At 62.9% G+C, this 57,671-nt stretch carries 25 protein-coding genes, 2 tRNA genes, 3 rRNA genes and 2 pseudogenes (2 of these 32 running past the window's edge); 14 read left to right on the forward strand and 18 right to left on the reverse strand.

Annotation, left to right across the window (positions count from 1 at the left end; all coding sequences use genetic code 11):
* The 5 genes and pseudogenes from ACZ5M5_RS21130 to ACZ5M5_RS21150 form a co-directional block, all read right to left on the reverse strand.
* Nucleotides 1–191, reverse strand: partial view of an amino acid adenylation domain-containing protein gene (locus tag ACZ5M5_RS21130; RefSeq protein ID WP_464739436.1) — the start only. Its footprint begins 4,615 nt before the window's first position; only the first 191 of its 4,806 coding nucleotides appear in the window; its start codon is at nt 189–191; its stop codon lies beyond the left edge, outside the window.
* Nucleotides 86–7,870, reverse strand: a complete 7,785-nt coding sequence (locus tag ACZ5M5_RS21135; RefSeq protein ID WP_464737933.1) for an amino acid adenylation domain-containing protein — start codon at nt 7,868–7,870, stop codon at nt 86–88. The genes ACZ5M5_RS21130 and ACZ5M5_RS21135 overlap by 106 nt, the downstream gene beginning before the upstream one ends.
* Nucleotides 7,870–18,947, reverse strand: a pseudogene (locus ACZ5M5_RS21140) (amino acid adenylation domain-containing protein). The gene ACZ5M5_RS21135 and the pseudogene ACZ5M5_RS21140 overlap by 1 nt, the downstream one beginning before the upstream one ends.
* Complete coding sequence (locus ACZ5M5_RS21145; RefSeq protein ID WP_464737934.1) at nt 18,948–31,586, reverse strand: non-ribosomal peptide synthase/polyketide synthase; 12,639 nt, start codon at nt 31,584–31,586, stop codon at nt 18,948–18,950.
* A 291-nt stretch (nt 31,587–31,877) separates the two neighbouring features.
* Nucleotides 31,878–32,612, reverse strand: coding sequence for a thioesterase II family protein (locus ACZ5M5_RS21150; protein WP_060741391.1), 735 nt, complete (start codon nt 32,610–32,612; stop codon nt 31,878–31,880).
* Between the two features lie 143 nt (nt 32,613–32,755).
* Between ACZ5M5_RS21150 and tam the strand changes: the two genes are divergently transcribed.
* The 4 genes and pseudogenes from tam (at nt 32,756) to ACZ5M5_RS21170 (ending at nt 37,610) form a co-directional block, all read left to right on the forward strand.
* Complete coding sequence (tam, locus tag ACZ5M5_RS21155; protein ID WP_464737935.1) at nt 32,756–33,526, forward strand: trans-aconitate 2-methyltransferase; 771 nt, start codon at nt 32,756–32,758, stop codon at nt 33,524–33,526.
* A 92-nt stretch (nt 33,527–33,618) separates the two neighbouring features.
* Nucleotides 33,619–34,751: pseudogene (locus tag ACZ5M5_RS21160) on the forward strand (cupin-like domain-containing protein).
* Nucleotides 34,752–34,993: 242 nt separating this feature from the next.
* A complete protein-coding gene (locus ACZ5M5_RS21165; protein ID WP_464737936.1) occupies nt 34,994–35,794 on the forward strand; it encodes an SDR family oxidoreductase in 801 nt (266 codons plus the stop codon).
* Complete coding sequence (locus ACZ5M5_RS21170) at nt 35,787–37,610, forward strand: glycoside hydrolase family 15 protein (protein WP_464737937.1); 1,824 nt, start codon at nt 35,787–35,789, stop codon at nt 37,608–37,610. Before ACZ5M5_RS21165 ends, ACZ5M5_RS21170 begins: the two co-directional genes overlap by 8 nt.
* A 121-nt stretch (nt 37,611–37,731) precedes the next feature.
* On the opposite strand, the gene ACZ5M5_RS21175 is transcribed toward ACZ5M5_RS21170, so the two are convergent.
* Nucleotides 37,732–38,088 carry a DUF6124 family protein gene (locus ACZ5M5_RS21175; protein WP_060741386.1) on the reverse strand — a complete coding sequence of 119 codons (357 nt, stop codon included), beginning with the start codon at nt 38,086–38,088 and terminating at the stop codon, nt 37,732–37,734.
* A gap of 569 nt (nt 38,089–38,657) precedes the next feature.
* On the opposite strand from ACZ5M5_RS21175, the gene ACZ5M5_RS21180 reads away from it, so the two are divergent.
* Entirely contained in the window at nt 38,658–39,035 is a 378-nt protein-coding gene (locus ACZ5M5_RS21180) for a hypothetical protein (RefSeq protein WP_060741383.1), read from the forward strand.
* Between the two features lie 28 nt (nt 39,036–39,063).
* Nucleotides 39,064–39,966 (forward strand): alpha/beta fold hydrolase, encoded by a 903-nt coding sequence (locus ACZ5M5_RS21185; protein ID WP_464737938.1) that lies wholly within the window; start codon nt 39,064–39,066, stop codon nt 39,964–39,966.
* Here the strand turns inward: ACZ5M5_RS21185 and ACZ5M5_RS21190 are convergent.
* Nucleotides 39,935–40,927, reverse strand: coding sequence for a GlxA family transcriptional regulator (locus ACZ5M5_RS21190; protein WP_464737939.1), 993 nt, complete (start codon nt 40,925–40,927; stop codon nt 39,935–39,937). The genes ACZ5M5_RS21185 and ACZ5M5_RS21190 overlap by 32 nt on opposite strands.
* Before the next feature lie 99 nt (nt 40,928–41,026).
* On the opposite strand from ACZ5M5_RS21190, the gene inhA reads away from it, so the two are divergent.
* Entirely contained in the window at nt 41,027–41,713 is a 687-nt protein-coding gene (gene inhA, locus ACZ5M5_RS21195; protein ID WP_464737940.1) for an isonitrile hydratase, read from the forward strand.
* A gap of 72 nt (nt 41,714–41,785) precedes the next feature.
* On the opposite strand, the gene ACZ5M5_RS21200 is transcribed toward inhA, so the two are convergent.
* Nucleotides 41,786–42,043: an Atu4866 domain-containing protein gene (locus ACZ5M5_RS21200; RefSeq protein ID WP_060741379.1), complete on the reverse strand. Its 258-nt coding sequence runs from the start codon at nt 42,041–42,043 to the stop codon at nt 41,786–41,788.
* A gap of 26 nt (nt 42,044–42,069) precedes the next feature.
* Entirely contained in the window at nt 42,070–42,807 is a 738-nt protein-coding gene (locus ACZ5M5_RS21205; protein WP_060741378.1) for an SDR family oxidoreductase, read from the reverse strand.
* Between the two features lie 203 nt (nt 42,808–43,010).
* Here ACZ5M5_RS21205 and ACZ5M5_RS21210 point away from each other — a divergent pair, with 203 nt between their 5' ends.
* Nucleotides 43,011–43,958 (forward strand): AraC family transcriptional regulator, encoded by a 948-nt coding sequence (locus ACZ5M5_RS21210; protein ID WP_464737941.1) that lies wholly within the window; start codon nt 43,011–43,013, stop codon nt 43,956–43,958.
* Nucleotides 43,959–44,134: 176 nt separating this feature from the next.
* Nucleotides 44,135–44,554 (forward strand): hypothetical protein, encoded by a 420-nt coding sequence (locus ACZ5M5_RS21215; protein WP_464737942.1) that lies wholly within the window; start codon nt 44,135–44,137, stop codon nt 44,552–44,554.
* Nucleotides 44,555–45,018: 464 nt separating this feature from the next.
* Here the strand turns inward: ACZ5M5_RS21215 and ACZ5M5_RS21220 are convergent, their stop codons facing one another.
* Nucleotides 45,019–45,477, reverse strand: a complete 459-nt coding sequence (locus tag ACZ5M5_RS21220; protein ID WP_060741375.1) for an SRPBCC family protein — start codon at nt 45,475–45,477, stop codon at nt 45,019–45,021.
* A 155-nt stretch (nt 45,478–45,632) separates the two neighbouring features.
* On the opposite strand from ACZ5M5_RS21220, the gene ACZ5M5_RS21225 reads away from it, so the two are divergent.
* A complete protein-coding gene (locus ACZ5M5_RS21225; RefSeq protein ID WP_464737943.1) occupies nt 45,633–46,034 on the forward strand; it encodes a lysozyme inhibitor LprI family protein in 402 nt (133 codons plus the stop codon).
* Nucleotides 46,035–46,153: 119 nt separating this feature from the next.
* On the opposite strand, the gene rrf is transcribed toward ACZ5M5_RS21225, so the two are convergent.
* The 5 genes from rrf to ACZ5M5_RS21250 form a co-directional block, all read right to left on the reverse strand.
* Nucleotides 46,154–46,269: ribosomal RNA gene (gene rrf / locus ACZ5M5_RS21230) — 5S ribosomal RNA — on the reverse strand.
* A 170-nt stretch (nt 46,270–46,439) separates the two neighbouring features.
* Nucleotides 46,440–49,331, reverse strand: a 23S ribosomal RNA gene (locus ACZ5M5_RS21235).
* 245 nt (nt 49,332–49,576) lie between these two features.
* Nucleotides 49,577–49,652 (reverse strand) — tRNA-Ala (locus tag ACZ5M5_RS21240).
* Between the two features lie 30 nt (nt 49,653–49,682).
* Nucleotides 49,683–49,759, reverse strand: a tRNA-Ile gene (locus ACZ5M5_RS21245).
* 81 nt (nt 49,760–49,840) lie between these two features.
* A 16S ribosomal RNA gene (locus ACZ5M5_RS21250) occupies nt 49,841–51,377 on the reverse strand.
* Together the 16S, 23S and 5S rRNA genes with 2 tRNA genes alongside form the textbook arrangement of a ribosomal RNA operon.
* A gap of 670 nt (nt 51,378–52,047) precedes the next feature.
* Between ACZ5M5_RS21250 and rhtA the strand changes: the two genes are divergently transcribed.
* Together rhtA and ACZ5M5_RS21260 are read left to right on the forward strand one after the other, a co-directional pair.
* Nucleotides 52,048–52,938: a threonine/homoserine exporter RhtA gene (gene rhtA / locus ACZ5M5_RS21255; RefSeq protein ID WP_060741373.1), complete on the forward strand. Its 891-nt coding sequence runs from the start codon at nt 52,048–52,050 to the stop codon at nt 52,936–52,938.
* A 168-nt stretch (nt 52,939–53,106) separates the two neighbouring features.
* Entirely contained in the window at nt 53,107–53,388 is a 282-nt protein-coding gene (locus tag ACZ5M5_RS21260; protein ID WP_060741372.1) for a hypothetical protein, read from the forward strand.
* Nucleotides 53,389–53,394: 6 nt separating this feature from the next.
* Here the strand turns inward: ACZ5M5_RS21260 and ACZ5M5_RS21265 are convergent, their stop codons facing one another.
* Nucleotides 53,395–53,964 carry a TetR/AcrR family transcriptional regulator gene (locus tag ACZ5M5_RS21265; RefSeq protein WP_464737944.1) on the reverse strand — a complete coding sequence of 190 codons (570 nt, stop codon included), beginning with the start codon at nt 53,962–53,964 and terminating at the stop codon, nt 53,395–53,397.
* An 89-nt stretch (nt 53,965–54,053) separates the two neighbouring features.
* Between ACZ5M5_RS21265 and ACZ5M5_RS21270 the strand changes: the two genes are divergently transcribed.
* On the forward strand, nt 54,054–54,782 hold the full coding sequence (locus tag ACZ5M5_RS21270; RefSeq protein WP_060741370.1) for an SDR family oxidoreductase: 729 nt from the start codon (nt 54,054–54,056) through the stop codon (nt 54,780–54,782).
* A gap of 34 nt (nt 54,783–54,816) precedes the next feature.
* Nucleotides 54,817–55,407: a DsbA family protein gene (locus tag ACZ5M5_RS21275; RefSeq protein ID WP_464737945.1), complete on the forward strand. Its 591-nt coding sequence runs from the start codon at nt 54,817–54,819 to the stop codon at nt 55,405–55,407.
* Between the two features lie 9 nt (nt 55,408–55,416).
* Here ACZ5M5_RS21275 and ACZ5M5_RS21280 read toward each other — a convergent pair whose 3' ends face one another.
* Together ACZ5M5_RS21280 and ACZ5M5_RS21285 are read right to left on the reverse strand one after the other, a co-directional pair.
* On the reverse strand, nt 55,417–57,225 hold the full coding sequence (locus ACZ5M5_RS21280; RefSeq protein ID WP_464737946.1) for an aminopeptidase P family protein: 1,809 nt from the start codon (nt 57,223–57,225) through the stop codon (nt 55,417–55,419).
* 45 nt (nt 57,226–57,270) lie between these two features.
* A protein-coding gene (locus ACZ5M5_RS21285; RefSeq protein WP_464737947.1) for a cysteine desulfurase family protein crosses the window boundary here: on the reverse strand, nt 57,271–57,671 show its final stretch. Its footprint extends 766 nt past the window's final position; 401 of the gene's 1,167 nt are visible here — the last part of the coding sequence; its start codon lies beyond the right edge, outside the window; the stop codon is at nt 57,271–57,273.

Consider the following 57,671-nt stretch of genomic DNA (forward strand, 5'->3'; position numbering starts at 1 on the left):
CGCTGGAGCGTGGCCTCGTCGAAAACATCGCCACTGAACGTCCAGTCGAGGGTCAACTGGCCGTTGAAGATCCGCCCGTCGATGGTCAGCCAGTTGCCCAGCGCCACGTCATCGCCATGCCCGGCGCCACTGCCCTCTTCACTCGGCACGAACAGCGCCTGCTCATCGAAGCTCTGGTCGAACTGCCCCAGGTAGTTGAAGGTGATGCGCGCTGGCGGCAGTTTTGCCAGGCGCTGCTGGACCGCTTCAGCCCCAGGTAACGCAGGACGCCGTAGCCCAGGCCCTTGTTCGGCACCGCCCGCAGTTGTTCCTTGATCCGCTTGATCGACTCGGCCGGGTCGCCGGCCGGCGTCAGCAACACCGGGAACAGGCTGGTGAACCAACCGACGGTGCGGCTCAGGTCGATGCCCTCGAACAGTTCTTCGCGGCCATGGCCTTCGAGCTGCACCAGGCAGGCCGGTTGCCCGGTCCATTGGCAGACCACTTGCGCCAGGGCGCTGAGCAGCAAATCGTTGACCTGGGTGCGATAGGCCGCCGGTGCCTGCTTGAGCAAACGCTGGGTCTGGGTGGCATCCAGGCGCGTGCTCACCGAACGGCCATGGGCCGCGGCCTGGCTGCCCTCGGGGCGGGCCCGTGGCAGCGGCGGCAGGGGCTGGTCCAGTTGCCCGACCCAGTAATCCAGTTCCTTGTTCAGAGTTTCACTGTGGGCGTAGTCCTGCAACTGAGCGGCCCAGGCCTTGAACGCCGTGGACTTGCCCGGCAAGGCCGGCGCCTGGTTCGCCCGCAGTTGGCGGTAGACGTTTTGCAGGTCTTCCAGCAGCACCCGCCACGACACGCCGTCCATGACCAGGTGATGAATCGCCAGGTGCAGGCGCGAACTGCCGTCCTGCACCGCGATCAGGCTGCAGCGCAGCAACGGGCCGTGTTGCAGGTCGAGGCTGCGTTGGGCCTGGTCGGCGATGGCGATGATCTCGGCGGCGTCCTGCGCGGTGCGCTGCCAGATCTCCAGCGGCTGCTTATCCACGGCCTGATGGCTGGCGTGCCAGCGGCCATCGTCGGCCTCGGTGAAGCGCAGGCGCAGGGCATCGTGATGGGCCACCACGTGCTGGAGAGCCTGTTGCAGGTGGGCGATGTCCAAGGGTTCGCGCGGGGTCAGCAGGACCGATTGGTTCCAGTGGTCGCGGTGCGGGATATCACTGGCGAAGAACCAATGCTGCATCGGCACCAGCAGGCTGTCGCCGGTGACCGGGCCTTGGTCGATCACGCCTTCATCGGCCGCCGTGGCGACCCGCGCCAGGGCCTGGATGTTCTGGTGCAGGAACAGGTCCTTGGGGGTCAGGCCGATGCCTTGGGCACGCGCCCGGCTGACCACCTGGATCGAGTTGATCGAGTCGCCGCCCAGGGCGAAGAAGTTGTCGGCGGTGCCCACCCGCTCGACGCCAAGCACCCCTTGCCAGATGTCCACCAGCGCCCGCTCGATGGCGTTGACCGGTGCCGTGAAGGCTTCCTGGCGCTCGGCCAGGTCCGGTGCCGGCAGCGCCTTGCGGTCGAGTTTGCCGTTCGGGCTCAGCGGCATGTGTTCCAGGCGGGTCAGGTGCGTCGGCACCATGTGCTCTGGCAGGTTCAGGCGCAAATGGGCCAGCAGCGCTTCGCGCAACAGCGGCCAGTCGCTGGCCTCACCGGCCTGGGCGACCACGTAGCCGCTCAGCACCTTGCCGCTGCGGCTGTCCTGGGCCACCACCACCGCTTCTCGCACCGCAGCATGTTCAAGCAGGCGCGCTTCGATCTCACCCAATTCGATGCGGAACCCGCGGACCTTCACCTGGTGGTCGATCCGACCGACGTAATCGATCACCCCGTCCGGGCGATAGCGCGCCAGGTCACCGGTGCGGTACAGCCGCTCGCCGGCCACGAACGGGCTGGAGACGAAACGCTCGGCGGTCAGTTCGGGACGGCGGTGATAACCGCGGGCCAGGCCCTGGCCGCTGAGGTACAGCTCGCCGTTGACACCACTCGGCACCGGGTTGAGTTCATCGTCGAGGATGTAGGTCATCAGGTTGGCAATCGGCTCGCCAATCGGCACCGCATCGCGCCCTTCGTCGCGGCAGGTCCAATGGGTCACGTCGATGGCCGCTTCGGTCGGACCGTACAGGTTATACAGCCGGGCATTGGGCAACTTGGCGAACACCTGCTGCTGGGCATCCACCGGCAGGGCTTCGCCGCTGCAGACGATGCGGGTCAGACGGGTGCACCGGCTGACGTTGGCATCCAGCACGAACGCCTGCAGCATCGACGGCACGAAATGCAGGGTGGTGATGCTTTCCCGTTCGATCAGGCTGACCAGCTTCTGCGGATCGCGATGATCGCCCGGTGCCGCGACGACCAGGCGCACGCCGGTCATCAACGGCCAGAAAAACTCCCAGACCGACACGTCGAAACTGAACGGCGTCTTCTGCAAGACACTGTCGCCGGCCTCCAGGCCATAGGCCTGTTGCATCCAGCACAAGCGGTTGGTCAGGGCGCCGTGGCTGTTGCCGGCGCCCTTGGGTTTGCCAGTGGAGCCGGAGGTGTAGATCACATAGGCCAGGTTCTGGGCGACGGCCCGGGCAGGCGGATTGTCGGTGGCCTTGTCCCGCAACCAGTCGTCGTCCCCATCCAGCACCAGTATGTTGAGGCCACCTCCTGTGGGAGCGAGCTTGCTCGCGATGAGGCCCTCACCTTCAACATCACTATTGACTGAACCACCGCTATCGCGAGCAAGCTCGCTCCCACAGGTCAGCAGCAGCTCGATGCCGCTGTCCTCGATCATGTAGGCCAGGCGTTCCGGCGGGTATTCCGGATCCAGCGGCACGTAGGCGCCACCGGCCTTGAGGATCGCCAGCAGCCCGACCACCATTTCCACGCTGCGCTGCACCGAGATGCCCACCAGCACATCCGGGCCGACACCGCGCTCGATCAAGGCGTGAGCCAACTGGTTGGCGCGGGCGTTGAGTTGGGCATAGCTCAGCGACTGCCCTTCGAACACCAGCGCCTCGGCGTGGGGATCACGCTCGACCTGGGCTTCGATCAAATGATGAACCGGGAGATGGTTCGGGTAGTCGGCGTAGGTGCGGTTCCAGTCCTCGACGATCAGGCGCCGCTGCGTCCTGTCCAGCATCGGCAGCTCGGCGATGCGCTGGGTCGGGTTGGCGACGATGGCGCGCAACAGGTTCAGCCAGTGCTCACCCAGGCGGGCGATGGTGCTCGGCTCGAACAGGTCGCTGGCGTAAGTCAGCGCGGCGCTGAGGCCATCGGCGTACTCGAAGGTGTCCAGGGACAGGTCGAACTGGGCGGTGCCCGAGTCCCAGGTCAGTTGCTCCAGGCTCAGGCCCGGCAACGCCGACAGGTCCCGGCGGGCATCGCTGGCATGGTTGAACATCACCTGGAACAGTGGTGTGTGGCTCAGGTTGCGCGCCGGTTCCAGCCGCTCCACCAGTTGTTCGAACGGCAGGTCCTGGTGGGCCTGGGCGCCGAGGGCCCGTTGCTTGACCTGATCGAGCAGCTGGTCGAATCGCAGGTTGCCGTCGATGTCGGCCTTGAGCACCTGGGTGTTGACGAAGAAGCCCAGCAGACGCTCGGTTTCCACCCGGTTACGGTTGGCGATCGGCACACCGACGCGGATGTCGTCCTGGCCGCTGTAGCGGTGCAGCAAGGTCTGGAAGCCGGCCAGCAAGAGCATGAACAGCGTGCTGTTGTGCTGCTGGGCCAGGCCCTTGAGGCTTTCGGCCAGGGCCGGTTCGATGACGATGGGCAGCCGTGCGCCACGATAGCTTTGCTGGGCCGGGCGCGGATGGTCGGTCGGCAGTTCGAGAATCGGTTGCTCGCCACCCAACTGCTCGATCCAGTAGTCGAGTTGCCGCTGCTGCTCCCCCGCCGCCAACCACTGCCGCTGCCAGTGGCCGTAGTCGGCGTACTGGATCGGCAGCGGCGCCAGCGCCACCGGCTGGCCCTGGCTGAAACCTGCGTACAACTGCAGCAGGTCGTCGACCATGATCTGCATCGACCAGGCATCGGACACGATGTGGTGCTGGGTCAGGATCAGCACATGGTCCTCGGCACCCAGTTGCAGCCACTTGACCCGCAACAACGGACCGCGCTGCAAATCGAACAGTTGCCGGGTTTCGGCTTCGATCAAGCCGCGCAAGGTACGTTCATCGACGCTGGCTTCGAGCGATTCGACCGCCAGGGCCAGCGGCGCTGGTTCGTCGATCACTTGCAGAGGACGCTCATTGTCGAGCACGAAGCGGGTACGCAGGCTCTCGTGACGCGCCACCAGTGCATCGAAGCTCTGTTGCAGCGCCGCACGGTCGAGGGCGCCGCGCAAACGCAGGGCCACCGGAATGTGATAGGCGCTGCTGGTGGGTTCCAGTTGCCAGAGGAACCACTGCCGTTGCTGGGCGAACGAGAGCGCCAGCGGCTGGTCGCGAGAAATGCGTGGAATGCCCGGTTCATCGTGGGCCGATGCCGTGCCCATGGCCTCGACAAACGCCCGCAGGCTGTTATGGGCGAACAACAGGCGCAACGGCACCTGGATATTCAGTTGCTGGCGAATCCGCGACATCACCTGGGTGGCGAGCAAGGAATGGCCGCCCAGTTCGAAGAAACTGTCGTCCAGGCCCACCCGCGGCACCTTGAGGATGTCGGCCCAGATCGTCGCCACCGCCTGCTGCACGGGTGTCTGCGGCGCGACATAGGTTTTCTGCCACTGGCTGGCATCGGGCTTGGGCAACTGCTTGCGATCCAGCTTGCCGTTGGGCGTCAGCGGGAAGCGTGGCAACACCACCATGTGCGCCGGCACCATGTAGTCGGGCAGGTTGACCTTGAGCCGGGCCGTGAGGCTGTCGCGCAGGGCGCCCTGGGCGCCGGCATCCAGGTCATTCAGTTCGGCGGTTGGAACGATGTACGCCACCAGCGCCTGGCCGCCCGGCGCCTCCTGGGCCAGCACCGCCGCTTCGCGCACGCTGTCCTGTTCCAGCAGGCGCGCTTCGATTTCGCCCAACTCGATGCGGAACCCGCGAATCTTCACCTGATGGTCGATGCGCCCGAGGTATTCGAGGATGCCGTCGGCCCGCTGGCGCGCCAGGTCACCGGTGCGATACAGGCGCTCGCCGGCGACAAACGGATGGGGTACGAAACGTTCGGCGGTCAGCGCCGGACGCTGGAAATAACCACGGGCCAGACCCTGGCCGCCGATCAGCAATTCACCGGCCACGCCATAGGGCACCGGCATCAGGTCGGCGCCCACAATGTACAGCGCAGTGTTGTCGATAGGCCCGCCCAGCCAGGGTTGCGCGGCCTGGGTTTGCAACGGGTGCAAGGCCGACCAGATGGTGGTTTCCGTCGGGCCGTAGAGGTTCCACACTTCACCGCCGAGGGCGAGCATGCGCACGGCCAGTTCCTGGGGCAGCGCCTCGCCACCGCACAGGCATTTGCAGCCGCGCAAACCCTGGGCGTGCTCGTTGTCCAGCAACATGCGCCAGGTCGACGGCGTGGCCTGCACCACGTTGACCTGCTCGGCCGCGATCAGCGCCAACACCGCGTACGGGTCCTGGGCGACGTGCTGGCCGGTCAGCACGATGCACGCGCCGACCATCAGCGGCACGTAGATTTCCAGGCCGAAAATATCGAACGAGAACGTGGTCAGCGACAACGCCCGGTCCTGGGCCGTCATGCCCGGCGCCTGGGCCATGCTCGCGACGAAGTTGGTCAGCGCGCCGTGGCGCACCATCACACCCTTGGGTTTGCCGGTGGAGCCGGAGGTGTAGATCGCATAGGCCAGGTGCTCCGCATCCAGGCGCGGCGCCGGCGCCTCGCAGGCATAGCCGTCGAGCCAGTCACCCTCCTGGTCCAACACCAATGTGGTGACGCCAACACCAGACACTGTGGGAGCGAGCTTGCTCGCGATGAGGCCCTCACCGCCAACATCAATATTGACTGAACCACCGCTATCGCGAGCAAGCTCGCTCCCACAGGACAGCGGTAGCTGGTCGAGCAGCGAACTTTGGGTCAGCAGCAGCTCGATGCCGCTGTCTTCGATCATGTAGGCCAGGCGGTCCTGGGGGAACGCCGGGTCCAGCGGCAGGTAGGCGCCGCCGGCCTTGAGGATCGCCAGCAGGCCCACCAGCATGTGCGCGCTGCGTTCCACGGCAATGCCCACCAGGACATCGGGGCCCACGCCGAGGCTTTGCAGCTTGCCCGCCAACTGATTGGCCCGGGCATTGAGTTGGCCGTAGCTCCAGCGCTCACCGTCGATCACCAGTGCCGGGGCGTCCGGGGTGCGCGCCGCTTGTCTTTCGAACAGTTGATGAACAAAACCCGCCTCGGGCGCCGGCGTCGGGGTGCGCTGGCCGTTGTCGAGCTGGGCCTGGCGCTCGGCCGCGTCGAGCAACGGCAATTCACCGATGCGCTGCGCCGGGTCGGCCACGATCGCCCGCAACAGGTTCTGCCAATGCCCAGCCATGCGCGCGATTGTCTCGGCGCCAAACAGGTCGGTGGCATAGATCAGCCCTGCCGAAAGCCCTTCACTGTGCTCCACGGTTTCCAGGGTGAGGTCGAATTGCGCCGTATGCGAATCCCAGCGCAGCTCCTCGACTTTCAACGCGCCGACCGGCCCCTCGCCCGCCGGGCCTTGGGTCCGGTGGTTGAACATCACTTGGAACAGCGGGCTGTGGCTCAGGTTGCGCTCAGGCTGCAACGCCTCGACCAGTTGCTCGAACGGCAGTTCCTGGTGAGCCTGGGCGCCCAGGGCTGTCTGTTTCACTTGTTGCAGCAAGGCGCCAAACGAATCCTGGCTCTGGACATCGCTGTCGAGCACCTGGGTGTTGACGAAGAAGCCGATCAGGCGCTCGGTCTCGACCCGGTTGCGGTTGGCCGTCGGCACGCCGACGCGAATATCGTTCTGGCCGCTGTAGCGATGCAGCAGCGCCTGGAACGAGGCCAGCAGGAGCATGAACAGGCTGACGCCTTCGCGCTGGGCCATGTGCTTGAGATCGCCGGCCAGTGCCGCGTCGATGGCCAGTTCCAGCCGCGCGCCGCGATAGCTCATCACCGCCGGACGCGGGAAATCGGTCGGCAGCTCCAGCATCGGCTGCTGGCCGCCCAAACGTGCGGTCCAGTACTCCAACTGACGCTCGCGCTCGCCCGCTTCCATCCAGTGCCGCTGCCAGATGGCGTAGTCGGTGTACTGGATCGGCAGCGCCGGCAATTGCGGCGCGCGGCCCTGGCTGAAGGCGGCGTAGCCGTCGACCAGTTCCTCGACCATCACCTGCATCGACCAGCCATCGGCCACGATGTGGTGCAAGGTCACGATCAGTACATGATCATCCGCCGCCAACCGCAGCAGGCGCGTGCGCAGCAGCGGCCCCTGTTGCAGGTCGAAGAGTTGGCGGGTTTCCCCTTCGATCAACTGGCGCAGCTGCATCTCGTCCGGCAACTGTTCCAGGGTGTCTGCCTGCAAACGCACTGGCGCCGCCGCATGTACCTGCTGCACGACCTGCTCGCCATGGGTCTGGAAGGTGGTGCGCAGGCTCTCGTGCCGGGCCACCAACGCGGTGAAACTCTGTTCAAGCGCAACGATGTCCAGCGGCCCGCGCAAGCGCAGGGCCGTGGGCATGTGGTAGGCCGCGCTCTCGGGGTCCAACTGCCAGAGGAACCATTGGCGCTCCTGGGCAAAAGACAACGACAGTGTGTCGAACTCGGCACTGACAGGCGGGATCGGCAGGTTCGCCGGGGAAACGTTCTCTTCGAGCATCTTCTGCAAGTACAAGCGACGTTTTTCCAGCGGCAGCGTTATGAAGCGCCTGGCAATACGTTGTGCGACAGCGGTGTCCATCAAACCTCCTCAAATTCATCGAGCAGCGCTTCAAGCTTGCTCAATTTCGACGTACTCATGGGTTCGCCGGCAGGCTCGAGTTGCGCCACGAACGCGCCGAGTACCGGGAATTGGAAAATCAGTTGCGGGGTCAAGGTCAGGCCCAGTTCCAGTTGCAGGCGCGAGACCACGCTCACCACCAGCAGCGAATGCCCGCCCAGCTCGAAGAAGTCGTCGCCAAGCCCGACCTGCTCGACCTTGAGCACGTCTTGCCAGATGGCCGCGACCCGGCATTCGAGGTCGCTCTGCGGTGCCAGGTATGCCGGTTGCAGGGCACGGGTGTCCGGTGCCGGCAAGGCCTTGCGATCGAGCTTGCCGTTGGGGGTCAGCGGCAAGCGGTCGAGGAAGACCCAATGGGTCGGCACCATGAAGTCCGGCACCTGGGCCGCCAGTCGCGCCTTGAGTCGGTCGCCCAGGCTGCCTTGGTCAAGAAGGCTGTCCTGGCCGACCAGATAGGCCACCAGGTTCGGCCCGCTCACGTCGTCCCGCGCCAGCACCACCGCATCGCGCACATCGGCATCGGCCTGCAGGCGCGCTTCGATTTCCCCCAACTCGATGCGCAGGCCACGGATCTTCACTTGGTGGTCGATCCGGCCGAGGTACTCGATCACCCCGTCGGCGCCATAACGGGCCAGGTCACCGGTGCGATACAGGCGCCCGCCCGGGGCTGGCGCGAACGGATCGGGAATGAAGCGTTCGGCGCTCAGTGCCGGTCGTTGGTGGTAACCACGGGCCAGGGAATCACCGGCGATGTGCAACTCGCCGACGGCGCCCACGGCGCAAGGCTGCAACGCCGCATCCAACACGTAGGTGCGCACGTTATCGATGGGACGGCCAATGGCGATGATCCGCTCGGCGTCGTCTTCGCTGCCACGCACCACGGCATGGCTGCTGGTGTCGATGGTCGCTTCGGTCGGGCCATACAGGTTGCGCAGTTCGCCATCGAACAGCGCCATGACCTGGCGCGACAGGTGCACGCTGAGGGCTTCGCCACCGCACAGCAGCAGGCGCAGGGAGGCCAGTTGCGCGCGGGTCGCCAGTGGCAGCAAGGCCTGCAACAGCGAGGGCGCCATTTGCAGCACGCTGATGCGCCACCGCGCCACGTCGGCCCAGAGGGTGGTCAGGTCGAGGTTCAGGTGCGGGCTGGCGAGCACCAGTTGCGCGCCACTCATCAACGGCAGCCAGAACTCCCAGACCGAGGCATCGAAACTGATCGCGGTTTTTTGCAGGACGCGGTCGGCGGCCGTCAGTTTCAGGCAACCCTGCATCCACGCCATGTGGTTGCTCAGGGCGGCATGGCGAAGGGTCACGCCCTTGGGCTTGCCGGTGGAGCCGGAGGTGTAGATCACATAAGCGAGGTGATCGCCGTCGATGGCCACGCCTGGGTCGCGCTCGCTGTAGCCGGCCAGCCATTGCCCAGGCTGATCCAACAGCAGCGCGTTCACGGCAGCGTCGCCGAACAGCGGCAGCACATCGGTCTCGGTGAGCAGCAAGGCGATGCCGCTGTCCTCGACCATGTACGCCAGGCGATCCCGGGGATAGGCCGGGTCCAGTGGCACATAGGCGCCGCCGGCCTTGAGCACCGCCAGCAAGCCGACGACCATCTGCACGCTGCGCGACAGCGCCAGGCCCACCAGCACGTCCGGGCCGATGCCGCGCTCGATCAAGCCATGGGCCAGGCGATTGGCCCGGGCATTGAGCTGGGCGTAGGTGAGCGTCTCCTGCTCGCTGACCAGGGCGACCGCGTCGGGGGTGCTTCGGACCTGGGCCTCGATCCATTGATGGATCGGGCGCCGAGGCGGTTCCACCACCGAGGTGGCGTTCCAGTCGTGCAGCAGCCTGGCGCGGGCCACCGTGTCCAGCAACTGGATGTCGCCCACGCAACCGCCGGCCGGCAGGCTCACCATCTGCGCGAGCACGTGTGCCACCTGCTCAGCCAGGCGCTCGACGGTGTGTGTAGGGAAAGCAGCATGGGCATAGGTGAAGTGCAGGCTCAGGATGTCAGTTAGATTGACGGCCAGGGTCAACGGGAAATTAGTCTGTTCCTGGCTGGCCACGCTGCCGAAGCTCAAGCCCGAGGGCGCCTGCTCTTGCAGGGCCTGGGACACGGGGTAGTTTTCGAACACCAGCAAGGTGTCGAACAAACCGTCACCGCCCTGCCCGGCCCAGCGCTGGATCTCGAACAGCGGCGTGTGCTCGTGCTCGCGCAAGGCCACGTTCTGGCCCTGAATCTGTTGCAACAGTGCGCTCACCGCCTGCTCCGGGCGCGGGCTGGCGATCACCGGCAAGGTGTTGATGAACAGGCCGATCTGCTGCTCAACCCCCTTGAGCTCGCTCGGACGTCCCGACACGGTGGCGCCGAAGGCCACGGTGGCGTGCCCGGTGTAGTGCTGCAGCAGCAACAGCCAGGTCGCCTGGACGACGGTGTTGAGGGTGACTTTCTGCTGGCGGGCGAACTCGCTCAGGCGTTGGGTCTGCTGGGGCGTCAGGTCGTGATAGTGGCTGGCGTGGCTGCTTTCCGCCGTAGATTGCAGCGGAGCGACACGGGTCTCGGCCAGACGGGTCGGCGCCTCCAGGCTGTGCAATTGCTCCAGCCAGAAGGTTTCGCTGGCCTGGGCGTCGCGGCCTTGCAGCCAGGCGATGTAGTCCCGATACCGCCCGGCCTGGCGTGGCAAGGCCTGGCCGTCGTAGCGTTGCAGCACCTCGCCGAGCAACTGCGAGTTGCTCCAGCCGTCCATCAGGATGTGGTGATGGGTGTAGATCAGGTGATAACGCTGCTCAGCGGTGCGCACCAGCACCAGGCGCAGCAACGGTGCGCAGGCCAGGTCGAAGCCCTGCTCGCGCTCGGCGTCCGCCAGTTCGGCCAGGGCCTGGCCGACATCGGCACGGGCGCTCCAGTCCAGCGAGGTGAACGGCACGCGCACCTGCTTGTGCACCACTTGCACCGGGCGCTCGCTGCCCTGCCAGATAAAACTGCTGCGCAGGCTGTCATGGGCATCGACCGCCGCTTGCCAGGCCGCCTCGAAACGCCGTGGGTCGAGGCCTTCGATATCCAGGCACATCTGGTTGATGTACTGGCCGCTGCCCGCTTCGTACAGGCTGTGGAATAACATGCCCTGCTGCATCGGCGCCAGCGGGTAAAGGTCTTCCACCCCGCGTGCCGACAACGCCAGGCCATCGAGTTGTGCCTGGGTCAGGCCGGCCAGGGGGAAATCCGCCGGCGTCATGCCCTGGCTCGTCGGGTCGCAGCAATGGGCGATCAACAGCGCCAGCTCACGGGCGTAGTCATCGGCCAAGCCCTGGATGGTCGCCGGCTCGAACTGTTGCGCACTGAACGTCCAGCCCAGCCGCAGCGCGCCATCGAACACCTGGCCGTTGAGCGTGAGCCAATTGCCCAGGGTGGTCAGCGGGCTTTGCTCGTCGCCGGCGCTTTCGCTGGCCGGGCTGAACAAGGCACCTTGGGCCTGATCGAAACTGCCGTCGAACTGACCGAGGTAGTTGAAGGTGATACGCGGCACCGGCAACGCCTCCAGGGCCGCCCGACTGGCGTCGTCGCCCAGGTAGCGCAGGGCACCGAAGCCCACGCCTTTGTCGGGAATCGTCCGTAGCCCTTGCTTGATCGACTTGATCGAATCCGCCAGTTCCACGGCCGGCGACAACCGGACCGGGAACAGGCTGGTGAACCACCCCACCGTGCGCGTCAGGTCGACATTGGCGAACAGCTCTTCGCGGCCATGGCCTTCGAGCTGGAGCAACAGGCTGTCGTGGCCGGTCCAGCGGCAGATCACCCGGGCCAGGGCTGTGAGCAGCAGGTCGTTGACCTGGGTGCGATAGGCCGCTGGCGCCTCTTGCAGCAACTGCCGGGTCAAGTGCGCATCCAGTCGCGTGTGAACGGTGACGGCCTCGCGGTTTTGCCCGGTCGCTTCGGGGTCGAGGCACGGCAGGTCGGCCGGCGCATCGCGCAGTTGCCCTTGCCAGTAGGCCAATTGCTGCTGCAGTTGCGCACTACGCGCATGGGCCTGCAACTGCTCGGCGAACACCTTGACCGAACTGGTCTTGGCCGGTAGTTGCAGCGCTTGGCCGGCGAGCAGCTGCTGGTAGGCGGTTTGCAAGTCGTCGAACAGAATCCGCCACGACACGCCGTCCACCGCCAGGTGATGAACCACCAGCAACAGGCGTTGGCTGCCATCGGCCAAGGTCGCCAGGACGCCGCGCAACAGCGGCCCGGCGTGCAGGTCGAGGCTGCGCTGGGCCTGATTGGCGAGGGTTTCCAACGCGCTGGCATCGGCCACCTCACGCTGCCACAGCAAACCCTTGTCCGCCCAAGCCTGTTGTTGCGCGGCCACCTCACGGTGCTCGGCGCGCCAACCTTCGGCGGTTTCATTGAAGGACAAACGCAAGGCGTCGTGGTGCAGCACCAACGCCTGCAAGGCCTGCTCCACCACGGATGCTTGCAACGGGCTGGCCGGTTTCAGCAACACCGACTGGTTGTAGTGGTGACGCTCGGGAATCGCCTCGGCGAAAAACGCCTGCTGGATCGGCAACAGTGGCGTCGACCCTTGGCTCGGCGCCTGATCGATGCCCGGCGCCTGTCCACCGGTCTGGGCGACGCTCGCCAGCGTCTGCACAGTCTGGTGCTGGAACAAGTCCTTGGGAGTAAAGCGGATGCCCGCCTGACGGGCGCGGCTGACCACCTGGATGGAGACAATCGAGTCGCCGCCCAGCTCGAAGAAGTTATCGCCAAGCCCTACCCGCTCCACCTTGAGCACGTCCTGCCAGATCGCCGCGATCTGTTGTTCCAGTTCACTTTGCGGTGCCACGTAATCCTGCTGGACCTGGCTGGCGTCGGCGGTCGGCAAGGCCTTGCGGTCGAGTTTGCCGTTGGCGGTCAGCGGCCATTGCTCGAGGAACAGCAAGTGCGTCGGCACCATGTAGTCCGGCAGATCGGCCTTGAGCTGGGTCTTGATCCGGTCACGCAAACCGGCTTGCTCCTCGTGGGGATCTGCCGGGATCACATAGCCCACCAGTTGCTGGCCGCTCGGCCCTTCCTGGGCCAGTACCAGCGCTTCACGCACCGCCGCCAGGGCGTTCAGGCGCGCTTCGATCTCGCCCAACTCAATGCGGAACCCGCGGATTTTCACTTGATGGTCGATGCGGCCGACGTACTCGATCACGCCATCGCTGCGGTACTGCGCCAGGTCGCCGGTGCGGTACAAGCGTGCGCCGCTGTCGCCGAACGGATCGGGGATGAACCGCAACGCAGTGAGGTCGCCACGGTTCAGGTAACCCCGGGCCAGGCCGGCGCGACCGACGTACAGCTCACCGATGCAGCCTTTCGGCACGGGGTTGAGGTCGCCGTCCAGCAGGTACCACGACAGGTCGGCAATCGGCTCGCCGATGGGGCTGCTGGCGTCCTGTTCCAGGTCCGCCAGCGACAGCGGACGGTAGGTCACGTGCACGGTGGTTTCGGTGATGCCGTACATGTTGATCAATTGCGGAGCCGCGTCGCCGTACTTGTCGAACCACGGGCGCAGGGCCTTGACGTCCAGCGCCTCGCCGCCGAACACCACGTAGCGCAGGGCATTGCTTCGTGAGTCGGCGCAGGCCTCATGCATCAACTGCTTGAACGCCGAAGGCGTCTGGTTGAGCACGGTCACCCCGGCCTCACAGAGCAGTTCGTGGAACTGCTGCGGTGAACGGCTGATGTCGTACGGCACGATCAACAACTCGCCGCCGTGAAGCAGCGCACCGAAGATTTCCCACACTGAGAAGTCGAACGCGTAGGAATGGAACAGGCTCCAGACATCCTGCGCGCCGAAGTTGAACCACGGCTCGGTGGCCTCGAACAGGCGCAGCACGTTGTGGTGCGGTAGCAAGGTGCCCTTCGGGTTGCCGGTGGAACCGGAGGTGTAGATCACGTAGGCGAGGTTCGCCGCGTCCATCACTACGTGAGGATCGCTGTCGGCAAAGGCGCTGACGTCGGCGTCCAGCAGCAGCGTCTGCACGCCGTCCGGCACTGGCAATTGATCGACCAGGGCCGCTTGGGTCAGCAGCAAGCGGATGCCGCTGTCCTGCATCATGTAGGCCAGACGATCCTGGGGATAAGTCGGGTCCAGCGGCACATAGGCACCGCCGGCCTTGAGGATCGCCAGCAGCCCCACCAGCATGTCGAAACCGCGCTCGGCGGCCAATCCCACCAGGACATCCGGGCCGACGCCGTGGGCGATCAACTGATGGGCGCGGCGGTTGGCCTGGGCGTTGAGCTCGCCGTAGGTCAGGGTTTGGGCGTTGCAACGCAAGGCGACGGCATCAGGACGCAAACGCGCCTGTTCGGCAATGCGCTGATGCAGGCACGCCTCGCCCGGGAAGCTGCGCGGCGCCGGATTCCACTGGGCGATGTGTTGCTGTTGCTCGGCCGCCGTCAGCAGCGGCAGTTCACCGATGCGTTGCCGGGGGTCGGCGACGATGCCGTGCAGCAGGTTCAGCCAGTGTTCGGCCATGTGTTGCACGGTGCTGGCGTCGAACAAGTCAGTGGCATAGGTCAGCGCCGCACCGAGTTCACCCTCGGCTTCCAGGGTGTCGAGGGTCAGGTCGAACTGGGCGGTCTGGCTTTCCCAGTCCTGGGCCTTGATGACCAGCCCGGGCAGCGCCGGCAGTGCCTGGCGAGCAACGCTCTGGTGGTTGTACAGCACCTGGAACAACGGGCTGTGGCTCAGGCTGCGCTCAGGCCGCAGCGCCTCGACCAGTTGCTCGAACGGCAGGTCCTGATGGGCCTCGGCGCCGATGGCCGCCTGTTTGACCTGCGCCAGCAACGCACTGAAACGCTGCTGCGGATCGACCTCGGCCTTGAGCACCTGGGTGTTGACGAAAAAGCCGATCAGCCCTTCGGTTTCCACTCGGTTGCGGTTGGCGATGGGCACGCCGACACGAATGTCCGACTGGCCGCTGTAGCGATGCAACAAGGCCTGGAACGACGCCAGCAAGACCATGAACAACGTGCTGCCTTCGCGCTGGGCCAGTTGTCGCAGCTGTTGGCCCAGGGCCTGGGGCAGGTCGATAGCCAGGCGTGCACCGGCAAAGCTCTGCCGGGTCGGGCGCGGCCGGTCGGTGGGCAGCGCCAGCAACGGCTGCTCGCCCCCAGCACATCGGTCCAGTACGCCAGTTGCCGTTCCCGTTCGCCGGCGTCCATCCATTGACGCTGCCACACCGCGTAATCGGCATACTGGATCGGCAGCTCGGCCAATGCCGGGGACTCACCCTGGCTGTACGCGGCATAACCCTGGATCAGTTCCTGCACCAGCAATTGCATCGACCAGCCATCGGAGACGATGTGGTGCTGGGTCAGCACCAGCACATGCTCGTCGGCCGCCACCCGCAGCAGGCCGACCCGCAGCAGCGGGCCGTTTTGCAGGTCGAATGGCTGGGCGATCTGCTGGCGGACGAAGGCCTGGATCTGTTCATTGCCGCCGTCGAGAACCTGCGGAATCACCACCGGGTTCATCTGCCCGTGAATGACTTGGAACGCTTGCTCATCGACCTGGACGAAGGTGGTGCGCAGGCTCTCGTGGCGCTGCACCAGGGTGGCGAAACTCTGTTGCAAGGCCGGCAGGTCCAGGGCGCCCTGAATCCGCAGCGCCGCCGGAATGTGGTACGCCGCGCTGTGGGGCTCCATCTGCCAGAGGAACCACTGGCGTTGCTGGGCGTAGGACAGTGGCCGTTGCGCCGGGTCCCGGGAAAGACGCGGGATGCTCGCCGGCCGCGCCACGTCGCTGTCCACCAGTGCGGCCACACAGGCCTCAAGGCTGGCGTTCTCGAACAACTGGCGCAGTTGCAGGTTCAGGCCGAGGGCCTGGCGAATGTGCGAGACCATCTGTGTCGCCAGCAGCGAATGGCCGCCCAGCTCGAAGAAGTTGTCGCTCAGACCAACCCGTTCGACCTTGAGCACGTCCTGCCAGATCTCCGCGATCTGTTGTTCCAGTTCACTTTGCGGTGCCACGTAATCCTGCTGGACCTGGCTGGCGTCGGCGGTCGGCAAGGCCTTGCGGTCGAGTTTGCCGTTGGCGGTCAGCGGCCATTGCTCGAGGAACAGCAGGTGCGTCGGCACCATGTAGTCCGGCAGATCGGCCTTGAGCTGGGCCTTGATCCGGTCACGCAAACCGGCTTGCTCCTCGCGGGGATCTGCCGGGATTACATAGCCCACCAGTTGCTGGCCGCTCGGCCCTTCCTGGGCCAGTACCAGCGCTTCACGCACCGCCGCCAGGGCGTTCAGGCGCGCTTCGATCTCGCCCAACTCAATGCGGAACCCGCGGATTTTCACTTGATGGTCGATGCGGCCGACGTACTCGATCACGCCATCGCTGCGGTACTGCGCCAGGTCGCCGGTGCGGTACAAGCGTGCGCCGCTGTCGCCGAACGGATCGGGGATGAACCGCAGCGCAGTGAGGTCGCCACGGTTCAAATAGCCACGGGCCAGGCCGGCGCGACCAACGTACAGTTCACCGACGCAGCCTTTCGGCACGGGGTTGAGGTCGCCGTCCAGCAGGTACCACGACAGGTCGGCAATCGGCTCGCCGATGGGGCTGTTGGCGTCCTGTTCCAGGTCCGCCAGCGACAGCGGTCGGTAGGTCACGTGCACGGTGGTTTCGGTGATGCCGTACATGTTGATCAATTGTGGAGCCGCGTCGCCGTACTTTTCGAACCACGGGCGCAGGGCCTTGACGTCCAGGGCCTCGCCGCCGAACACCACGTAGCGCAGGGCGTTGGCCCGGTCATCGGCGCAAGCCTCGTGCATCAACTGCTTGAACGCCGAGGGCGTCTGGTTGAGCACCGTCACACCGGCCTCACAGAGCAGTTCGTGGAACTGCTGCGGCGAACGGCTGACGTCGTAGGGCACGATCAACAACTCGCCGCCGTGCAGCAACGCACCAAAAATCTCCCACACCGAGAAGTCGAACGCGTAGGAATGGAACAGGCTCCAGACATCCTGCGGACCAAACTGGAACCACGGCTCGGTGGCCTCGAACAGGCGCAGCACGTTGTGGTGCGGCAGCAAGGTGCCCTTCGGGTTGCCGGTGGAACCGGAGGTGTAGATCACGTAGGCGAGGTTCGCCGCGTCCATCACTACGTGAGGATCGCTGTCGGCAAAGGCGCTGACGTCGGCGTCCAACAGCAGCGTCTGCACGCCGTCCGGCACCGGCAATTGATCGACCAGGGCCGCTTGGGTCAGCAGCAGTTGAATGCCGCTGTCCTGCATCATGTAGGCCAGACGATCCTGGGGATAAGTCGGGTCCAGCGGCACATAGGCACCGCCAGCCTTGAGGATCGCCAGCAGCCCCACCAGCATGTCGAAACCGCGCTCGGCGGCCAATCCCACCAGCACATCCGGGCCGACGCCGTGGGCGATCAACTGATGGGCGCGGCGGTTGGCCTGGGCGTTTAGGGCGCCGTAGGTCAGGCTGTTTTCATTGAAACGTAAAGCGACGGCATCAGGTCGCAAGCGCGCCTGCTCAGCGATGCGCTGATGCAGACACACCTCGCCCGGGAAGCTGTTCGGCGCCGGGTTCCATTGGGCGATGTGTTGCTGTTGCTCGGCGGCCGTCAGCAACGGCAGTTCACCGATACGTTGGCGGGGATCGGCGACGATGCCGTGCAGCAGGTTCAGCCAGTGTTCGGCCATGTGTTGCACGGTGCTGGCGTCGAACAGGTCGGTGGCGTAGCTCAGGGACGCGGCCAGCTCACCGTCGGTCTCGTGGGTGTCGAGGGTCAAGTCGAACTGGGCGGTGTGGGAACGCCAATCCAGGCTCTCGACCTGCAACCCCGGCAGTTGCAGGGCTTGAGCCGCGCCGCTGCTCTGGTGGTTGAACATCACCTGGAACAGCGGGCTGTGGCTCGCCTGTCGCTGCGGCGCCAGTGCCTGCACCAACTGCTCGAACGGCAGGTCTTGATGGGCTTGCGCCCCCAGCGAAGCCTGCTTGACCTGGGCCAGCAATTGCTCGAAAGGCAGGTCACCCCGCACCTGGGCATTGAGCACCTGGGTGTTGACGAAAAAGCCGATCAGGCCCTCGGTTTCCGGGCGGTTGCGGTTGGCGACCGGCACGCCGACGCGGATGTCCGACTGGCCGCTGTAGCGGTGCAACAAGGCCTGGAACGACGCCAGCAAGACCATGAACAGCGTCGAGCTTTCGCGCTGAGCCAGGTGTTTCAGGCCCTGGGTCAGCCCGGCGTCGAAGCGCAGGTCCAGGCGTGCGCCGCGATGGCTCTGCACCGCCGGACGCGGGCGGTCCGTCGGCAACGGCAGGACTTCGCCGCCATCGCCCAGCCGTTCGGTCCAGTAGGCCAGTTGCCGCTCCAGCTCACCGGCCTCCATCCACTTGCGCTGCCAGATCGCATAGTCGGCGTATTGGATCGGCAAGGCTGCCAGGGTCGGCGCCTGACCGCTGCGGTGGGCTGCATAGAGCTGGACCAGGTCGTTGACCATGATCCGAGCGGACGCGCCATCGCAAATAATGTGGTGCTGGGTCAGCACCAGCACATGGTCGTCCGCTGCCAGTTGCAGCAGCTTGACCCGCAGCAGTGGCCCTTGCTGCAGGTCGAACAGCCCGGCGATTTCGTCATCGATCAGGGCCGTGAGCGCGGACTCATCCAACACCACCACCGGCTCGATCGCCAGGCTCAAACGCGCCTGCACCACTTGTCGGGGCCCTTGTGCGCTGTCGACGAACACCGTGCGCAGCACGTCGTGACGGGCCAGCAAGGCGTCGAAGCTGCGTTGCAGCGCGGGCAGATCGAGGGCGCCGCGCAGGCGCAGCGCCGTGGGCACATGGTAGGCCGCGCTGTGGCGGTCCAGTTGCCAGAGGAACCACTGGCGCTCCTGGGCGTAGGACAGGTCGAGGGTCTCGAACTCGTCGCGCATCGCCGGGATCGGCAACGTCGCCAGGCTCATGTTTTTGCTGTGCAGCTTGTGCAGGAACGCTTGCCGTTGGGCGAGCGGTAAACGGATGAATCGCTGAACCAGAGACAGGTTATCGAGCTGAGTCATTCAAAGGGTCTCCAGGTCTGCCAGGAAGTCATGCATCTCACTCAGGTCTGCGCTGGAGTGAGGGGTCAGGTGGCCCGCCAGTTGTGCGGCGTAGTCGGCCAGGGACGTGGTGCTGAACAGCAAGTCCAGGGGCACCGTGGCGCCCTGTTCCATTTGCAGGCGCGCCGTCGCTTGCGTCGCCAGCAGGGAATGCCCACCCAGTTCAAAGAAGTTGTCGTCGCGCCCTACCCGTTCGAGCTTGAGCACGTCTTGCCAGATGTCGGCGATGCCCTGTTCGAGCGCGCCCTGTGGCGCCACGTAGGCACGCAGCAGTTGCTGGGCGTCCGGCAGCGGCAGGGCCTTGCGGTCGAGCTTGCCGTTGGGGGTCAACGGGAAGCGTTCGAGCAGCAGCCAGTGCGCCGGCATCATGTAGTCGGGCAGCAAGGGCGCAAGCTGCGCCTTGAGGGTTTCGCGCAGCGCCGTCGGTTCGGCAGTCTCTGGATCGGTGGCCACCATGTACGCCACCAACTGCAGGCCGCCCGGCCCGGGTTGTGGCACTACCACGGCTTCGCGGATCGCTTCCTGGGCCAGCAGGCAGGCTTCGATTTCCCCCAGTTCGATGCGGAAGCCGCGGATCTTCACCTGATGGTCGACCCGGCCGATGTACTCGATCACGCCGTCGCCACGCTGGCGCGCCAGGTCACCGGTGCGGTACACCCGCGTACCATTGCCGAACGGGTCCGGCAGGAATCGCTCGGCGGTCAGCGCCGCCCGGTCGTGATAACCCCGGGCCAGGCCGTCGCCGCCAATCAACAGTTCGCCGATCAGCCCGACCGGGTTCGGCGCGAAGTGATCGCCGACGATGTACAGCGACGTGTTGGCAATCGGCCGGCCGAGGTACGGCACGCGGTGCTCTTGAGTCAAGCGGTAGGCCGCCGACCAGATGGTGGTTTCAGTCGGGCCATACAGGTTCCAGACCTCGCCAGCGACGTCGAGCAACCGCTCGGCCAGGTCCTCGGCCAACGCCTCGCCACCGCACAGGCATTTGCGCCCGGCCAACAAACCGGACGCCGGGTGGTCGAGCAACATGCGCCAGGTCGAGGGCGTGGCCTGGACCACGCTGACCTGTTGCCGGTCGATGGTCTTGAGCAGCGCTTCGGGGTCGTGGGCACTCTGCTTGTCCACCAGCACCACACAGGCACCGCTCAACAGTGCGCCGTAGAGTTCCAGGCCGAAGATGTCGAACGAGAACGTGGTCAGCGACAGCACCCGGTCACGGGCGGCGATGCCCGGTTCACGGGCCATGCTGGCGACAAAGTTCACCAGCGCTTCATGACGCACCATCACGCCCTTGGGCTTGCCGGTGGAACCCGAGGTGTAGATGGCGTAGGCCAAGTGCTCCGCATCCAAGCGCGTCGCCGGCGCCTCGCCGGCATAACCGTCGAGCCAGCCCCCCTCCTGATCCAACACCAATGTCTTAACGCCAACCCCACCCCCTGTGGGAGCGAGCTTGCTCGCGATGAGGCCCTCACCTTCAACATCATCATTGACTGAACCACCGCCATCGCGAGCGAGCTCGCTCCCACAGAACTGGTCGAGCAATGAACGTTGGGTCAGCAGCAGCTCGATGCCGCTGTCTTCGATCATGTAGGCCAGGCGATCCTGGGGGAACGCCGGGTCCAGCGGCAGGTAGGCGCCACCGGCCTTGAGGATCGCCAGCAAGGCGACAATCATGTCCACGCCACGCTCCAGCGCCACACCGACCAACCGATCGGGCCCCACGCCCTGTTCGATCAAACAATGGGCCAGGCGGTTGGCCCGGACATTGAGTTCGCCATAGCTCAGCACCTGATCGGCGAACACCAGCGCCGTGGCATCCGGCGTTTGCCGGGCCTGGGCCTCGAACAGCCGATGGACGCAGCGCGACTGGGGATATTCCGCCGTGGTGGCGTTCCAGCCTTGCACGTGCTGGCGGGTTTCGCGCTCGTCGAGCACGCTCAGTTCGCCCAGAGGCCGTTGCCCGGCGTCGATCATTTGCAGCAGCAAGCGTTGCAGGTGCACGCCGATCTGCTCGACCGAGGCCTCGGTGAAACGAGCGCACTGGTAGCTGAACTGCACTGCCAGCTCGGCACCGAGGCTGACCAGCAGGGTCAGCGGGTAGTTGGTCTGTTCCAGGTTGTCCACGGCACCGAAACGCAAGCCTTCAGGCGCACCGTGTGCCAAGGCTTCGGAAATCGGGTAGTTCTCGAATACCAGGATGTTGTCGAACAAGGCTTCGCCGCCCAGGCCGGCCCAGCGCTGGATGTCGAACAGCGCCGTGTGCTCGAACTCGCGCAAGGCCAGGTTCTGCGCCTGGACGCTGTGCAGCCAGTCGCCCAGGTCCTGTTCCGGACGCGGGCTGGCAATGACCGGCAAGGTGTTGATGAACAGGCCGATCTGGCCCTCGACGCCCACCAGGTCCGCCGGCCGCCCCGCCACCGTTGCGCCGAACGCCACACTGGCCTTGCCGGTGTAGCGTTGCAACAGCAACAGCCAGGCCGCTTGCACCAGGGTGTTGACGGTGACTTTGGCCTGGCGGGCGAACTCGGCCAGGCGTTGGGTCTGCATCCCATCCAACTGCATGCGGTGATGGCCGTACAGCGTCGCCGAGACGTCCTGTGCCGGGCGCGCAAACACCTGGGCCAGACGCACCGGCTCATCCAGCGTGCGTAGCTGTTGCGTCCAGAACCCTTCGCCGAGGCTCGCGTCCTGGCGTTGCAGCCAGGCGATGTAGTCGCGATAACGGCCAGTCGGGCGGGCCACGCTGTCGCCGCGGTAATGCTGCAACACTTCGCCGAGCAACTGCGCGCTGCTCCAGCCATCCATCAGGATGTGATGGTTGGTGTAGATCAGGTGATGCCGATCCGTGCCGGTGCGCACCAGCACCAGGCGCATCAACGGCGCCTGGGTCAGGTCCACACCTTGGGCCCGTTCTTCATCGGCGAGGGTTTGCAAGGCGTCGTCGATATCCGTCCGCCCGTTCCAGTCGAGCACACGGAATGGCACCTCGACCTGACGCTGGACGATTTGCACCGGCTGCTCCAGGTCGCCCTGCCAGAAGAACCCGGTACGCAGAATGTCATGGGCATCGACCACCGCCTGCCAGGCGGCGCGGAAACGCTGCGGGTCGACGCCCTCGACGTCGATGCGCATCTGGTTGATGTAATCGCCACTGCCGTGGCCGAGCAAGGAATGAAACAGCATGCCCTGCTGCATCGGCGACAGCGGGTAGATGTCGTCGACAGCCTGAGGTGCTCGGACCAATGTGTCCAATTGCGCCTGGGACAGCCGCGCCAGCGGGAAGTCCGACGGCGTCACGCCACGGTGCTGGCTGTCGCAGCAATGGTGGATGAGCGCGGTGAGTTCTTGCAGGTAGTCATCGGCCAGGCGCTGGATGGTCGCGGCGTTGAACAGGTCGCCGCTGAAGGTCCAGCTCAAGTCCAGCTCGCCGCCGAAGACTTTGCCGTCCAGCGCCAGCGGACTGCCCAGCGGGCCCTGCATGTTCAGCTCTTCACCGCCATGCTCGTCGGTGGGCACGAACAGGGCATCGTCAGCCGCCGCGAAACTGCCGTCGAACTGGCCGAGGTAGTTGAAGGTCAGTTGCGGCGTCGGCAAGGCCTGCAACGCTTGCCGCGCCGGCGCATCGCCCAGGTGCGCCAAGGCACCGAAACCGATGCCCTTGTGGGGAATGGCGCGCAGCTGTTCCTTGATCAGCTTCAGCGAAGCACCGAGTTCGGCAGCGGGTGTGAGGCGAGCCGGGAACAGGCTGGTGAACCAGCCGACCGTGCGGGTCAGGTCGATGTGTTCGAACAGTTCTTCGCGACCGTGGCCTTCGAGTTGCACCACCACGCTGTCAGCGCCAGTCCAGCGCACCATCACCCGCGCCAGGGCGGTGAGCAACAGGTCATTGACCTGGGTGCGATAGGCCGCCGGGGCTTGCTGCAACAGCTGCCGGGTGAGGGACTTGTCCAGTGACGTGCGGACAGTCATGGCCTGAGCCTGTTGCCGCCCACCCTGGGGGTTATCCCATGGCAACGCCGTGGAGGCGCCTTGCAACTGTTGCTGCCAGAAACCCAGTTCGGCCTGCAAGGATGCGCTGCGAGCATAGCCCTGCAACGCTTCGGTCCAGGCTTTGATCGCACTGGTCTTGGCCGGCAACTGCACGGTTGCGCCGGTCAGTGCCTGCCGATAGGCCGTCTGCAAATCTTCGACGAGGATCCGCCAGGACACCCCGTCGACCACCAGGTGATGCACGATCAGCAGCAAACGCTGGGTGCCATCGGCGAGGTTCGCCAGCACCGCGCGAATCAGCGAGCCGCCGTCCAGTTGCAGGCTGCGCTGGGCCTGATCGCCCAGGGCTTGCAGCGCGGCGAGATCGGCGACATCGGCTTGCCAGACAATCCCGTCGGCCACCCCGTCACGGTAGCGCGCCGTCCAGCCTGCGGCCTGCTCGATGAAGGCCAGGCGCAGGCTGTCGTGGTGCGCGACCAGGGCATCCAAGGCCTGCTCCAGCGCCTGGGCATCCAGCGCTTGAGTCGGCTTGAGCATCACCGACTGGTTCCAGTGATGACGGTCAGGAATCGCCTGGGCGAAGAACCACTGGTGAATCGGCAGCAGCGCCGTTTCGCCGGTGACCGGTCGTTGATCGATCGCTTGCAGCGGTGCGCCCGTCTGGGCCACCGCCGCCAGCGCCTCGATGGTCTGGTGCTGGAACAAGTCCTTGGGAGTGAAGTGGATACCGGCCTGGCGAGCACGGCTGACCACCTGGATCGAGACGATGGAGTCGCCGCCCAGTTCGAAGAAGTTATCCCGCAGGCCCACTTGCGCGAGCTTGAGCACGTCCTGCCAGATCGACACCAGTTGCTGTTCCAACGGGCTGCGCGGTGCCACGTAGGTTCGCTGCAATTGGCTGACGTCGGGCTTGGGCAGGTTCTTGCGGTCGAGCTTGCCGTTGGGGGTCAGCGGCAGGCGTTCGAGCAGCAGCAGATAGGCTGGGACCATGTGCGCCGGCAAAGTCGCCTTGAGCTGGTCACGCAAGTGCTCGGCGAAAGCCTCATCCACGGACTCGTCGGCCACCACATAGGCAACCAGACGCTTGCCACTGCCAGCAGCCCCTTCCTGGGCCACCACCACCGCTTCGCGAACGCCGTCGAGGGCTTGCAGGCTGGCTTCGACTTCACCCAGTTCGATGCGGAAGCCGCGGATCTTCACCTGGTTGTCGATGCGGTCCAGGTAATCGAAGGTGCCATCGACGCGTTGGCGCACCAGGTCGCCGGTGCGGTAGAGCAAGCCACCACTGCGGCTGAACGGGTCGGCGACAAACCGTTCGGCTGTCAGGCCCGGACGGTTCAGGTAACCCCGCGCCAGCCCGGTGCCGCCCAGGTACAGTTCACCGGCCATGCCTTGGGGCAGCAGGTTCAAGTCAGCGTCGAGCACGTAGGCGCTGCGGTCGCCGATGCGGCTGCCGATGGGTGCATAGGCGGCGCCACACGCCACGTCGCGGCCGGCCTTCCAGATCAACGGGGTGACCACGGTTTCGGTCGGGCCGTAACCGTTGATGATGAAGTCCGGATCGAGGGCGCGCTTGACCCGTTCGAAACTGGCGTTGGGCACCGCATCACCGCCGAAGCAGTAGATACGCACTTTCGGCGGGTTGCCGACGCGCTCGGCGTGCTCGGCCAGTTGTTGCAGGTACACCGGCGGGAACGCCACCACGGTCACGTCGTGCTCAGCCATGGCGTTGTAGGTCTGTTCCGGGGTCCACAGGCTGTCGTCGCGAATCAGCAGTGAAGCACCATGGGTCAGGCTGGTAAGCCAGCGTTCGTGGGCACCGTCGAAGGCGAAGGACATGAAGTGGAATTCGCAATCGCTGCCCTGCATTTCATAGCGCTCACCGATGGCCTGGCAGTGCATCGCCAGCGGACCGTGGGCCACGCTCACGCCTTTGGGGTTGCCGGTGGAGCCGGAGGTGTAGATCACGTAGGCCAGGTTCTGCGGATCGACCTGAACGGACGGCGCCTCCAGAGGTTGCTGGCTCAAGTCCAGACGATCGAGTTCCAGCACCTGGGCGGCGCCGTCCAGGGGCAACTGCGCCGACACCCGGGAATCGGTGAGCAACAACGCCAGCCCCGAATCCTCGATCAGGTACGCCAGGCGTTCCCGTGGGTAACTGGTGTCCAGTGGCACATAGGCCGCGCCGGCCTTGAGCACCGCCAGCAGCGCGACGATCACCCCTTCGCTGCGCGGCAGGGCCACGCCAACCCGGGTTTCCGGGGCCACGCCACGGGCAATCAAGGCGTGGGCCAACTGGTTGGCGCGTCGGTCGAGGTCGCCATAGCTGAAACGCTGGCCGCCGAAGATCACCGCCGTCGCGTCGGGCTTGCGCGCCGCCAGATCGGCGATGCGCTGATGCACGGCGATGTCGGTCGGGTACGGCTGCGGATGATTGGCGGCCTGTTGCCGGGACTGTTCCTCGGCGCTGACCAGGGCGATTTGCCCGAGGTTGCGCGCCGCCGACTCGGCGAAGCGTTCCAACAAATGCAACAACTGCGCGCTGATGCCGTCGATGGCCGCCGGGCTGAAATGCGCCCGGTCGAAACTGTAGTGCAGCGCCAGCGTCTCGCCGAGGGTCACCGCCACGCTCAACGGGTAATGGGTTTGCTCCTGGTGGCTGACTTCGCCAAACACCGCGCCCTGCCCGGCGCCTTCTGCCAGGGCCTGGGCAATCGGGTAGTTCTCGAACACCAGGATGTTGTCGAACAGCGCCTCGCCGCCCTGGCCGGCCCAGCGCTGGATGTCCGCCAACGGCGTGTGCTCGAACTCCCGCAGGCTCAGGTTCTGTGCCTGCACGGCTTGCAGCCAGGCACCGACCGACTGGTCCGGACGTGGCGCGGCGATCACCGGCAAGGTGTTGATGAACAGGCCAACCTGTTGCTCGATGCCCGGCAGATCCGCCGGACGCCCGGCCACGGTGGCACCGAAGGCGACGCTGTCATGGCCGGTGTAGCGTTGCAGCAGCAACAGCCACGCCGCTTGCACCAGGGTGTTGAGGGTGACTTTCTGTTGCCGGGCGAACTGCTCCAGGGCCTGGGTGCGGGTCGCGTCCAGGGTCTGGAAGTGATCGCCATGGCCGCTGTGGATTTCGCTGGCGGACATGACGCGCGCCAACCGCGTCGGCTCTTGCAGGGTGGCCAACTGACCGGTCCAGAACGTCTCGCTCAGTTGAGCATCCTGGCGCTGCAGCCAGGCGATATAGTCGCGGTAACGCCCGACATTGGCCTTGGGCAAGCGACCGCTGTAGCGCTGCAAGACTTCACCCAGCAATTGGGCGTTGCTCCAGCCGTCCATCAGGATGTGGTGATGGGTGTAGATCAGGTGCCAGCGCTCGGCCTCGGTCTGTACCAGCACCAGGCGCAGCAACGGTGCCTGGGCCAGGTCGAAGCCCTGACGGCGCTCGGCCTCGGCACATTCATTCAGGGCCTCGGCGAGGTGATCGTGCCCGCGCCAATCGAGGACCGTGAAGGGCAACTCGACCTGGCGATGGACGATCTGCAACGGTTGCTCGAGATCGCCCTGCCAGACAAAACCACTGCGCAGGATGTCCTGGGCGTCGAGGGTGGCCTGCCAGGCGTCGGCGAAGCGCTGTGGATCGAGGCCCTGCACGTCCACGCGCAACTGGTTGATGTATTCCCCTGCCGCCTGCTCGTACAAGGTGTGGAACAGCAAGCCCTGCTGCATGGGCGACAGTGGATAGAGGTCATCCAACTGCCCGGCAGCCACCGGCAGGCTGTCGAGTTGCGCCTGGCTGATGCGGGCCAGGGGGAAGTCCGATGGCGTGGCCTGTGGCGTTTCCAGCGCGCAGCAGTGTTCGATCAACGTCCTCAGTTCAGCGAGGTAGTCAGCGGCCAGTGTCTCGATGGTCTGCTGCTTGAACATCCGCTCGCTGAAACCCCAGTTCAGGGACAGCTCGCCGCCATAGACCTGGCCTTCCACCGTCAACCAATTCGCCAGCGGTGCCCGGGCATGTTGCGCCGCGCCACTGCCTTCACCAGAGGGAACAAACAGCGCACCGTCGTCGAACTGCCGGTCGAACTGGCCCAGGTAATTGAAGGTGATGCGCGGCGCCGGCATGGCCGCCAGTTCGGCACGCACCGCCGGTTCGCCGAGGTAGCGCAGCACGCCATAACCCAGGCCCTTGTCCGGCACGGCGCGCAGTTGTTCCTTGATGGCCTTGACCGATGCACTCAATGCCGGCGCCGGGCTGAGGCTGACCGGGAACAGGCTGGTGAACCAGCCGACGGTACGGGTCAAGTCAACGCCATCGAACAGCGCTTCACGGCCATGGCCTTCGAGCTGGATCAGCGTGCTGTCCTGGCCGGTCCAGCGGCACACCGTACGGGCCAGGGCCGTCAGCAGCAGGTCATTGACCTGGGTGCGGTAGGCCTTGGGCGCCTGTTGCAGCAGTTGGCGGGTCTGTTCGGCGTCCAGCCGCACTTGCACCTTGCGCTCGTCACACGCCAGCAGCAGGCGCTCGGGGTAATCGCACGGCAAGCCGTTGCCGGCCGGCGCATGACCCTGGGCACGCCAGTAATCGAGGCTGGCCATGAAGCCATCGAGATGCCCGTGCAGGTGCGCCGACCATTGTCCATAAGCGCTGGTCTTGGCCGGCACCTGGATCGCCTGGCCGGCCTGCAGTTGGCGGTAGAACTGCTGCAGATCGTCCAGCAGCACGCGCCAGGAAACACCGTCCACCACCAGGTGATGGATCGCCAGCAACAAGCGCTGGCTGCCGTCGACCATGTCCACCAGCAACGCCCGCAACAGTGGCCCGTCTTCCAGATCGAGGCTGCGCTGGGCGTCGTCGCACAGGGCGTTGAGTTGTTCGACCGAGGTCGCCTGGCGCTGCCACAACACACTGGCCGCCGACGGCTCGGCATAGGCTTGCTGCCATTGGCCGTTCACCTGGGTAAAGCGCAGGCGCAGGCTGTCATGGTGCTCAGCCAAGCGGACCAGGGCCGAGGCCAATGCCACGGCATCAAGGTGTTCGCCCGGCACCAGCAGCAGCGACTGGTTCCAGTGTTGCCGCTCGGGAATGTCGCGCTCGAAGAACCACTGCTGCACCGGCGTCAACGGCACCGCGCCGCGTGCCAGACCCTGATCGATCGCCTGGCTGTCGCCCTGGCGCGCGACGAGCGCCAGGCTGCGCAGGGTCTGGTGTTGGAACAGGGCCTTGGGATTGAGCACGATCCCGACTTGCCGCGCCCGGCTGACCACTTGCATGGAGACGATGGAATCACCGCCCAGCTCGAAGAAGTTGTCTTCCAGGCCGATGCTGTCGAGGTTCAGCACGTCCTGCCAGATCGCCGCCAGGGCTTTTTCCATTGGGCTGTGGGGCGCGACGAATTCCCGCTGCTGCTCGCTGCCGTCAATGGCCGGCAACGCCTTGCGGTCGAGCTTGCCGTTGGGGGTCAGCGGCAGTTGTGGGAGGAACACCAGGTAGGCCGGCACCATGTAGTCCGGCAGGTGTTCGCGCAGGGCGGTCTTGAGGGCTTCGCGCAATTGCACCTGGGCCTCGGCGTCGGCCAACACCGCAGCCTCGCGCGGGACGATGAAAGCCACCAGTTGCTGGCCGTGCTCGCCGTCCTGGGCCAGCACCGCCAGTTCGCGCACCTGGGGTTGTTGCAGCAGGCGCGCTTCGATTTCCCCCAGTTCGATACGGAAGCCGCGGACCTTGACCTGATGGTCGATGCGACCGACGTATTGCAAGGCGCCGTCGGCCTGGTAACGGGTCAGGTCGCCGGTGCGGTACAGGCGCTCGCCGGTTGTGGAAAACGGGTTGGGCACATACTTCTCGGCGGTCATCGCGGCACGGCCGAGGTAACCACGGGTGATGCCCGCGCCACTCAGGTACAGCTCCGCCGAGACGCCTTGGGGTACCGGTTGCAGGTCGGCGTCCAGCAGGTAGCTGGCGGTGTGCTTGAGGGGCCGGCCGATGTTCGCCGTGCCGCCGGCGGTGCGCCGGGTCCAGGTGGAATAGGTGGTGTCTTCCGAGGGGCCGTAGAGGTCGTAGACATGCTCTACCCCCTGTGGGAGCGAGCCAGTGGGAGCAATTTCTGTGGGGGCAGGACTTGCAGGAACAGGGTCTGTGGGGGCTGGGGCTGTGGGAGCAAAGCTTGCTCGCGATGGCGATGGGTCAGTCACACATGGGTCAGCGGATAGGGCGCTATCGCGAGCAAGCTTTGCTCCCACAGGCTCAACCCCACAGGAGGGCTGTGGGTATAGCGCATCCACCAGGCTTTGCTTCAGTGGCTCACCAGCGAGGTTGATGATGCGCACGCTGGCCGGGATCTCGCCGCTGCGCTGCAACGCGGCAATCGCCGAGGGCACGGTGTTGATCAGTCGCACCTGATCCCGGGCCGGCAATTGCGGCAACTCCAGGGCATTGCGGGCGATGATCAGCGAGCCGCCGTTGGCCAGGGTCACGAACAGTTCCCACACCGACAAATCGAAGCACACCGACGTGGAGGCGAGTACGCCCTGGATGTCGTCGCGGTTGTAGACCGATCGGGACCAATCGATCAGCGCCAGCACGTTGCGATGGGCAATCGCCACGCCCTTGGGGGTACCGGTGGAGCCGGAGGTGTAGATCACATAAGCGAGGTTGTCTGGCGTGACGTGGGTGACCGGTGCACCCAGTGGGTACTGCCCCAGCTCGATCCGATCCAGCATCAGCACGGCGGTTTCGGCCGGCACGTTCAGCGTCGCCGCCACCGCCTGCTCAGTCAGCAAGACCCGGGCGTGGCTGTCGTCGAGCATGTAGGCCAAGCGCTCGGCCGGGTAGTCCGGGTCCAACGGCACGTAGGCGCCGCCGGCCTTGAGCACCGCCAGCAAGGCGATCAGCAGGTGCTCGGAGCGCGGCATCGCCACGCCCACGCGCACTTCCGGGCCCACGCCCAATTCGATGAGTTTATGGGCCAGGCGATTGGCGCGGCCGTCGAGCTCGCTGTAGGTCAGTCGGATGTTGGCGAAGGTCACCGCCAGTGCATCCGGTGCAGCATGGGCCTGGCGGGCGATCATCTGGTGGATGCACAGCGCCTGGTCGAACGGCGCATCCACCGGGTTCCAGTCATGGATCAGGCGCTGGTACTCATCGGCTTCCAGCAGCGGCAATTCACCGACGAGCGCGCGGCTGTCGGCGACCATGCCGTGCAGCAACCGTGTCCAGTGCCGGGCCATGCGCTCGACCGTGGCGGCATCAAACAGATCGTTGGCGTAGGTCAGCGCCGCATGCAGTTTGCCGGCCTTTTCCCAGGTGTCGAGGGTCAGGTCGAACTGGGTGGTGCGGCTCTGCCATTCCAGCATCGACAACTCCAGCCCCGACGCCGTGCGGATGCTGGCGATGTCGGCCACTTGTGGCTGGTGGTTGTACATCACCTGGAACAGCGGTGTATGGCTGAGGCTGCGCTCCAGTTTCAGGGCTTCCACCAACCGTTCGAACGGCAGGTCCTGATGGGCCTGGGCGCCGAGGGCGGCTTCCTTGACCGTGCGCAGCAACTCATCGACACGGGTCTGGCCGCCGAGCTCGGTGCGCAATACCTGGGTGTTGACAAAGAAGCCGATCAGCCCTTCGGTTTCGGCGCGGTTGCGGTTGGCGATGGGCACGCCGACGCGGATATCGGTGTGGCCGGTGTAGCGATGCAGCAGCACGTTGAACGCGCCAAGCAGGAGCATGAACAGGGTGATGTTGTGCTGCTGGGCGGTGGCGCGCAGTTGCTCGGCCAGTGCCGGCTCCACAGCGAACTCAAAGCGCGTGCCGCGATAGCTGGGCATCGCCGGGCGTGGGTGATCGATGGGCAGCTCCAGCACGGGATGCTCATCGCCCAATTGCGCCTGCCAGTATTCGAGTTGACGCGCCTGCTCGCCTGCTTCCAGCCAGCGGCGTTGCCACAGGGCGTAGTCGCTGTACTGGATCGGCAAATCGGCCAGTTGCGGCGCCACGCCTGCTTCATGGGCGTCGTAGCAGCGGATGAACTCGTCGATCAGTACGTTCATCGACCAGCCGTCGGAGACGATGTGGTGCAAGGTCAGCAGCAGCACATGTTCCTGCTCATCGAGCGTGAGCAATTCGACCCGCAGCAACGGGCCGCTGGACAGGTCGAAAGGCTGCATCGATTGCGCTTCGGCAGCCTGGCGCACCGCCTGCTCGCGCTCGGCCGCCGGCAAGGCGCTGAAGTCCTGGCGCTTGATCGCCAGCGCTGTGTTGGAGGGGACCTGCAGCAGGCTGTCGTCGGCCTGGCGCTGGAACACTGTGCGCAGGGTTTCATGACGGGCCACCAGGCTGGCGAAGGCTTGCTCCAGGGCCGGCAGGCTCAACGCGCCCTTGAGCCGCACCGCGCCCGGCAGGTTGTAGGCGCCGCTGCCCGGCTCCAGTTGCCAGAGAAACCACATGCGCTGCTGGGCATAGGACAACGCCTGGCGATCCTCGGCCTCGACACCCCGGGGAATGGGAAAACCGCTGAACTCCACGCCCTCCTTGTCCAACGCGGCCAGGAACATCCGGCGCTTTTCCAGGGGCAACCCGATAAACCGGCGAGCAAGTTTCAAGGCGTCTTCAGCATTCATTTCTGGGGTATCCGGAATCAGTGGGCACAAGGCACAAAGGCAAGTCGTCCCTATGAAACGAATGCAAGCCGGAAAAATTAGCGTTTGGGAATTTGTGTCAGGAAGGGGGCAGGACGGAGATTTCGAGAATGATGCGGAGCACTCATGTGGGAGCGAGCTTGCTCGCGATAGCGGTGGGTCAGCTTGCTGTTCGCTGACTGACACGACGCCATCGCGAGCAAGCTCGCTCCCACAGGGGATGGATCACCCCAGCCAATGTGGGGAAGGCATTTGAATGAGCTGGGAATCCAATCAGGCGCTGATCGCCAACCCATGCCGCCGATGATGCACGCTCAACTGATCCTTGATCAGGCGCAGCACCTTGGCCTCGTGCTCGTGAATGAAGAAGTGCCCGCCCGCCAGCATGTCCACCGAGAAGCTGCCCGTGGTTTCCTGGCGCCAGCCCATCAGTTGCTCCGTGGTGGCCTTGTCGGTCGTGCCGCCGAACACATGCACCGGGCAGTCGAGCAGTGGCCGCTGCCGCGGCTGGAAGCGGCCGCACAGCAAAAAGTCGGCCCGCAGGATCGGCAGGGTCAGGGCCATCAGCTCTTCATTGGCCAGGATCTCCTCGCTCGTGCCATTGAGGGTGCGCAGTTGCTCGATCAACTCAGCGTCGGTTTTCGCCTTGGCGAAACCGCGGTCGTAGTCGGCCCGCATCGTCGGCGCCGCGGTGCCGGAAGCAAACAGCGCCACCGGTTCCGGGCTGCCGAGCTCACGCAGGGCATGGGCGATTTCGCAGGCCAGCAGCGCACCCAGGCTGTGGCCGAACAAGGCGTACGGAGCCTGGAGCGTCGGGTACAGCTCCCGCGCCAGTTGCATCGCCAACGGGCCCATGTCGGTGTGCAGCGGCTCGTCGAAGCGCGCCCCGCGTCCCGGCAACTCCACCGGTTGCACATGCAGCCATTGCGGCAACTTGCGCCGCCAGCGGCTGTACACCATCGCGCTGGCGCCGGAATAAGGCAGGCACAGCAGGGTCAGTTGGGTCACTGCGGTTTTCTCCGATCGGTCGTGTAGGAAAGATAACGAGATCGTAACCCACAAAATTAGTCAAAACCGTTACGTTCGCTCCATCTTTCCCGTCCGACCTTATACTGGCGACCTCGACTCACTCCACCGCACAGGAGAACGCCATGGGCTGGTCCGCCAAGCAATACGTCACCTTCGAACAGGAACGTACCCGTCCGTCCCGGGACCTGCTCGCCGCCATTCCCCCCACACAGGCCCGTTCGGTGATCGACCTGGGCTGTGGCCCGGGCAATTCCACCGAACTGTTGGTGGAACATTTCAGCGGCGCCACGGTGCGCGGCCTGGACAGTTCCAGCGACATGGTCGACGCCGCACGCAAACGCTTGCCCGCCGTGGCGTTCGACACTGCGGACATCGGCCAATGGGATGAACCCGGGCCGTTCGACGTGATCTTCGCCAACGCCGTGCTGCAATGGCTGCCCGAGCACGCCACCCTGCTGCCCTCGCTGATCGGCAAACTCGCCCCCGGTGGCAGCCTGGCGATCCAGATGCCCGACACCCTGCACCAGCCCTCCCACCGCTTGATGCGGGAAATCGCCGCCAACGGTCCCTGGGCCAGCCAACTGGCCGGGGCGGCGGATTCGCGTACCGAGGTGGAGGATCCCAGCACCTATTACTCGATCCTCAAGCCCCACTGCAGCCGCGTCGATGTGTGGCGCACCACCTACCACCACCCCTTGGCCGGCGGCGCCGCAGGCGTGGTGGAATGGTTCAAGGGCAGCGGCTTGCGGCCGTTTCTCGAGCCGCTGGACGAGGCGCAACGCGAGCAGTACCTGGCACACTATCTCAAGGCGATCGAGCAGGCTTATCCAGCCCTGGACGATGGGACCGTGCTGCTGCCGTTTCCCCGGGTGTTCATGGTCGCGACACGCTAGGGCGAGGGTCGATGACGCAGCGACGAGGGCCTAAATTTCTGCTCCGGCCCCTCGTTACCTGCTAAGACCAAAAACCCGCAAGAGTGACCGCCGTGGACCTGCAAACCATCCTGGGCAAGCTGTTCGCCAATGCCGGCGCCGTTGGTATCGAAGGCGTCTTCCAATTCGTGTTCGGCCCGCACCAGGCGTACTGGTCCGAGGTCAAGGCCAGCAGCCGCACCGAGGCTGGCCGCCACACCAGCCCCGACGTCACCATCGAGGTGGCGGAGAAGGACTTCCTCGGGATCATGGCCGGCATGGCCAACGTGGAAGAACTGTTCGCCAGCGGTCGCCTGAAGATCGGCGGCAACATGGGCCTGGCGACGTTGCTGCCGCAGATCATCGACCATGCCCGGCATGGCGGTGGCGTGGTGGAAAAGGTCGACATGAACAAGCGCTACCCCACCCCGCCGCGCTTCAGCGAAAAGCTCACCGCCAGCCTGCCGATCCAACGCAGCGTGCAACGGCGGCCTCGCAGCGGGCTGTCGGTGCAGGAGTTTCGCGCCCAGTACCTGCCCCACGGCATTCCGCTGGTCATCAGCGATGCCTTGCAGGACTGGCCGCTGTTCAAGCTCAGCCGCGAAGAATCCCTGGTGCATTTTGCCGAACTGCAAGGCATCACCCGCCACGGCGACTACGTGAAGAAGACCTTCTCCACCGAACGGGACTTTCGCTCCACGTCCATGGCCGACTTCATCGCCTCCCTCGACAGCCCGGCGGCCAAGGGCGCCGACGGTGAACCACCGGCCTACATGGGTAACAACATCCTGCCGGCGCGGCTGATGGAGCAGATCAAGTTTCCGCCCTACTTCGACCCGTCGCTGTTCATCCCACCGCGCATCTGGATCGGCCCCAAGGGCACCCTGACACCGCTGCACCGCGACGACACCGACAACCTGTTCGCCCAAGTCTGGGGCCAGAAAATCTTCACCCTCGCCGCGCCTCACCACCGCGAAGCCCTGGGCACCTGGTCCACGGCCCCCAGGGCGGGCTGGACGGCTGCGACTTCAACCCAGACGCGCCGGACTACCAACGCTTCCCCCACGCCCGGGACGTGACCTTCATGCGCGTGACGCTGGAGGCTGGGGATTTGCTGTTTTTGCCGGAAGGCTGGTTCCATCAGGTGGAGTCGGTGTCGACGTCGTTGTCGGTGAATTTCTGGGTGAATTCAGGGCGGGGTTGGTAACGGTCGGCCTAAAGCAACATTCTTTGTGGCAGGAGGATTGTGGGAGCAAGGCTTGCCCGCGACGAAGGCAATGCGGTCTTTCAGAAATCGAGTCGCCTGTTTCGCGAGCAAGCTATGCTCCCACAGTCCCCTTGCCACAGGTTTGTGTTTGGACCTGGAATATGAAGACTGCTTCACCCAAGTGAACTCCACCCTCCCCACATCAGTCAGCAGGTAAGGCCCTCCACTCAAGGTGCTAGACCATGCAGATATCCCTCGCCCGACAGGTTGCCCTGGTCACCGGCGCCAGCTCCGGCATTGGCGCAGGCTCGGCCAGGGCGTTGGCCGACGCCGGTGCCGCGGTGGTGCTCAACTACCACTCCAGCGCCGGCCCGGCGCAAGACCTGGCCCGTGAAATCAACGCCAACGGCGGCCGCGCCATCGCCGTCGGTGCCGATGTATCGAAGGAGCACGAGGTCGAGCAATTGTTCGCCCAAACCCTCGAAGCCTTTGGCACGCTGGACATTCTGGTGGCCAATTCCGGCCTGCAAAAAGACGCCGCCGCCGTCGACATGAGCCTGGCAGACTGGAACACCGTGATCGGCACCAACCTCACCGGCCAGTTCCTCTGTGCCCGCGCCGCCCTGCGGGTCTTCAAGCGCCAGGGCATTCGCCAGGGCGTGTCCCGGGCCGCCGGCAAGATCATCCACATGAGTTCGGTGCACCAGCGCATTCCCTGGGCCGGCCACGTCAATTACGCCGCGTCCAAGGGCGGTGTCGATCTGCTGATGCAGAGCCTGGCCCAGGAAACCAGCCACCAGCGCATCCGCATCAACAGCATCGCCCCCGGTGCCATCCGCACGGCGATCAATCGCGAAGCCACCGAGGGCGAGCAGGAGCAAAAGCTGCTGGAACTGATTCCCTACGGTCGCGTCGGCGATGTGGAGGACGTCGCCAACGCGGTGGTCTGGCTGGCCTCGGACTTGTCCGATTATGTGGTGGGCACCACGCTGTTCATCGATGGTGGGATGAGCCTTTATCCGGGGTTTCGTGACAATGGCTGATCATGACGAACCGCAAAGCCCCATCGAGAACCACGGCATCATTGGCGACATGCGCACCGCCGCGCTGGTCAATGATCGCGGCAGTGTCGATTTTTTCTGTTGGCCGGAATTCGACAGCCCGTCGATCTTCTGCTCGCTGCTGGACACTGCGCAGGCAGGCATCTTCCAGCTCGCGCCAGACCTGCCGGATGCCCGTCGCCAACAAATCTACCTGCCCGACACCAACGTCCTGCAAACCCGCTGGCTGAGCGACGGCGCCGTAGTGGAACTCACCGACCTGCTGCCCATCGGCGACAGCGAGGACGATCTGCCGGTATTGATCCGCCGGGTGCGCATGACCATCGGCAGCGCGACGTTTCGCCTGCGCTGCGCGGTACGCCACGACTATGCCCGGGCCGCCACCAGGGCGCGCCAGGACGGTGCCCACATCTGTTTCGAGGCGCCGGGACAACCGAGCCTGCGCTTGTGCGCCGACCAGCCCCTGACGCTGGACAGGAACGCAGCGGTGGCCGAGTTCACCCTTACACAAGGCCAGAGCGCCGAGTTCCTGCTGGGCGGCATCGACGACCCACGCCTTCAGGACGACGTCAGCGCGATATGCCTGGAGCGGACCCTGGCGTTCTGGCGCGGCTGGATCGGCCAATCCAACTATCGCGGGCGCTGGCGGGAAATGGTCAATCGCTCGGCCCTGGCGCTGAAACTGCTGACCTCGCGCAAGCACGGCGCCATCCTCGCCGCCGCCACCTTCGGCCTGCCGGAAACCCGCGGCGGCGAGCGCAACTGGGATTACCGCTACACCTGGATCCGCGACGCTTCGTTCACGGTCTACGCGTTCATGCGCCTGGGCTTCGTCGAAGAAGCCAACGCCTATATGCGCTGGTTGCGCGGGCGGGTCAGCGACTGCTGTGACCAGCCGACCAAACTCAACATCCTCTACGGCCTGGACGGCAGGCTGGAGCTGCCGGAAACCGAGCTGCCGCACCTGAGCGGGTTCGGCAATGCGCAGCCGGTGCGCATCGGCAACCTGGCCTACCAGCAGGTGCAATTGGATATTTTCGGCGAGTTGATGGACGCGGTGTACCTGGTCAACAAATACGGCGAAGCCATCTCCCATGAAGGCTGGAAACACACCGTCGACGTGGTCGACCAGGTGTGCGAGGTCTGGCAGGACAAAGACGTGGGCATCTGGGAAATGCGCGGCGACAAGCAGCACTTCCTGCATTCGCGGCTGATGTGCTGGGTCGCCGTCGACCGCGCCATCCGCCTGGCCGAAAAACGCTCCCTGCCCGCCCCGTTCGCCCGCTGGGACGAGACCCGCCAGGCTATCTACCAAGACATCTGGACCAACTTCTGGAACGACGAACATCAGCACTTCATCCAGCGCCTGGGCAGCACCGCCCTCGACGGCTCGATGCTGTTGATGCCCCTGGTGCGTTTCGTCAGCGCCCGCGACCCGCGCTGGCTCTCCACACTCGATGCCATCGAAAAACACCTGGTGCGCGACGGCATGGTCTATCGCTACCGCAACGACGACAGCCCCATCGACGGCCTCAGCGGCATCGAAGGCTCATTCGCGGCCTGCTCGTTCTGGTACGTCGAATGCCTGGCCCGCGCCGGCCGCGTGGAAAAAGCCCAGTTGGAATTCGAACAACTGCTGCGCTACGCCAACCCGCTGGGGCTGTACGCCGAAGAGTTCGACAGCCACGGTTACCACTTGGGCAACACGCCCCAGGCCTTGACCCATCTGGCGTTGATCAGCGCGGCGAGTTTTCTGGACCGCAAGTTGAGCGGGGAGAAGAATCATTGGCAGCCGTGAGCGGAGTGGTCTGTGGCGAGGGAGCTTGCTCCCGCTCGACTGCGCAGCAGTCGCAAGAATCCTGGGGTCGCTTCGCAACCCAGCGGGAGCAAGCTCCCTCGCCACAAGAACGGTGTGTCCGTTAGCCGGTCGTCTCCAGGTCATCCAACGCACGGTTGGCCAGCAATCTGGCCAGCTCGATCAACTGCTGAATCCCCAGTGCTACGTGTCGCCGGGAGCCCTCCAGCTCGAACCCCAGGTCACTGACCAGCGCATCGGCCGAGGCCAGGGTTTCGCTGAGGCTGGTCAACACCGACTCGGTGTTTAGCCCGGGGACCACGGTGAACACCTGACCGTCCTGGGTATCGGGTTTGGCTGGGGTGGGAGACAAGTGAATGTCCAGCGCCCGGTCGGCGGCTTCGCGGAGTTTTTTTGTGTCGAGGGTGGTGTAGGCAGAAAGGTCTTCGGCGCGTGGAGGGTTGGGGGTGATCTTGACCATGACATGAATCTCCATTCGAACGTGGAGTTCACCATTTCCGCGACCAAGCAGAAGGTGGCGAACTGTACGCAGGTTGGTCGACCAGGGAATGGAAACCCGGCAGGGCCCGAAGCCCTCCCACGCACAGTCAGCCATAAAGCAGACAGCCGCTCGCGCGGCACCGTGCGCCATTCTAAACCCGGGCGACCAAACCCGGTCGCTGATTTTGCAGCGACGAGCAAAGCCTATCCCCGCCCCTTCCGAACCGGCAACCGACGCGACTCGTCAGAAAATTCCGGTACACCACATTTTTTGTAGGAACGCATAACCTGTGGCGAGGGAGCTTGCTCCCGCTCGACTGCGCAGCAGGCGCAAAATCTTCCAGCCTCCAAAGAATCGGCGTCTGGTGAGGGGTCGCTTCGCAACCCAGCGGGAGCAAGCTCCCTCGCCACAAGAGCATTGCAGTCTCCGAGTCCCCATTTATCACTCCGTCCCGTTAGAAGTTGCCAGCCCCCCAAACCCCTCCTAAGATCGATGCTCTCACGGGTGCAGCGGAGCTGCCCGATAAAAACCCGACTCAAGGACCTGACATGACCCATATCAAACGCCCCATCACCACCCCACCCCGAACAGGCCTGACCCGCGAAAACCTCTGGGAAGGCCAGGACCGGGGTCTGATCAAGTGCTGGGAAATCGGCCGCGACCGGGCGATGAAGTTTCCCGAATTGGCGCAACGTTGCCTGGCCGGTGAATTGCCGGTGCTGGGTTGGAAAGGTGGCGTCAGCCGCAGCCTGAAGAAAAACGAAAAATTCGGTTGCCTCAAGTACCTCGCCCAATGGCAGGGCCTGCGCGGTGAAGACCTGGACATCGACCTGACCCAGGAGCGCACCCTGACCTGTTCCAGCACGAACATGATCGTGACGTTTACCCCGGACCGGGCCAAATACGTCAACCAGGAACCTGCCTGAACGCAACCGCACACTGCCGGAGGCCGACATGAACCTTGAGCCCAGGATCGACTTCGCCGTCACGCCGTTGCTGCGCATCGCCTACGAAGAACACGGCCCCGCCAGCGGCGACCCCATCATCCTGCTGCACGGTTTTCCTTACGACCCCAGGGCGTTCGATGAAGTCGCGCCGACCCTGGCCCAGCGTGGCTATCGGGTCATCGTGCCCTACCTGCGCGGCTACGGCCCGACCCGTTTCAACAACCCGGCCATCATGCGTTCCGGCCAGCAAGCGGCGTTGGCCCAGGACCTGCTGGACCTGATGCACGTACTCTCCATCCCCCAAGCGGCGCTGTGCGGCTACGACTGGGGCGGTCGGGCGGCGTGTATCGTCGCGGCCCTGTGGCCCGAGCGCGTGCGCTGCCTGGTGACCGGCGATGGCTACAACCTGCAGGACATTCCACGTTCCACCCAGCCGCTGGACCCGGAAACCGAACATCGCCTGTGGTACCAGTATTACTTCCACACAGCCCGGGGCGTCGAGGGCCTGACCCGGAACCGGCGTGAACTGTGTGGCTTGCTCTGGCGCCTGTGGTCGCCGACCTGGACACGGGGCGCCGAACTGTATCCCCTTAGCGCCGCGTCGTTCGATAACCCTGACTTCGTCGACGTGGTGATCCACTCCTACCGTCATCGCTTCATGTACGCGCCGGGCGACCTGACGCTGGAGTGGATGGAGGAACGGCTGGCGGCACAACCGGCCATCAGCGTGCCGAGCATTTCCCTGTGCGGCGCCGATGACGGCGTGGGGCCCGCGTCGGAACACGATGAAGACGTCGAGCATTTCACGGGGTTCTATGAGCGCCGAGTGCTGCCCGGTGTTGGCCACAATATTCCCCAGGAAGCCCCCGAGGCCACGCTCAAGGCATTGCTGGATCTGCTTGAGGGCTGACGGCGAACCGCTCGCGATAGGCCTGGGGCGTCACGCCCATGGCCCGCAGGAAACTGCGGCGCAGGGTTTCTTCGCTGCCGAAGCCACATTGCACCGCCACCCGCTTGATCGACACCGCCGTGTCGGCCAACAGGCGGCGAGCGGTTTCCACACGAATCAACTCCACGGCCCGTGCCGGAGTCTGGCCGGTGTCGGCGCGGTAGTGCCGTACAAAGCTGCGTTCGCTCATACCCACCTCGGCGGCCAGGCTCGACAGGCCCAGGTCGCGGGTGAGGTTTTCGGCGATCCAGGCATGCAAGTCATCAAACCGACTGCCCTGCTTTTGTAGCGACAAGGTCACGCTGAACTGCGATTGACCGCCGGGGCGCTTGAGGAACACCACCAGGTGCCGGGCGACCTCCAGCGCCACCGCACGGCCCAGGTCCTCCTCGACCAGCGCCAGGGCCAGGTCGATGCCGGCCGTGACCCCGGCCGAGGTCCAGACCGGACCGTCGTTGATGAAAATCGGGTTGGGTTCGACCCGCAACTGCGGATGTTGCTCGGCCAGTTGTTCGCAGCGGGTCCAGTGCGTCACCACGCGCCGTCCGTCCAGCCAACCGCTGGCGGCCAGCAGGAACGCCCCGGTGCACACCGACGCCACCCGGCGCGAACGCAGGCCGTGATCCTTGACCCAGGCCACCAGCGCCGGGTCCTTCGCCGCTTCGTACACACCCCAGCCTCCGGCGATCAACAGCGTGTCGCTGCCTTCGCTCGGCAGCGGCTCGGCCATCAGCGCCAACCCCGCCGAGGACATCACCGCCCCGCCGCCCACGGCGATGACCGTCGGCGTGTACGGCAGCGGCAGGCCTTGCTGGCGGGCCAGGTCGTTGGCCGATGCGAAGACCTGCAAGGGCCCGGTGACATCCAGCACTTGCACGTTAGCGAAGGCCAGGACATGAACGATTTTCGGAGAGCTGGGCATATTGGCGTGATTCGTGGGCTTATTGGCGTATACGCCAGAGCCTACGGATCTAAAGTAAAACCGTCCACCCCTCGGGCATCATCCAAAGGAGAACGCGACATGACGTTGCAGATCGGTTTGCTGTTATTTCCCCAAGTCCAGCAGTTGGACCTGACCGGCCCTTATGACGTGCTGGCCTCGTTGCCGGACGTGAAGGTCCACTTGGTCTGGAAGGACCTGGCGCCGGTCACCGCCAGCACCGGGCTGGTGTTGCTGCCCACCACCACGTTCGAGGACTGCCCGAAGCTCGACGTGATCTGCGTCCCTGGCGGGACCGGCGTCGGCCCCCTGATGGAAGACGAACAGACACTGGCCTTCATCAAGCGGCAAGCCGCCGACGCGAAATACATCACCTCGGTGTGTACCGGTGCGCTGGTACTCGGTGCCGCGGGCCTGTTGCAAGGCAAGCGCGCCACCACCCACTGGGCCTATCACAGCCTGCTGCAAACCCTGGGCGCGACGCCGATCAAGGAGCGCGTGGTCCGCGACGGCAACCTGCTCACCGGTGGCGGCATCACGGCCGGGATCGACTTCGCCTTGACCCTGGCGGCCGAACTGTTCGACCAGGACACCGCCGAACTGGTCCAACTGCAACTCGAATACGCCCCTGCCCCTCCGTTCAACGCCGGCAGCCCGGACACCGCGCCGACGCGCGTGCTGGAAGAAGCGAACCGGCGTGCGGCCGAGTCGTTCCGGGTGCGCTCGCAAATCACCCAGCGTGCTGCGGCGCGGTTGGAACAGGCGTAACGATCAGTCCCGATGGAAATGAAATCCGTGGTGAGGGGGAGTTGTCCCCTCACCGCAAAGGTCATCGGTTCATCATCCCTCCTGGCGATACAACACCATCCCCGCGTGGTAGAGCACGCCTTCGCGAAAATCCCCATCGGCGGTGAAACCGGTGTCGTCGTGGTATTCGATATGGTCATCCTGTAGCCAGTAGTCGCCCTGATATGCGCTTTCACGTACACCTCGCGCTTCGTCATAGCGTCCGCCCGGCAGCAACCGATGGCGAATCACGCCATCAGCCGTCACCCATAGGCCGACGAATTTATCCTGGTCTCCAAATGCCTTTCTCATGGGACATCTCCTGTCGGTCAAGTCGGTCAGAATGGACTGGCGGTTGGCCGCACGATCAATTCGCTGACGTCTACGTCCGCTGGTTGTTCGATGGCGTAGGCGATTGCCCGGGCGATGGCTTCGGCCGGAATGGCGATCCTGCGGAACTCACGCATTTCGGCACGTCCACCTTCATCGGAAATGCTATCGGCCAGTTCCGATTCGGTCACACCGGGGGAAATCACCGTCACCCGCACATCGCCCCCGACTTCCTGGCGCAAGCCTTCGGAAATCGCGCGCACGGCGTACTTGGTGGCGCAGTACACGGCGGCCGTCGGGCTGACGGCGTAGGCACCGATGGAGGCGATGTTGATGAACTGGCCGCTGCGTTGACGCTGCATCAACGGCAGGCCGGCGGCGATACCGTGGAGCACGCCGCGGATGTTGACGTCGATCATGCGATCCCACTCCTCGACTTTCAGCGCCTCGAGCTTGGAGAGCGGCATGACCCCGGCATTGTTGATGATCACGTCGACCCGACCGAATCGCTCGACAGCAAAGTCGACGAAGTCCTGGACATCCTCACGACGGGTCACGTCCACGGCCTTGCAGACCGCCTGCTGGCCGGCGGTTTCGAGTTCCTGCACCAGTGTTTGCAAACGATCGATGCGCCGCGCGCCAAGCACGACACGAGCACCGCGAGCCGCAAGCAACCGCGCCGCGGCTTCACCAATCCCGCTGCTGGCGCCGGTGATGACCACAACTTTGTTTTGAATATCGGACATGATGGTTCCCTCGTCTGGCTGTATTGGCTCCCGGTGGGAGCGTTTTGACAGGTCCAGATTAGGGAACCGACCGAGGCCAGGGTTAGCCGGATCCTCCTGCGCACTTGCACAATCCTGTAGCGATAGATCCGACTCTGGTCGACAGCCGCGCAATCGGTTTTACTAGCGCGGTCTATTCATTTTGGCCAGGGAGGTTGCTCGGCATGTCGGTATCCACGTCCATCCACATTGCGCCAGACGACAACGTCAATCAGCGTCGCGCCGAACTGGCGAGCCTGATGATGCGCTTCGCCCCGGAATTCGGCGTCCACCCCACGGCCATCGAGGCGTTGCACCTGATCCGCAGTGACCAGCCGACCGAAGCCCTGCACGTCGTGCACAAACCTGGTTTGTGCGTGATTGTCGAGGGGCGCAAGGAAGTGCACCTGGCGGACGAATGCTACGTGTATGACCCGCTCAATTACCTTGTCGTCTCGGTGACCCTGCCGTTGGCCGGCCAGGTGATTGAAGCCAGTCCCGAGCGCCCCTACCTGTGCATTCGCCTCGACATCGATCCGGCACAGATCTGCCGCCTGATCGCCGACGCCAGCCCCATCGACGTGCCGGCCGAAAGAACCGGACGCGGGTTGTTCCTGGATCGCATCGATGCGCCATTACTCGACGCGGTGTTGCGCTTGCTGCGGCTGCTGGACAGCCCGGACGATATCGCCACCCTCGCGCCGTTGGCCCAACAGGAGATTTTCTACCGGCTGCTGCGTGGCGCCCAAGGCCAGCGCTTGCACGAAATTGCCATTCCCGACACACAGACCCATCGCATCAGCCGCGCCATCGAGTGGCTCAACACCCATTACGCCGAGCCGTTGAGCATCGACAGCCTGGCACAAATGATCAATCTCAGCCCTTCGGCCCTGCATCACCGCTTCAAAGCCGTGACCGCCATGAGCCCGCTGCAATACCAGAAACAGTTGCGCCTGCAGGAAGCCCGACGGTTGTTGTTGGCGGAGAACAGCGACGTTTCGTCAATCGGCTACAAGATGGGGTATGAAAGCCCTTCGCAGTTCAGCCGCGAATACAGCCGTCTATTTGGCGCCTCGCCGAGCAAAGACATCGCTCGTTTGCGTGCCCAGGCCCTGCAAGCCACGAGCGCCTGATCCTGCACACAAACAGGATCAGGCAAAACCAGGACAGTATCCGTCTAACGCCCGCCCCCGCCTCGCCCCTAATCTGAACCCATGCAGCAAGACAACCGTCCCGGCTGCAACGGGTTCAGCAGATCACGACATCTGAACGACCCGGCACTCAACCTGATATGACCGGAGTCTTTACCATGAAAACGTTCAACACCTTGATCGCCGTTACCACCTTCGCCCTGAGCGCCAGTGCGTTTGCCCTGCCGAGCCAGCAGCAAGACCGTTTCTTCACCTGGGCTGGCGATTACCAGCAGCCGGTGGCCGCTGATGGCGCGGATCGGACGCCTGGAGGGCAGACACTCGCGGCCGATGGTGCCGATCGGACGCCTGGGGGCCAGACCTTGGCCGCTGATGGTGCCGAGCGGACGCCTGGAGGGCAGACGCTCGCAGCCGATGGTGCTGACCGTACACCTGGGGGCCAGACCTTGGCTGCTGATGGTGCCGAGCGTACCCCCGGAGGGCAGACGCTCGCAGCCGATGGTGCTGATCGTACGCCTGGGGGCCAGACCTTGGCTGCTGATGGTGCCGACCGCACCATGACCCGGCGCCTGGCATGATCAGGCAACTTTTCCATAGACGAAAAAAAACCCGCCTAGGCGGGTTTTTTGAGGACCAATTTGACTCCCTGTCCGGCATTCCATGCCTGGTCCAATCATCCATGACCCCAAGCACTCCCTGTACTCAGTGGATGAACATAGATTAGGCCTACCGGTGACTTGGAGAAAGACGAGAAAGCAGCAACGGCGTGTAAGCGTTTCGCTATAGGACTCTTTCCTGGCTTTTCAACGGGCGAAAAAAAACCCGCCGAAGCGGGTTTTTCCAAGACCATTACGACTCCCTGTCGATAGCTAATCCTTGCATGGTCGATCGTCCCTGATCCTGAGCACTTCCTGTGCTTCAGTGGATAAGTCCAGATTACGCCTCGGATCCAAAATGAAATAGACGACATAGCTACCATCTCGTGTAAGACATTCGCTATACCTGCCCCTCCGAAAACCCTTAGCTCTGCCAGCCGGCCAACTCAAGGCCTGTGCAGGAACGCTTCAATATTGGCCATCTGCTCGTCCCAGCCACGGCTGTCCATGCGAAAAGCCTTGAGTCGGCGTGCCTCGGGAATGTTGTTGAAACCCGACTCCACGACTTTGAGCAAGGTACCGCCATCCATGTCTTCAAGTTCGAATTGCACTCGGGTTTCGGACTCCTGGGAATAATCTACCTGCGGCTCGACAGCGTAAGGATGCCAGCGAAACGAGAAGACCCGCTCGGGCTCCACCCGCTCCACCGCTACGTCCCAGATAAGGTGTTCGTAACCTGGATAAGTAATTTGCCCTTGGGTACGCTCGCCTGCCACAAACCGTTTCCCCTCAAGGGCGACACCGAACCATTGGCCAAAGGCTTCGGCATTGGCCAGGGCGCGCCAGACCTGGGAACGCGGGGCCTTGAGCAGGATCTTTCTTTCAATGCGGTCGGATGAATGCATGAGTCACCTCCTGTGTTTCAACAGTAGGCTTGTAAGACCACAAGGCCAACCGGAAAGTTGTATCAGACCGTCGTTTAAGCGCTCGCCAACTTTAAAACAGCACGGCGCGATGTAAACTCCCTCGGCGCTTTCACCCCCTCAAGGAGAGATCCAACATGTCCCTACGCTTGCTCCTGGCCCTGACGCCACTGCTTTTTGTCGCCATTGCCCAGGCCGACGACTGCGCTGACGCCACTACTCAAGGCGAAATGAACCAATGCGCAGCCAAAGAAAACAAGGCCGCCGACAATGAACTGAACAGTTTGTACAAGCAGATCACCGCACGCCTGAAGGACAATCCCGAAGCCAAGAAAATGCTGGTCAAGGCTCAGCGTGCCTGGATAGGCTTCCGTGATGCCGAATGCGAATTCTCCACCTCTGGGGTTGAGGGCGGCAGTGTCTATCCGCTGGTCTATGACAATTGCATCACCGCCCAGACCAAGGCTCGGGTCGAGGCGTTCAAGACCTATCTCAAGTGCAAGGAAGGGGATTTGAGCTGCCCTGTACCCGAGGCTTGACAGCCAGGATGCAAAAAAGGATGACCTCTGCAGGTCATCCTTTTTTTTGGCCCAACGCTTTTATTTCGGAAAAAACAAAACCCCTACCTGCGTCAGCAGATAGGGGTTTCGGAATTTAATCTTGACGATGACCTACTCTCACATGGGGAAACCCCACACTACCATCGGCGATGCATCGTTTCACTTCTGAGTTCGGGATGGGATCAGGTGGTTCCAATGCTCTATGGTCGTCAAGAAATTCGGTAGCCAGCGCGTGCCTTGCGGTCACGTTCCAGCGAATTGGTATGCGATAGTTTGTGTGTTGCAATCGAGCGTCGCGAACTTTCGGTTCGTTTCGTCTTCACACACCGCAATCTGGTCTCGTTCGCCCTGGGGCTCGGAGTTTACAAATTGCTTGGGTGTTATATGGTCAAGCCTCACGGGCAATTAGTACAGGTTAGCTCAACGCCTCACAGCGCTTACACACCCTGCCTATCAACGTCGTAGTCTTCGACGGCCCTTCAGGGGACTCAAGGTCCCAGTGAGATCTCATCTTGAGGAAAGTTTCCCGCTTAGATGCTTTCAGCGGTTATCTTTTCCGAACATAGCTACCCGGCAATGCCACTGGCGTGACAACCGGAACACCAGAGGTTCGTCCACTCCGGTCCTCTCGTACTAGGAGCAGCCCCTCTCAAATCTCAAACGTCCACGGCAGATAGGGACCGAACTGTCTCACGACGTTCTAAACCCAGCTCGCGTACCACTTTAAATGGCGAACAGCCATACCCTTGGGACCGGCTTCAGCCCCAGGATGTGATGAGCCGACATCGAGGTGCCAAACACCGCCGTCGATATGAACTCTTGGGCGGTATCAGCCTGTTATCCCCGGAGTACCTTTTATCCGTTGAGCGATGGCCCTTCCATACAGAACCACCGGATCACTAAGACCTACTTTCGTACCTGCTCGACGTGTCTGTCTCGCAGTCAAGCGCGCTTTTGCCTTTATACTCTACGACCGATTTCCGACCGGTCTGAGCGCACCTTCGTACTCCTCCGTTACTCTTTAGGAGGAGACCGCCCCAGTCAAACTACCCACCATACACTGTCCTCGATCCGGATAACGGACCTGAGTTAGAACCTCAAAGTTGCCAGGGTGGTATTTCAAGGATGGCTCCACGCGAACTGGCGTCCACGCTTCAAAGCCTCCCACCTATCCTACACAAGCAAATTCAAAGTCCAGTGCAAAGCTATAGTAAAGGTTCACGGGGTCTTTCCGTCTAGCCGCGGATACACTGCATCTTCACAGCGATTTCAATTTCACTGAGTCTCGGGTGGAGACAGCGCCGCCATCGTTACGCCATTCGTGCAGGTCGGAACTTACCCGACAAGGAATTTCGCTACCTTAGGACCGTTATAGTTACGGCCGCCGTTTACCGGGGCTTCGATCAAGAGCTTCGCGTTAGCTAACCCCATCAATTAACCTTCCGGCACCGGGCAGGCGTCACACCCTATACGTCCACTTTCGTGTTTGCAGAGTGCTGTGTTTTTAATAAACAGTCGCAGCGGCCTGGTATCTTCGACCGGCGTGGGCTTACGCAGCAAGTGCTTCACCCTCACCGGCGCACCTTCTCCCGAAGTTACGGTGCCATTTTGCCTAGTTCCTTCACCCGAGTTCTCTCAAGCGCCTTGGTATTCTCTACCCAACCACCTGTGTCGGTTTGGGGTACGGTTCCTGGTTACCTGAAGCTTAGAAGCTTTTCTTGGAAGCATGGCATCAACCACTTCGTCACCCAAAGGGTAACTCGTCATCAGCTCTCGGCCTTAGAATCCCGGATTTACCTAAGATTCCAGCCTACCACCTTAAACTTGGACAACCAACGCCAAGCTGGCCTAGCCTTCTCCGTCCCTCCATCGCAATAACCAGAAGTACAGGAATATTAACCTGTTTTCCATCGACTACGCTTTTCAGCCTCGCCTTAGGGACCGACTAACCCTGCGTCGATTAACGTTGCGCAGGAAACCTTGGTCTTTCGGCGTGGGTGTTTTTCACACCCATTGTCGTTACTCATGTCAGCATTCGCACTTCTGATACCTCCAGCAAGCTTCTCAACTCACCTTCACAGGCTTACAGAACGCTCCTCTACCGCATCACTTACGTGATACCCGTAGCTTCGGTGTATGGTTTGAGCCCCGTTACATCTTCCGCGCAGGCCGACTCGACTAGTGAGCTATTACGCTTTCTTTAAAGGGTGGCTGCTTCTAAGCCAACCTCCTAGCTGTCTAAGCCTTCCCACATCGTTTCCCACTTAACCATAACTTTGGGACCTTAGCTGACGGTCTGGGTTGTTTCCCTTTTCACGACGGACGTTAGCACCCGCCGTGTGTCTCCCATGCTCGGCACTTGTAGGTATTCGGAGTTTGCATCGGTTTGGTAAGTCGGGATGACCCCCTAGCCGAAACAGTGCTCTACCCCCTACAGTGATACATGAGGCGCTACCTAAATAGCTTTCGAGGAGAACCAGCTATCTCCGAGCTTGATTAGCCTTTCACTCCGATCCACAGGTCATCCGCTAACTTTTCAACGGTAGTCGGTTCGGTCCTCCAGTCAGTGTTACCTAACCTTCAACCTGCCCATGGATAGATCGCCCGGTTTCGGGTCTATTCCCAGCGACTAGACGCCCTATTAAGACTCGCTTTCGCTACGCCTCCCCTATTCGGTTAAGCTCGCCACTGAAAATAAGTCGCTGACCCATTATACAAAAGGTACGCAGTCACCCAACAAAGTGGGCTCCCACTGCTTGTACGCATACGGTTTCAGGATCTATTTCACTCCCCTCTCCGGGGTTCTTTTCGCCTTTCCCTCACGGTACTAGTTCACTATCGGTCAGTCAGTAGTATTTAGCCTTGGAGGATGGTCCCCCCATATTCAGACAAAGTTTCTCGTGCTCCGTCCTACTCGATTTCACTTCTAAGATCCTTTCGCGTACAGGGCTATCACCCACTATGGCCGCACTTTCCAGAGCGTTCCGCTAAAATCAAAGAAGCTTAAGGGCTAGTCCCCGTTCGCTCGCCACTACTAAGGGAATCTCGGTTGATTTCTTTTCCTCAGGGTACTTAGATGTTTCAGTTCCCCTGGTTCGCCTCTTGCACCTATGTATTCAGTACAAGATAACCATCTTATGATGGCTGGGTTCCCCCATTCAGACATCTCCGGATCACAGTCTGTTTGCCGACTCCCCGAAGCTTTTCGCAGGCTACCACGTCTTTCATCGCCTCTGACTGCCAAGGCATCCACCGTATGCGCTTCTTCACTTGACCATATAACCCCAAGCAATCTGGTTATACTGTGAAGACGACATTCGCCGAAAATTCGATCTTGCTCAAAGAGCAACTCACAAATTTTACCTTAGCCTGATCCGTTACCAGTGAAAGTAACGTTCAGTCTATCTTTCTATCACATACCCAAATTTTTAAAGAACGAACTAGTCAAAGACTAGAAATCAACATTCACCATCGAACCGATGGAATGCTCATTTCTAAGCTTTATACAATCGAAGCAGTAGTGGTGGAGCCAAGCGGGATCGAACCGCTGACCTCCTGCGTGCAAGGCAGGCGCTCTCCCAGCTGAGCTATGGCCCCGTATTTCTACAGGCGTTTCCCACACAAAATTGGTGGGTCTGGGCAGATTCGAACTGCCGACCTCACCCTTATCAGGGGTGCGCTCTAACCAACTGAGCTACAGACCCAATTTCGGGCTGCTTCTTTCGTCTTCTTCAATGAATCAAGCAATTCGTGTGGGAGCTCATGAAGCAGCTGCGGTCGTCGATTAAGGAGGTGATCCAGCCGCAGGTTCCCCTACGGCTACCTTGTTACGACTTCACCCCAGTCATGAATCACACCGTGGTAACCGTCCCCCCGAAGGTTAGACTAGCTACTTCTGGTGCAACCCACTCCCATGGTGTGACGGGCGGTGTGTACAAGGCCCGGGAACGTATTCACCGCGACATTCTGATTCGCGATTACTAGCGATTCCGACTTCACGCAGTCGAGTTGCAGACTGCGATCCGGACTACGATCGGTTTTGTGGGATTAGCTCCACCTCGCGGCTTGGCAACCCTCTGTACCGACCATTGTAGCACGTGTGTAGCCCAGGCCGTAAGGGCCATGATGACTTGACGTCATCCCCACCTTCCTCCGGTTTGTCACCGGCAGTCTCCTTAGAGTGCCCACCATTACGTGCTGGTAACTAAGGACAAGGGTTGCGCTCGTTACGGGACTTAACCCAACATCTCACGACACGAGCTGACGACAGCCATGCAGCACCTGTCTCAATGCTCCCGAAGGCACCAATCCATCTCTGGAAAGTTCATTGGATGTCAAGGCCTGGTAAGGTTCTTCGCGTTGCTTCGAATTAAACCACATGCTCCACCGCTTGTGCGGGCCCCCGTCAATTCATTTGAGTTTTAACCTTGCGGCCGTACTCCCCAGGCGGTCAACTTAATGCGTTAGCTGCGCCACTAAGAGCTCAAGGCTCCCAACGGCTAGTTGACATCGTTTACGGCGTGGACTACCAGGGTATCTAATCCTGTTTGCTCCCCACGCTTTCGCACCTCAGTGTCAGTATCAGTCCAGGTGGTCGCCTTCGCCACTGGTGTTCCTTCCTATATCTACGCATTTCACCGCTACACAGGAAATTCCACCACCCTCTACCATACTCTAGCTCGACAGTTTTGAATGCAGTTCCCAGGTTGAGCCCGGGGCTTTCACATCCAACTTAACGAACCACCTACGCGCGCTTTACGCCCAGTAATTCCGATTAACGCTTGCACCCTCTGTATTACCGCGGCTGCTGGCACAGAGTTAGCCGGTGCTTATTCTGTCGGTAACGTCAAAACACTAACGTATTAGGTTAATGCCCTTCCTCCCAACTTAAAGTGCTTTACAATCCGAAGACCTTCTTCACACACGCGGCATGGCTGGATCAGGCTTTCGCCCATTGTCCAATATTCCCCACTGCTGCCTCCCGTAGGAGTCTGGACCGTGTCTCAGTTCCAGTGTGACTGATCATCCTCTCAGACCAGTTACGGATCGTCGCCTTGGTGAGCCATTACCTCACCAACTAGCTAATCCGACCTAGGCTCATCTGATAGCGCAAGGCCCGAAGGTCCCCTGCTTTCTCCCGTAGGACGTATGCGGTATTAGCGTCCGTTTCCGAGCGTTATCCCCCACTACCAGGCAGATTCCTAGGCATTACTCACCCGTCCGCCGCTCTCAAGAGGTGCAAGCACCTCTCTACCGCTCGACTTGCATGTGTTAGGCCTGCCGCCAGCGTTCAATCTGAGCCATGATCAAACTCTTCAGTTCAAACATCTTTGGGTTTTGAGAAAACCCTAAACTTGGCTCAGCAATCATTGGTTACATCTTTGATTTCTCGCGGAGTAACTTGTGATGCTGATAATCTGTTGACTAGCAGTCTGACTCCACAAGCACCCACACGAATTGCTTGATTCAGTTGTTAAAGAGCGGTTGGCTGAGCCTTTCGTCTCAACCGAGGCGCGCATTCTACAGCGCCCCGTGTATCTGTCAAGCGGTTATTTTCAGAAGTTTTCAAAGTTTCCTTTTCAACTTCAACCACTTGCGCTTCCGATCTCTCGTTAGCGGGAGGCGAATTCTACAGCGTTACTCGCTGCTGTCAACACCTCTTTTTTACCGCTTTCGACCGAGAAGATCGAACCGCACATAGAGTCAAACAACACCACTCTACCTGCTCCTTCCAGACCTCGATGAACTGAAGCCCCGCACCTTCGAAACCTACTTAACTCGTTGAATATCAAGGAGTTTTCCGTTTCGACTGCGCCAGAAGTGGGGCGAATTATAGACGTCCAGAATTTGCCGTCAACCCTTAATTTGATTTTTCTATCTACAGCCCGACATGACACTTAAATATGCCCGGTATATAGACGGAATCGCTGCACATGCGCAATATACTGCTCAACGCAGCCTCCCCCGCCTTTATTCTGGACGACACTTCGTAATGACGCTCCCCCCACATCGCAGCCTGGCCTCCACCCTGTACCCGGTTGCCTTGCTATTGATAGCCATGGCTTCCATTCAAGCAGGAGCCTCCCTCGCCAAAAGCATGTTCCCGATAGTGGGTGCACAAGGCACTACGACGCTGCGCCTCATTTTTGCCAGCCTCATCATGCTGTTGATGCTACGCCCCTGGCGCGCCAAGCTCACCGGCCAATCCCTGCGCACGGTGATCGTTTACGGCATGGCACTGGGCGGTATGAACTTCCTCTTCTATATGTCAGTTCGCACCGTTCCACTGGGCATTGCCGTGGCGTTGGAATTTACCGGGCCTCTGGCAGTCGCCATTTACGCCTCCCGCCGGGCGATCGACTTTCTCTGGATTGCCTTGGCAGTGGTTGGCCTGCTGCTGCTCATACCGACCGGCGCGACCAGTGCCGGTATCGATCTGGTTGGCGCCGGCTACGCGCTGGGTGCCGGTGTCTGCTGGGCGTTGTACATCCTGTTTGGTCAGAAAGCCGGAGCGGACAATGGCGTGCAGACCGCAGCACTGGGCGTCATGATCGCGGCCCTGTTCGTCGCACCTATCGGCATTGTCCACGCCGGCGCCGCACTGCTCACACCGAGCCTGATTCCAATCGCCCTCGGCGTCGCCATCCTGTCCACAGCCCTGCCCTACACGCTGGAAATGATCGCCCTGACTCGAATGCCTGCCCGCACCTTCGGCACCTTGATGAGCGTCGAACCGGCAATCGCGGCCTTGTCGGGGCTCGTCTTTCTCCAGGAGTACTTGTCCCTGGCCCAGTGGATGGCCATTACCTGCATCATCCTCGCGTCGGTGGGCGCAACGCTGACCATGGCCAGCACCGCAAAGCCTGCTGTCGCGGTAGATTGAATCGGGATTTAACGAAGGTCTGGCATTTGCCGCGCATTTAGGCCATGTTTAGGCCAGTAACCTAATGCCAGACATGGATTTTTTCATACAGGACGTCATGAACGCTGCAAGCAAGAGCGCACACGATCGCACGCAGACATAAGATCCGCGGCGGTCATAAGGACGGGAATGAAACGAATTTTGATACTGATCGCCGTACTTGCAATAGCGGGCTGTGCGGCAACATCGAAAAGTGAAGTCAAACGCGGCAAAAAGGGTCTTCACATCAATTGCTCCGGCCTGTCCTCATCCTGGGACCAGTGCGCTGCCAGTGCCGCCAATTCATGTGCTCCCAAGAGTTACAAGGTCATTGCCAAGTCCGGCGACGCCGTCGAAGAACCAGGGGATTATCCCTTCGGGCTGAATCCCGCCGGCTATACCAGTCGCAGCATGATCGTCATCTGCAAATAAATTACCTTAACCGAGCCCCTGTTCGGCGATTCGACGACTGATTTCCTCATGGCTGGACTTGAGGACATCACGCTGGACCTGCGGCGTGACCAGCATCCGCGCGACAACCAACGCCCCCACGCATTGAGACAGAATGGCCCAGGCCAGGCTGTCGCTTCCCAATATCCGTGCCCAGTTTTCGTGCAAACGACAGATCCATGTTTGCGCCGCCTCCTTCACCTGAACATCCGATCGTGCGATCTCAGCGCCCAGTACCGTTAACGCACATCCTGCCTCGGGCTGCTCGACATGGCTCATGCTCAAGTACTGCTTGAGGCAGCGCTCCAGTTTCATCGAGTCCATGGCGCCGTCGCCGCTCAAGCGATCCAGGCTTTGAGCCAACTCCCGCTCAACAATGGCCTTGAAAAGCTCATCCTTGGACGAGAAGTGGCTATAGAACGCACCGCCACTCAACCCGATCGCTTTCATCAGGCCGTCGACACCGACCGTAGAGAAACCGGATTTCTTGGCGGACACGGCACTGCTGGCGAGCAGTTTCTCGCGGGTTTCCATTTTGTGATTGGCTGAATAACGCATGGTCCTGCCCCTGATTGCTCACCTTGACGCTTGCCGGACCTTAGCATAACGTCCGTTTAGTTAACGATCGTTTACCCATGAGGCTGACCATGAATAATAAGAAGGTCGTACTGGTTGTTGGCGCGGGCGATGCCACCGGCGGAGCGATTGCCAAACGCTTTGCGCAGGAAGGTTTCGTAGCCTGTGTTACCCGTCGCAGCGCTGACAAACTCCAGCCGCTTGTGGATGGAATCCGCGCTCAAGGCGGCGAAGCCCACGGGTTTGCCTGTGATGCACGTAAAGAAGACGATGTGATTGCACTCATCGAGCAAATCGAGAACCAGATCGGCCCGATCGAAGCCTTTGTGTTCAACATCGGCGCCAACGTCCCCTGCAGCATCCTCGAAGAAACCGCACGCAAGTACTTCAAGATTTGGGAGATGGCCTGTTTCTCAGGTTTTCTCAATGCACGGGAAGTGGCCAAGCGCATGGTCAAGCGCCAACGCGGAACCATCCTGTTTACCGGGGCGACGGCGGGATTGCGCGGCGCTTCAGGGTTCGCTGCATTCGCAGGCGCCAAACATGGCATCCGCGCACTGGCCCAAAGCATGGCCCGGGAGCTGGGGCCGCTGAATATTCATGTGGCCCATGTGGTGGTGGACGGCGCCATCGACACCGACTTCATCCGCGATCATTTCCCGGAAAAATATGCCACCAAGGATCAGGACGGCATCCTGAATCCTGAACACATCGCCGACAACTACTGGTATCTGCACAGCCAACCTCGCGACGCCTGGACCTTCGAGCTGGACCTGCGCCCCTGGAATGAACGCTGGTAAGCCCTCCCCTCACAACGACAAGAGAGCAGGTACCATGAGCAAATCAGTGGAGTTTTACTTCGATCTCGGCAGCCCGACCACGTACCTGGCCTACACCCAGTTGCCGGCGCTGTGCGCGCAGACAAACAGCCAGTTGATCTATCGTCCGATGTTATTGGGCGGCGTCTTCAAGGCAACCGGCAATGCATCACCGGCGACAGTGCCAGCCAAGAACCCTTACCTGTTCAAGGATCTGAATCGCTTCGCCAAGCGCTACGGCGTCGCCTTCCAGTTCAATCCATACTTCCCCGTCAACACATTGCAGCTGATGCGCGCGGTGACCGCCATGCAACTGCGTCATCCCGAACGCTTCGAGGCCTTCGTCGATTGCCTGTTCCGCGCCTTTTGGGTGGACGCCCGCAACCTCAATGACCCCGCGACTGTCGCAGCAGTCCTGAACGAAGGCGGTTTCGACGCCGACCATGTGCTGGCCCTGACGAACGACGAGCAGGTCAAGCAAGCACTCAAGAGCGCCACCGAAGACGCCATCGGACGAGGCGTGTTCGGTGCCCCGAGCATGTTTGTCGGTGACGAGCTGTTCTTCGGCCAGGATCGGCTGGACTTCGTCCGTGAAGCCCTCGCCTGATGCTCTACCTCAAATCGCTATCGTCCGGGTGTTGAGCCACTGCAGTGCGTCACCGTCCAGCAACGGGCTCAATCGACGCTGAACCTCGGCGTGGTAGGCGTTGAACCAGTCTTTTTCGTCCTGGGTCAGCAGCGAAGGCTCCAGGCAACGGGTGTCGATCGGGCACAGCGTGAGGGTTTCGAACTCAAGGAACTCGCCGAACTCGCTGCTTCCGGCTTCGCGATTCAACACCAGGTTCTCGATGCGCACACCCCAGCGGCCGGGACGATAAGTGCCCGGCTCGATCGAGGTGATCATGCCGGCCTGCATCGCCGTTTGCGGCGCGGCAGCGGCTTGATAGGCAATCACCTGCGGGCCTTCGTGGACATTGAGGAAATAGCCGACACCATGGCCGGTACCGTGGCCGTAATCGACCTGCTCCGCCCAGATCGGCGCACGGGCGATGGCATCCAGCAAGGGCGAAAGAATGCCCCGCGGAAACTTGGCCCGGGACAGGGCAATCACACCCTTGAGCACACGGGTGCAGTCACGTTTCTGCTCGGCGGTGGGCGTTCCGACCGGCACCATGCGGGTGATGTCAGTGGTGCCCCCCAAGTACTGGCCCCCGGAATCGATCAGCAACAGGCCATCACCTTCGATGACGGCATGGGCCTCTTGCGTGGCATGGTAATGGGGCATCGCGCCGTTGGCGTTAAAGGCGGCGATGGTATTGAAGCTCAGGGAGACGAAATCCGGCCGAAGTGTGCGGGCGGCAGTCAGGTGCTCGTCGATGGTCAACTCGGTGATACGCTCGCGCCCCCAGGCCCCTTCCAGCCAGGCGAAGAATTCACAGAGCGCCGCGCCGTCCTGCTCCATGGCCCGACGGATGTGCTCGGCGTCGGCCAGGCTTTTACGGGACTTGGCCAGCGTCGTTGGATTGAGACCTTCGATCAGCTTCACGCCACTGCCCAGGTTATCCAGCAAGCCAACCGTCACCCGTGCTGGGTCGACCTGCAGATTCGCGCCATCCGGCACTTCGCGCAACGCGGCGGCGGCTTCGCTGTAATCGCGCAGGGTCACGCCGTCCTGCTCCAGAACCGCACGCAGCGCTGAGTCAACCTTGTCCAGGGCCACGAACAGCGTTGCTTGCTGCTGGCTGATCAAGGCAAAGGAAACGAACACGGGGTTGAACGACACATCTGCTCCGCGCAGGTTGAACAACCAGGCGATGTCATCCAGCGTGGCGATGAAATGCCAGTCGGCACCACGCTCCTGGAGGGATTCGCGCAGCTTGGCGAGTTTTTCGACCCGGCTGACGGTCGCCTGGGGCGGCAAATGGGCGTAGACCGGTTGATCCGGCAAGCCTGGGCGATCGGTCCAGACGTCCTTGAGCAGGTCGATGTCGGTGCGCAACCGCGCGCCGCGTTCGGCGAGCTTGCCGCCCAGGGTGCGGGCCGATGCCACGGCCATGACCGCACCGTCGACCGCAACCACTGCGCCTTCAGGCGTTTGTTCGGCCAGCCAGTCCAGGGGACCGGGCTGGCCTGGAATCAGCTTGACCAGCTCGATACCACTGCCCTCCAGCTCCTTGGTGGCCTGCTCCCAGTAACGGCTGTCGGCCCAGACGCCGGCGAAACTGCCGGTCACGATCAAGGTACCCACCGAACCATGGAACCCCGACAACCATTGCCGCCCCTGCCAATAGCCCGGCAGGTATTCAGACAGGTGCGGGTCGGCCGATGGCACCAGCAACGCGTGAATACCCTCGCGGCTCATCAGTTGGCGGATTCGGGCCAGGCGCTGGGGAACCAGTCCATGGGGCAAAGGCTCGGTGCTCATTGTTTCTCCTGCTCATTGATATTGTTGTTCGATGCCGAATTCGGCTTATGGGGTCGTGGCCCAGAACGCCGGCGCAGTCGCGCACGCCGCCTTGATCAGCCGCACCGCCTCGTCGATATCCTGCTCGGTGGTAAAGCGCCCCAGGCTCAAGCGGATGGTCCGCCCGGCCGCACGGGCGTCGTGCCCCAGGGCCAGCAGCACGTGGGACGGGGTGTTGTGCGCCGAATTGCAGGCCGAGGTCGCGGAAAATGCAATCGATGCGCCCAATGTCGCCGAGTTGAACTCACCTTCGTTGAACGTCAGGCTCAACGTGTGGGGAATCCGGCGGCTCGCACTGCCGTTTATACGCACACCAGGCAACGCCAGCAGCGGCTCGAGCAAACGATTGCGCAACCGGGCGATTTTAGCGAGTTCTTCGTCGAATGCCGCGGCTGCCAGTTCGAATG

The organism is Pseudomonas sp. Van50, assembly GCF_055390755.1.

Excerpts from the sequence above, each read along its gene's own strand:
- ACZ5M5_RS21135 (WP_464737933.1), bottom strand. The coding sequence starts at position 7,870 with ATGGACACCGCTGTCGCACAACGTATTGCCAGGCGCTTCATAACGCTG.
- ACZ5M5_RS21145 (WP_464737934.1), bottom strand. The coding sequence starts at position 31,586 with ATGAATGCTGAAGACGCCTTGAAACTTGCTCGCCGGTTTATCGGGTTG.
- tam (WP_464737935.1), top strand. The coding sequence starts at position 32,756 with ATGGGCTGGTCCGCCAAGCAATACGTCACCTTCGAACAGGAACGTACC.
- ACZ5M5_RS21165 (WP_464737936.1), top strand. The coding sequence starts at position 34,994 with ATGCAGATATCCCTCGCCCGACAGGTTGCCCTGGTCACCGGCGCCAGC.
- ACZ5M5_RS21170 (WP_464737937.1), top strand. The coding sequence starts at position 35,787 with ATGGCTGATCATGACGAACCGCAAAGCCCCATCGAGAACCACGGCATC.
- ACZ5M5_RS21175 (WP_060741386.1), bottom strand. The coding sequence starts at position 38,088 with ATGGTCAAGATCACCCCCAACCCTCCACGCGCCGAAGACCTTTCTGCC.
- ACZ5M5_RS21180 (WP_060741383.1), top strand. The coding sequence starts at position 38,658 with ATGACCCATATCAAACGCCCCATCACCACCCCACCCCGAACAGGCCTG.
- ACZ5M5_RS21185 (WP_464737938.1), top strand. The coding sequence starts at position 39,064 with ATGAACCTTGAGCCCAGGATCGACTTCGCCGTCACGCCGTTGCTGCGC.
- ACZ5M5_RS21190 (WP_464737939.1), bottom strand. The coding sequence starts at position 40,927 with ATGCCCAGCTCTCCGAAAATCGTTCATGTCCTGGCCTTCGCTAACGTG.
- inhA (WP_464737940.1), top strand. The coding sequence starts at position 41,027 with ATGACGTTGCAGATCGGTTTGCTGTTATTTCCCCAAGTCCAGCAGTTG.
- ACZ5M5_RS21200 (WP_060741379.1), bottom strand. The coding sequence starts at position 42,043 with ATGAGAAAGGCATTTGGAGACCAGGATAAATTCGTCGGCCTATGGGTG.
- ACZ5M5_RS21205 (WP_060741378.1), bottom strand. The coding sequence starts at position 42,807 with ATGTCCGATATTCAAAACAAAGTTGTGGTCATCACCGGCGCCAGCAGC.
- ACZ5M5_RS21210 (WP_464737941.1), top strand. The coding sequence starts at position 43,011 with ATGTCGGTATCCACGTCCATCCACATTGCGCCAGACGACAACGTCAAT.
- ACZ5M5_RS21215 (WP_464737942.1), top strand. The coding sequence starts at position 44,135 with ATGAAAACGTTCAACACCTTGATCGCCGTTACCACCTTCGCCCTGAGC.
- ACZ5M5_RS21220 (WP_060741375.1), bottom strand. The coding sequence starts at position 45,477 with ATGCATTCATCCGACCGCATTGAAAGAAAGATCCTGCTCAAGGCCCCG.
- ACZ5M5_RS21225 (WP_464737943.1), top strand. The coding sequence starts at position 45,633 with ATGTCCCTACGCTTGCTCCTGGCCCTGACGCCACTGCTTTTTGTCGCC.
- rhtA (WP_060741373.1), top strand. The coding sequence starts at position 52,048 with ATGACGCTCCCCCCACATCGCAGCCTGGCCTCCACCCTGTACCCGGTT.
- ACZ5M5_RS21260 (WP_060741372.1), top strand. The coding sequence starts at position 53,107 with ATGAAACGAATTTTGATACTGATCGCCGTACTTGCAATAGCGGGCTGT.
- ACZ5M5_RS21265 (WP_464737944.1), bottom strand. The coding sequence starts at position 53,964 with ATGCGTTATTCAGCCAATCACAAAATGGAAACCCGCGAGAAACTGCTC.
- ACZ5M5_RS21270 (WP_060741370.1), top strand. The coding sequence starts at position 54,054 with ATGAATAATAAGAAGGTCGTACTGGTTGTTGGCGCGGGCGATGCCACC.
- ACZ5M5_RS21275 (WP_464737945.1), top strand. The coding sequence starts at position 54,817 with ATGAGCAAATCAGTGGAGTTTTACTTCGATCTCGGCAGCCCGACCACG.
- ACZ5M5_RS21280 (WP_464737946.1), bottom strand. The coding sequence starts at position 57,225 with ATGAGCACCGAGCCTTTGCCCCATGGACTGGTTCCCCAGCGCCTGGCC.